A 56287-nucleotide genomic window follows, 5' to 3' on the forward strand; every position below is an offset into this window, starting at 1 on the left:
GGATGTGGAAGGGAGACTTTCGATGAAACACCATCGCCGTATCAACCCCACGGCGCGTGAGCCGACCGGGGTCTAATTCCAAACGCTATCCCCCGGTGGCCGCACAGCGGTCATCCGGGGGACCTCGTCACATCCGGTGACGGATTTGGTGAGGTCCCCCGAATAAATCGGGGGATGGCGGGCGGATGAGGGTGGAAACATAATCCTCGCAGGACATGTTTCCCCCCGCTCCGACCCGGCGCTTCGGCGCCGGGCCACCTCTCCCCAGGGAGAGGCGGGATGTGGAGGATAGCCTCGCTGGGTCCCGGAAAAGCTCCGGGATAAAAGCCTAGTGGAACCGGATCGCGGCGCGGATGAGGTCCATTGCGTCTTCGCTGTCCCAATGGGCCGGTGCGGGAAGGCGGCCGATTTCCATGCCGTTGCGGTCATACAGGACAGAGAGCGGCAGGCCGCGGGCTCCGCTCTGGGCCATGGAGGCAAAGCTGGGATCATGGATCAGGGGCAGATTGGCCAGGCCCATACGCTCATAAAACGCGGCCGCATCATCCATGCTGCGGTCAAGAGAGATGGTGACGACCTCGAAATCTTCGCCGCCAAGCTCGCCCTGAAGGCGGTCCAACGCCGGCATTTCCTCAACACAGGGCGCACACCAGGTGGCCCAGAAATTCACCAGGATGACCTTGCCGCGATAGTCCGACAGGCGCAGTTCGCCATTGTCCGGGATGGCGTAAACGACATTGGGCTGGGCCGGCGGGGCATCCATGGTGCCAAAGCCGCTCATCTCGCCGCGGGCATAGCTGCTCAGCGAGCCCGTATCCGGGGTGTCCATCGCGGAAATCACCCAGTATACGATGGTGATCGCACCGATAGCGAGCATGCCGACAATGGCATATCCAAGCGGTGATTTTTGCATTTACGACCCTCCCGCAGGCCCAAAATGACCGATAGCAGCGACAATAACACCGCCCCTTCGACCAGCCAGATGTGGGGCGGACGGTTCCAGGCCGGTCCCTCCGCCGTGATGGAAGCGATCAACGCCTCGATCGATGTCGATCAGCGCATGGCCGAAGAAGACATCGCAGGATCGCTCGCTCACGCGGCAATGTTGGGCGCGACCGGCATTATTTCAAGCGAGGATGCTGCGGCAATCCGCAACGGGCTGGAACAAGTGCGCGAGGAAGCGCGCGCCGGCAAGATCGCCTGGTCCGCCGCGCTGGAAGACGTGCATATGAATGTCGAGGCCCGGCTGAAGGAAATTATCGGCGAACCGGCCGGCCGGCTGCACACGGCGCGCTCGCGCAATGACCAGGTCGCCACCGATTTCCGGCTTTGGCTGCGTGCCGCCTGCGACCGCATCGACGCGGCGCTGGCCGCCTACCAGTCGGCCCTGGTCGAACAGGCCGAACGCCATGCCGATCAGGTCATGCCGGGCTTCACCCATTTGCAGACTGCGCAACCGGTCTCGCTGGGCCATCACCTCTTGTCCTATGTCGAGGTCGCCGCGCGCGATCGCGGCCGTTTCGCCGATGCCCGCAAACGCCTCAATGAAAGCCCGCTGGGCTGCGCTGCTCTGGCCGGTACGGCCTTTCCCATCGACCGGGAGATGACGGCCGAGACACTGGGCTTTGACCGGCCGATGCAGAACTCGCTCGATGGTGTCGCGGCGCGTGACTTTGCTTTGGAGGTGCTTTCGGCAGCAGCGATTTGCGCGGTCAACCTGTCGCGCTTTGCCGAGGAGATCGTGCTCTGGTGCACGCGCCGTTTCGGCTTTGCGCAATTGTCCGATGCCTGGTCGACCGGCTCCTCCATCATGCCGCAAAAGCGCAATCCGGATGCCGCCGAACTGGTCCGCGCCAAGCCGGGCCGGATTATCGGATCTCTGGTCGGATTGCTCACCGTGGTGAAAGGCCTGCCGCTGGCCTATTCCAAGGATCTGCAGGAGGACAAGGCGCCGGTGTTCCAGGCGATTGATGATCTGGAACTGGCCATTGCCGCCATGACCGGCATGGCCTCGGATATGAGCTTCAACCCGCGAGCGCTGGAAGCCGCAGCCGGAGAGGCCTATTCCGACGCCACCGACCTGGCCGACTGGGTCGTGCGCGAACTGGGCAAGCCCTTCCGCGATGCGCACCATATAGCCGGTTCGATCGTCAAGGCGGCCGAGACGGCCGGTGTGCCGCTGGCTCAACTGCCCCTGGCGGATATGCAAAACATTGATCCGGCTATCGACGAACGCGTGTTTTCAGTGTTGAGTGCGCGCGCATCGATGAACAGCCGGACCAGCCTGGGTGGCACTTCACCCGTGCGGGTCCGCGAACAGGTCGCCGCATGGAAACGCCGCCTTGCGGCGGCTCAGGTATCGGGAGTTTAAGTGATGAAACGTGTCAGCCAGATCCTGCTTCTCGGACTGAGTGTCCTGGCCCTGACAGCCTGCGGCGTGCGCGGCGATCTGGATCGCCCGGAACCGCTCTGGGGCAATCCGACCGATCACTCCCAATCCGATGAGGCTGACGGCGAGGACAGCTAGGCCATCGCCAGCTGACCTAACCATCACCAAACCGTAATGCGACCCGCGCTAGAGACCTGGCGCAGGCGTGCTAGTTTGGACCTTATGCGCCGCCGTGCCCTGATAACCGCCTTCATCGCCCTCCTGTGGGAGCGCGCCGTCCCGATCGTCTGGCCGGCGCTGGCCGCTGTGGCTGTGTTCAGCCTCGCCGCCCTGCTGGGCCTGTGGGAGAATCTCGGGGATCCCTGGCGCGCCCTGGCCGCTTTCGCGCTGTTAGCTGCGGCCATCTGGCAGACCCGCCGCGCCCTGCCCGGCTTTGTCTGGCCCGATCATGAGGCCATCGCCCGGCGCATCGAGGAAGACAGCGGCATCAGCGCTCGTCCGCACGAGGCGCTGGAAGACCAGCCCGCCGATGATGACGCTCTGGCCCTGCAGGTCTGGAGAGAACACCAGGCCCGTATGAAGGCGCGGCTCAATTCCGCCTTTGCCCGTCGGCCCAAATCGGCCTGGGCCGATGCCGACCGCTTCGCCCTGCGCGGCGCGCTGGCGGTTTTGCTGGTCACGGGCTGGTGGCTGGCCGGCCCGTCTGCCCGCGACCGCCTGGACGAGGCGTTCGCCCTGCGCCCAATGTCGGTGGATCGTGGCGATCTCAGCCTGGATGCCTGGATCGACCCGCCCGCCTATACCGGCCGCGCCCCGGTTTTCCTGCGCCAGGAGGACACCGAGGCCGCGATTCCCCAGGGCTCGAGCTTTATTGCCCGTATCGCTGGTGCCCGCCGCCCGCCACGGCTGGAATTGCGCGATGGCGAGGGCCGCCAGAGTGCCGATGTGACCGAGATCGGGGCCGGTGTTTACGAAGCCCGTATCTCCGTCGCCAACAATGCCAATATCCGCCTCATTGCCGGTGGCCTGCGCTGCAATTGGGAGCTCTCGGTGACCCCGGACAATGCTCCAGATGTGCGCCTGCTCGATATCCCCGAAGGCACCGCCAATGGTGAGCTGGACCTGGAATTTGCCGTCACCGACGATTACGGCGCCACCGCTTATGCGCTGGAATTCCAGCCGGAAGACAATGGCGAAGCGCCCTGGGAGCGTCTCGAGCTGTCACCGTCCGGACTGCCAGAAAGTGATGCAGACGGGGCGCTACGCGCCCTGCCGGAAACCGCGCGTCATCCGCTGGCCGGTCAGCGCGTGACCATTCGCATCGCTGCAGAAGACGCTGGCGGCAATACCGGCCGCTCGGCGACCATGGCGGTGACGCTGCCGGAGCGTGTTTTCCTCGATGCCCTGGCCCGCGCCGTGACCGAACAGCGCCGCTCCGTGCTCGCCAGCGACGCGGACTACGCACCGTTGACGGAGCGCACGGTGATGTATGCCGAGGATATTCCGCCCGGCCCGGCCTATCTCGCCGAAGAACCGGAGCGCCGGATCGAACGCGCGCCCGAGGGCCTGCAGGGCGTGGCGACGGCGCTGGATGCGATCACCGACGCCCCGCGGTATTTCTTCGAGGATCCGATCGTCTATCTCGGCCTGCGCGAAGCCCTGCATCGCCTGCGCCGCTCGCGCGACCTTGAAGACCTCGACGGGCTCGAATCAGATCTCTGGGAGATCGCCCTGCGCGCCGAGCTGGGTTCACTGGCCGATGCCGAACGCGCCTTGCGCGCAGCCGAGCGGGCCCTCGCCGAGGCCCTGGCCCGCGGTGCCGATGAGACCGAGCTGGCCGCATTGTTCGATGCCTATGAACAGGCGATGGAAAACTACATGGCCGCCCTGGCCCGCGAAGCGGCCGAGGAAGGCCGTTTTGCCGAGGGCGGCGGTGAAGGCGGCATGTCGACCGAGGGGCTGCAGCAATTGCTTGAAGCCTTGCGCGAGGCCGCCGAGCTGGGCGATACCGCCGATGCGCGCCAGGCCCTGGCCGCACTGAGCGAGCTGTTGCGCAATATGCAGATGCAGCTGACCCGCGGTGGCGGTGAAGGCGAACAGGACGACCCGGTCGCTGAAGCCATTCAGCGCGCGCTGGAAGAGCTTGGCGATGTGATAGGCGAGCAACGCGATCTGCAGGACCAGACCTTTAATCTCGATGAAGACCAGGCTGCCGGCCAGCCCGGACAGCCGCAACAGGGCGGACAGCCGGGTAATCAAAGCGGCGACATGCCGCAAAGCCTGGCGGAAAACCAGAATGGCGGCACCAGCCGCTCGCAACAGCTGGCGGAGATGCAGGCCGAACTCGCTGACGCTCTGCGACGCTCGCTCGGCGAAGTCCCCGATGGCAGCGATCCGGGTCTGGGCGATGCCGCCGGCGCCATGGAACAGGCTGAGCAGGCTCTGCGCGAAGGCGATACCGGCGCCGCTCTGGATGCCCAGGACCAGGCCCTGGCCGAACTGCGCGAAGGGGCTGAAGAGCTGGCCCGCACCCTGCTTGAGCGTATGCAGGCACAGCAGGGCGAAAACGGCCAGGGCGAAGAGCCCGGTGAACGCGACCCGCTCGGACGGCCGACCGATGGCTCCTTTGCCGATGGCAGCGGTGTGGAAGTACCGGACGAATTATCCCGTGCCCGGGCCCGCGAAATCCTCCAGGAGCTGCGTCGCCGCGCCGCCGAGGCCGGACGACCGCAGGAAGAACTGGACTATATCGAGCGCCTGCTCGACCGGTTCTAGCCCGTTCCCAGCGTTGATGGAGTCATGACTGGGGGTGTTAGTCGTGTGCGTCCGGCTCAGCCGATGCTCCGGCTTCGCCATAGCCCGCATCTTCAAGATGCTGGGTGATCGGGTCAGCGAGGATGACCTCGACCTCGACCGTTCCCGGCGGCGGATCGGAGACGATTGTGCGGAAGGACCGGCGTTCACCGGCATCAACCGCACCGCCATCCATCGTGACCGACCATTCCAGCAGCGACTGCGCCTGGGCATCGCGCAGAATAGCGCGCAGGGCCGGCAGGTCGCGGGAGCGGCGATCGAAATTATGGATCTCGCCTTCGACCACGAGCAGCGGCACGCCGTGATCAAGCTCGTGGGAGACGCTGAGTTCGCCGACAGTAATGCCGTACGGGTTCACATCCGAACCAATTGCCGCATAGGCCGAGGAGGCCCGCGGCCAGGCCGAGACGATATCGACCCGGAAAACCCAGGAGCCCAGCAAAATAAGGGCGCAGGCCGCGACCAGACCGCCCCAGGCACCGCTGGCTGCAGCGACGGAAAGCTTGTGCCGTTTTTTCGCCTCGCGCTGGCGATATGCCTCGACCGGCTTCTTAGGCTCTTCGACGACAGGTTCGGGCGTGTCCTCGCTCGCGGCAGGCTGCAGATCCGGCAAATCGGCCGGATCATCCACCTCGGCGGTCCAGACATAGCTGCAGGAGGCACAACGCACGCGGCGGCCATTCGCGCCAATCGCCTGCGGATTGGCGCGATAGCGCGTGGAACAAGATGGGCAGCTGAGTACTATGCTCATCTGAGTCGCTACTTTACCCGGTCAGCCGGGACCATGGAGGACATCCATAGACCCGAGTATTACGCCATCGCCCGACAGCGCCGCAGATCCGGTCGTCCGCTTCGACAATGTCGGCATGCGGTACGGACGCGGACCCGAAGTTCTGCGCGATCTATCATTTGATTTACCACGTGGTTCTTTCCAATTCCTCACCGGCCCGTCCGGTGCAGGCAAAACCTCGCTGCTCAAACTGATCTATCTGGCGATGAAGCCATCCAGCGGGTCGATTTCCTTCTTTGGACAGGATACCGCCACCCTGCCGCGCGAAGACTTGCCATTATTGCGGCGGCGGGTCGGCGTTGTGTTCCAGGAGTTCAAGCTTCTCAATCACTTGAGCGTATTCGACAATGCCGCGCTACCGCTCCGCGTGACCGGCCGGAAGCGCTCGGAATATGCTGAAGATGTCGCCGAATTGCTGGCCTGGGTCGGTCTGGGCGACCGCATGGACGCCAATCCGGCAACCCTGTCGGGCGGTGAACAACAGCGCGTCGCCATCGCCCGCGCCGTGGTCGCCCAGCCGGAAATCCTGATTGCCGACGAGCCGACAGGCAATGTCGACAGCGACATGGCGATGCGGCTTCTGCGCCTGTTCGTCGAGCTCAACAAGCTCGGCACCACCATCGTCTTTGCCACCCATGACCTGCAATTGGTGCGCCTGCTCGATGCCCCGGTGATGACGCTGTCGAACGGGCATTTGCATATCCGCCCGCCACGCAGTCAGCGCCTGCGACCCGAGCCGTTGGAAAGCGAGGTTTATGTCGAGGACGGGCCGGCGGAGGATGAGCATGAGTGATCGCCAGATACCACCGCCGCCGAAAGGCGGTGCCGGCGCCCTGCTACCGCCTGATGCCGGTCGCGACCGGCCGCTATTCCTGGTCGCGGCCATCCTGGTTTTCCTGGCCTGTATCGCCGCACTCGGCGCGCGCGGTGCAATCGTCCAGGCCCAGGCCTGGACCTCGGACCTGGAAACCAGCCTGACCATTCAGATCCGCCCCGTAGAGGGCCGCGATACCGAGGCGGATGCACGCCAGGCCGCCGAAATCGCGACGGAAATCGAGGGCATTGCCGCGGCGACCGCGCATGGTCGTGATCATGCCGAAGCGTTGATCGCGCCCTGGCTCGGCCAGGATAATCTGCCCGATGACCTGCCCTTGCCCTTGCTCGTGGATGTTGAACTGAACCCGGGCAGCGCCCCGCCGGTCGAAGCCCTGCAGTCCGCCCTGGATGAGGCCGGCCTGGCTGCCAGCGTTGATGACCACGCCCGTTGGGCCGGCGCCGTCAAGCGCGCGGCCGGGCTGGCCCGGACGCTGGGCATTTCCCTGCTGGCCCTGTTGATGGGAGCGGCCGCCGCCGTCATCGCCTTTGCCGCCCGCGCCAGCCTGGCCGCACGCATTGACGTAATCGATGCGCTGCACCTGTCGGGGGCAGAGGACGGTTTCATCGCCCAACTCTTCCAGCGCCGTTTCTTCATGCTGGGGCTGAAGTCGGGCACCGCCGGCGCGCTGATCGCCGTGATCGTCTCTTTGCTGGTCAGCTGGGGAGACACCCCGGCCGATATGCTGTTCTTCCTGCCGCGCTGGTCGATGAACCCGTTTGAGCTGCTGATGCTGGGCCTGGCCCCGTTGCTGTCCGGAGCCACGGCGGCACTCTCCGCCCGGCTGGCGGTCGCGACAGATTTGCGGCAGCGCTGGTAGGGCAGTCAAATTGGCCGCAAGCTTCCCAGAATGGTTGAGAGAATCCCGAAGACAGGCCAGTCTGCTATCAGGAGAGTTCGGGGAGCCGTCTTGAAATCGCGTTTCAGGTTTTTTCAGGCGATAGCCTTTCTGCTTGTAGCCGGAGCGCTGATTGGGTTCGGCAGCTTCAGCGGCCGGGTTTCTGCGTATGATGTGCCGGACAGTCCCCGGGCTGATGCGATTATTGTTCTGACCGGTGGCGTCGGCCGCCTGGCGACAGGCGGCGAGCTGCTGCGCCGGGGCCGGGCACCGGTTTTGATGATTTCCGGTGTCCACCCGTCCGTAACCGACCGCGATATTGAAGATCAGACCGGTCTCGACAGCGCCGACTTTGCCTGCTGCGTGGTGCTCGACCGGATCGCCAGCGACACGGTGGGCAATGCGACCGAAACGGCACGCTGGGTGGCGGCCAACAGCTATCAGCGCTTGATCATTGTCACCTCAGACTATCATCTGCCCCGCAGCTTGCTGGAAATGGAACGCGCTATGCCGGGCGTTGAGCTCATCCCCTACCCCGTGGTCACCACGCCGCCCTGGATCAATCCGGGCAATGCGCGGCTCTGGCTGCAGGAATATGCCAAATACGTCACCGTCTGGCTGGGACGGTCGTTCAACGCTGCCGTGGGGCGCAGAGCATGACCGCGCTGCGCAGCACGCTGTTCTACATCTACATGTACGGGCTGATGGTGGTGTTCGGCATTATCGGCACACCCGCCCTGCTTGGTCCGCGGAGCTGGGCCCGGGGCCTGCTGAAGATCTATCTCAAGGTGATCTGGGCCGGCCTGGCGGTCATTTGCGGCGTGCGTTTCGAGGTGCGCGGCACCGAACACCTGCCCGAGGGCGGCGCCCTGATCGCGTCCAAACATCAGAGCATGTGGGAGACGCTGGCCTTCTGGGGCATTTTGCGGGATCCGGCGATCATCCTGAAAAAGTCGCTGATCTATATGCCCTTCTTCGGCTGGTTCGCGGTCAAGCTCGGCAATATCTCGATTGACCGCAAAGGCGGTTCGAAAGCCCTTCGGCAAATGCTCAAGGACGCCAAGAAGCGCGGCGAGGAAGGCCGTCAGGTGCTGATTTTCCCGGAGGGCACGCGGGTGTCGCCTGGAGAGAACCCCGACTACAAGCCAGGCATTGTCGGCCTGTATAATGCCATGGGCGTGCCCTGCGTTCCGGTGGCGTTGAACTCGGGTGTTCACCTGAAGAATTATTGCGGCCTGAAAAAACCGGGCCTGATCGTGGTCGAGTTCCTGGAACCGATTGAAACCGGCCTCGACAAGTCCCAGTTCATGGAAACTTTGCACCAGCGTATTAGTACCGCATCCGACCGCCTGCTGGAGCCGGCGGACCGGACGTAACCAGCGAGGGCCCATCGTGCGCGCGCAGTTGAAATTCATTCTTCCAATCGCCGCCATTGTGCTGCTGCTTGCCGGCTATTCAGGCTACTGGTTCTACGCCGCCGGCCGGGTCGGCGAAGAGATGCGCGCCTGGATCCTGGACAAGGAAGAGGCCGGTTACGAGATCGAGTACACCGATCTGCGCGTCAGCGGCTTCCCCTATCGTTTCCAGATCCAGCTGACCGAACCGCATTTTCGCGCTCCCGCCAGCGATGGCGGCTGGGACGCGCGCCTCGCCGGCGTGCAGGCCAATGCCCTGCCCTATGATTTCTCGCACTGGATTGTCAGCTTTGACGGACCGCTGGTGCTGGACTCTGGCGATGTGATGGAAATCAACGCCAGCAGCGCGCGCATGAGCCGCAAGAGCGGGCGCGATGGACGCACACAGCGTATCGGGGCGGAAATCCGCGACCTGACCCTGCGCGCCGTCTCCGGCGAGCCGCCAGCGGTGGAAGCGATCGATGCGCTGGTCCTGTCCGGCCTGGTTGGCGATGATGACAGCCTGCGCCTGCGCGTGGAGGCCAATGGCCTGAAGGCGCGCGATGGCGATCCGGGAGAACCCGGCCTGACCCGGGCGTTTGGCGAAACCGCTCAACTGGCCCGGACCGATCTGATCGTCACCGAATGGGCCGCGCTGGCCCGTGATGGCAATGCTGCAGCCTGGAGCCAGGCCGGCGGCCGCATGCAGATCGTGCAGGCCCAGCTGGAATGGGGTCCGGCGCAAGTCAGTGGTGAAGGCGATCTGACGCTTGACCGTCAGGCCCGTCCCGATGGCCGAATCTCGCTGCGCATTGCCGATCCCGATGCGCTCACCGATGCCCTGGTTGAGGGCGAAGTGATCGCAGCGGCCAATGGCGAAGCCCTGCGGCTTGCGACCATGCTGGCACCGCGCAGTTCGGAAGGCGTATCGCTGCCCTTCACCCTGCGGGACGGCGCCGTCTATCTCGGCCCCGTCCGCTTGGGATCACTCGACTGATCAGCTGGCCATGAATTCGCGCAGGGCTTCGACCACGGCGCGGTTCTCGGCTTCCTTGCCCACGGTGATACGCAGGGAGTGGGGCAGGCCGTAGGGCTGCACCGCCCGCACGATCAGGCCCTTGGAAATCAGATAGGCATCGGCCGCTGCGGCCGTCTTTTCGCCTTCGGCCGGGAAGTGAACCAGGACGAAATTGCAGACACTCGGCGTCACTTCGAGGCCGAGCCCGCCGATCTGCTGACGCAGCCAGGCGACCCATTCCTCATTGTGATCGATCGAGCGCTGCATGAAGGCCCGGTCCGCGATCGCCGCGGTTCCCGCCTCGATCGCCGGCAGGTTGACGTTGAACGGGCCGCGTACGCGATGCAGGACATCAATGATATTGGCGTGGCCATAGGCCCAGCCCAGACGCACAGCCGCCAGGCCATGGATCTTGGAGAAGGTCCGCGTCACGACGACATCATCACGTTCCCGGGCCAGCTCGATACCGGCCGAGTAATTGGCATCGCGGACAAACTCCGCATAGGCGCTGTCCAGCACCAGCAGCGTGCTCGGCGGCAGGGCATCGCGCAAACGACGGATTTCCGCGTCGGAAATGAAGGTCCCGGTCGGATTGTTCGGATTGGCGAGGAAGACGATTTTGGCATCATCGCCCGCGGTCTCGATCAGCGCATCGACATCGGTGGTGTAATTCGTCTCCGGTGCAGATACGAGCTCAGCGCCGCTCTGCATCGCCACCAGACGGTAGACCAGGAAGCCGTACTGGGACTGAACGACCTTGTCGCCGGGGTTGAGATAGGCCTTGCCCAGAAGCTGCAGCAGCTCGTCGGAGCCGCAACCGCAAACGATATTCTCGGCTTCCAGGCCTTCCTCGCGGGCAATGGCTTCGCGCAGCTTGGTCGCACCGCCATCGGGATAGATGTGGAGCTGATCGGAGCTGGCGCGGAAGGCGTCGGCGGCCTTGGCGGAACAGCCCAGCGCGTTCTCGTTGGAGGACAGCTTGACCGGCTCTGCAATACCCGGCGCCTCAGCGGCTCCCGGCTTGTAGGGACGGATATCGAGAATGCCGGCGCGCGGTTGAATGGTCATGAAGAGCCTCAGCGGTCAGATGGGTCCGATTGCACTGCGGGGGGAGATAGCGCGGGGCGGGCCTGTCCTTCAAGTACAGACACGCGGGCAGGCGCAGTCTTGGCGCGCGGACGCAAGGCCGCGGTGCGTTTGACGGCTTCCACCAGGATCAGACCACCCAGGCCGGACCAGAGATGTTCGCCGGTCCGCTCCCAGGCGCCGGCCAGTTTCGGATGCGAGGCCCAGCGCCAAGGCGGGGCGTAGAGCGCGCGTGACCAGGCGGTCGGCTCGAACATCGAGTCGGCGAGCAATTTGTCCAGCTGGCTGCGGGAAAACGGACGGCCATGCCCGAACGGGGTGGAATCCATCCAGGCCCACACACCCGAGCGGGCTGCGGTGACCAGGACAACACGCCCTTCCGGCGCCAGGACGCGCCAGGTTTCGCGCAGGATAGCCGGCAGGCTGTCGGCCTCTTCCAGCATGTGGATGATCAGGACTCGGTCAAACAGGGCGTCCGGAAACGGCAAATGGGTTTCATCGCCCATCGCCACATTGGACGCCCCGGTGGTCGCGATCGCCCCTTGGGCCGACGGCATGAAGGCAATGGCCCGGCGGCCCGCCTCGCGCATGCGACCGAGATAGGGCGTGGCAAAGCCCAGGCCGAGCACGTCGAGGCCGCGCAGCTCCGGCCAGATCGCCTTGAGACGGCGTTCGACCATGCGCCGGGTCAGCCGGCCCTGCGGTGTCTTGTAGAAACGGTCCAGTTCAAGCGCGTCGCGCCTCACCCTTCATCCTCCCGGCGAATTGAACTACATCAAGATAAGGACCCAATCTCAGGCACACCACCCCGTATCAGGCGAAGACAGTCACAATGAGTGAACTAGAAATCCGGCAGTTCGAATGCCTCGGCGATAATTACGGCTTCCTCATTCATGACCCGCAAAGCGGTGAGACCGCATCGATCGACACACCGGACGCGGACAAGATCCAGGCCGAGGCCAAGGCGGCAGGCTGGACCATCACCCAGATCTGGAACACCCATCACCACTGGGATCATGCCGGCGGCAATGAGGCCCTGAAGGCGGCAACCGGCGCCCGCATTGTTGGGCCCAGCTATGATGTCGATCGCATTCCGGGCATCGATTTCGAGGTCGCCGACGGCGATATCGTTGAACTCGGACAACACGCCGCCAAGGTCATTTTCACCCCGGGCCATACGCGCGGGCATATCTGCTACTTCTTGCCGGAAGCGAAGATCGCCTTTGTCGGCGACACCTTGTTTGCGCTGGGCTGCGGGCGGCTGTTCGAGGGCACGCCGGCGGAGATGTGGACCTCGCTCTCGCGCCTGGCCGAACTGCCCGACGAGACCCGGGTCTATTGCGCCCATGAATACACCCAGTCCAACGCGGCCTTCGCGCTCACCGTCGACCCCGACAATCTGGACCTGCAGGCCTATGCCGAGATGGTTGGCGCAGAACGGGCCCGCGGCGAAGCGACCGTACCGACCACGATCGGAGCGGAGAAAGCCACCAATCCCTTCCTGCGTCCCTTCGATGCCGGTATTCGCAAACAGCTCGACATGGCCGGGGCTGACGATGAAGACGTGTTCGCGGAAATCCGGCGGCGCAAGGATAATTTCTGATGGCCGGACAGAGCGCGCGCGAGATCATCGAAACCCTGGGCATGCAGCCTCACCCGGAGGGGGGATGGTATGTCGAGACCTTCCGCGACACGGCGGAGCATGACGGTCGCGCGTGCTCCACGGCGATCTATTACCTGCTTGAAGCCGGCCAGCGCTCCCACTGGCACCGGGTGGATGCCATCGAGGTCTGGCACTGGCACGCCGGAGCGCCCCTGGAACTGGGCATAAGCACGGACGGTATCAGCGAAACCCGTTTGCAGCTTGGCCCCGACATCCTGGCCGGACAGCGGCCGCAAGGCATTGTGCCGCATTCCGCCTGGCAGGCTGCCCGCAGCCTCGGCGAATGGACGCTGGTCGGCTGCACCGTGGCCCCGGGCTTCCGGTTTGAAGGGTTCGAGATGGCACCGCCGGGCTGGTCACCGGGCCATCCGCTGGCTTAGGCGTTATCGTCGTCCAGCATGGCGCGGGCGATACGGGCCGATGACGGGCGACCGGCATAGCCATACTCCGGCGCGATCGTTACCCGCAGCATCTCACCTTCGCGCACCGCACCGGGCTCGGCGCCCAGCTCGATATTGATGTTTTCAAGCCGGCGCAGACGCCGCCGTTCCGAGCGCGCTTCGCGCAGAGCGATCTCGATCAAGATCAAGGTGTCGTATTGCACGCCCAGCCCGGAGCGCGGCGCCGGGGCGTATTCAACGGCGATATTGCGGTTCAGCGCATCGGCGAAACTGGCCGCAACCTCCTGGGCCATGTCGCGCACCTCGGCCGGCGAACGCGGCGTCGGAGCCAGACCACCGGCCGGGCTGGCATAATCAGCGATCACACCGCCGGGCGCATCGGCGGGGAAATAGGTTGCCCCGCCGAGGGGATTGAGGCGGACCACCTCGCGGCCGGTATCGGTGACAAAGCTGGTGCCCCCGCCCGGAGCGCGGTTGGCGAAAAGCACCAGGACTTCAGCGTCCGGATCATCGCGCTCCCTGAGCAGGGCGACGGACTGAGACCGGTCGAACAGGAAGAAGTCACCGCTGTCTGCGCGTTGATACCAGCCGGACGATTCCTGCTGGCGCTCATTGCGCAGAAGACGGTCACGCAGTGGATTGGACTGCAAAGCAGCAGCCGCATCCGCGAGGAGAGCGGCTGCGAGTATGGCAAATATGAATCGCGTCATCCCGGCGGTCACTCTAACCGGCAAGAGGGCAATTTTGGGGCAAGCCTGCTCATATGGCATTACGCCATGTATTGGCCGCCATTAATCGTCATCACGGACCCGGTCATGAAGCCGGCATCATCGCTGGCCAGATAGGCGACAGCCTTGCCGATTTCATCAGCCTCACCGAGGCGATTGACCGGAATGCCACCGATAATGGACTGCAGCACATTCTCCGGAACCGCGGCGACCATGTCGGTATTGATATAGCCCGGCGCGATGCAGTTGACGGTAATGCCCTTGCGCGCGGTTTCCTGGGCCAGAGCCTTGGTGAAGCCGATCACACCGGCCTTGGCCGCGGAATAGTTCACCTGGCCCATCTGACCCTTCTGGCCATTGATCGACGAGATGTTGATGACGCGGCCGAAACCGCGCTCGCGCATGCCTTCGATCAGCGGGCGGGTCATGTTGAACAGCGAGGTCAGATCGACACGGATGACATCATCCCACTGCTCCGGCGTCATTTTGTGGAACATGCCGTCGCGGGTAATGCCGGCATTATTGACCAGGATATCGATCGGCGCTCCTGCAGCCTCCTCGGCCGCCTTGATACCAGCCACACAGGCCTCGTAGTCGCCGACATCGAATTTCACCGTGGGAATACCGGTCTCCTCGGTAAAGGCCCTGGCCTTTTCCTCATTACCGGCAAAGTTGGCGACCACGGTGTGGCCTGCCTCTTTGAGCTGAAGAGAAATTGCGGCGCCGATGCCGCGCGAACCACCCGTAACCAATGCAGTGCGTGCCATTTTGACCCCCGTCGTGCTGTTGTAATGCTGCTGCCGCGAACAAACTCAACTTTTCGCGCTTGCAGCACACCGCCTCAAGCGCGTAAACCCCTTAATAATAAGATCAGCGCCCTAGTCGAGCGAATAACGACAGGCTAGGTCGCTTTTTGGGGGAAGTGAGGATTTCGCAGTGGCACAAAGCAAGGGCTCGAATTCGGTGATCGTGATCAAGAAATATGCGAACCGCCGTCTCTACGACACGTCGACCAGCCAGTATGTAACGCTCGATCACCTGCGCGACCTGGTCAAGAACGGCACCGACTTCCAGGTCGTTGATGCCAAGTCCGGCGAGGATCTCACCCGTGGCGTCCTGGCCCAGATCATTTTCGAGGAAGAGGCCCGCGGCGCCAATCTCCTGCCGGTCGACTTCCTGCGCCAGTTGATCAGCTTCTACGGCGACAGCCTGCAGAGCGTTGTCCCCGGCTATCTGCAGATGTCGATGAATAATTTCGCCCAGCAGCAGGAAGAATTCCGCTCCCGCATGACTGAGGCGATGACCAATCCGCCGGCCTCCATGGCGATGCTGGAAGAGCAAACGCGCCGCAATATGGAAATGTTCGGCCAGGCCATGCGCATGTTCACCCCCTTCAGTGCACCGGGCACCCCCGGAGCACCGGGCGCCGCGGGCGAAGCCCCGAGCGAGGCTCCGGCCAAGGCCGAGGCGGCTGAGGGCGACGATATGGCCAAGATGCGCGAAGAGCTCGATGCCATGCGCGCCAAGCTGGACAAGCTCGCCAGCAAGGACTGAGACCGTCCGGCCGCGTTAATATTTCCGTATCCATCTGGGACAGACGGGCCGCCGGGCGCGCCAATTTCGCGCGCCTTTCGGCCGCAGGGTTGCCTTGCACCACCAGAATCATGGTTAATGAGGGCTTAACACTTGGCACACGCCTTGCGACACCCTTGGTATGACTACGATCCGCAGCCTCGTCACCGTCCCGACCCCGACCGCCCGGCGCATTCCGCCGGCCGGTAAGGCACGCGGATCCAACGACCGTCCGCCGCGGCGCGAAAACGCCCTGGTGCCTGTTGTCACGGCCCCGGCCCAAAAGCCGCGTGCCAAGACCGTTCACCGGGCCCGCAATGCCGCGGCGGAGGTCGTCGTCCAGGTCATCGCCGGTCAGCCGCGCCGCGGTATTCGTGCCGAGGCCAGCGAGCAGGACCGCTATCGCCGCGCCTATGCCCAGGCGGCCAGCCAGCCGGCACCGAAGCCGCGCTGGGAGAAGTGCGCATGATCGCGTCGCGGGCCGGATACAAGCTCGGCTATTGGTGCGATGTCGTCTTTGCTGCCGTCATGGTGGCGCTGTTTTTCTGACCGCTTCGTGTTGTCTTCCGGCATGAAAAACGCCGCCCCGGGGTCCCGGAGCGGCGCTCTCTTTGTGCGATTTTTGCGTGATCTACGCTTCGCCACCGACCGCAAGGTCGCGGCGGGCGGAGACGATGGTCACGACGAAACCGGCCACGGTGTCCATCAGCGCCATCAGCGTGATCAGGAAGAACGGCGCGGTACCGAAATTCCCGACCAGCAGGAACAGCACCATACAGATCACGAACACGCCCATGGACAGGCCGTGATTGAGGATCGTCGCCGTGCCGGAACCGGCCGATTTGATCAGCTCGATGAACAGCATGACCATGCCGAGAATGATCAGGACATCACCCTTGGACAGATCGAGTTCGCCATTGACCATCGGCAGGCTGAAAATGACCGACGTCATATCGGCACCGGTCAGATATGCGACCAGCGCATAACCGACGACCGGAATGAGCATCAGCGGAAAAACATTAAACATGGAGCCACCCCCGTTTGCGCGACCACGACCGCCACGGGCCTGGTTCGCTGCCATCATACCCAACAATACGCCGTTGTCCCCGCCGGCCATATCGTACCCTTTCATTTGCACGCGAAAATGCGTGACTGACTAGACCTCATCCGCCCCGCGCGGATTCCGTGCGCGCGAATTTAACCACATCATCCCCATCATGTCTGTCAAAGAGGCGAAAAGACGGCCAAAATTCGTATATTTTGATGACCCGATCGTGCGGTGGCGGTGCGTCACCGGGCGAAATTCGCAGAGATATCCCTCGCGATTCATCAGCGCAGGCAGGAAACGGTGCTGGTGATCAAAAAAGGGCAGTTCGAGATAGGCATCGCGCTTGAATGCCTTGAGACCACAGCCGGTATCATTGCAATTATCGTTCAGCATGCGCTTGCGAATGCCGTTGCCGAAGCGCGAGGCGAACTTTTTCCAGCCCGAGTCCTGACGATTGGCGCTGCGGTCTCCGCCGACAAGAGCGAGACCTTCCGGAGCGTCGTCGCGCATCAGTGCGTCAATGACCACGGGCAGGTTTTCCGGCGGGTTCTGGCCGTCGCCGTCCAGCGTCGCGACGACAGACCCGCGGGCATGCATGACGCCGGTCCTTACCGAGCGCGACTGGCCGGCATTATGGCGATGGGCGACCACGCGCAGGGCCGGCAGTTCGGCCTTGGCGTCGATCAGCTCCTGGCGGCTGCTATCGGTCGAGCAATCATCGACGAAAATCATCTCATAATTGCGCCCATCAAGAGCGGCCGCGATCTCGCGGGCCAGGGGAACAACGTTTCCGGCTTCATTATAGGCCGGAACAACAACGGAAATATCGGGGGTCTGGCTCATAGTCATGTTCGCTCGAGCTTGCGTCATAGTGTTTCCCCGTTACATACCGGGTTCTCGTCATGACGCGAGGGATTTTTCCTTTCGCTGCAGCTGGAGTGTTACATGGCCGAGCTTGCCCAGGGCAAACGCGCCTTTGTTATTATTGCTCTGATCGTCGCGCTGTCCGCGCTGGCAGGACTGTTTACCCTGCCGCCGCTCGACCGCGATGAGAGCCGCTTTGCCCAAGCCACGGCGCAAATGCTGGAGACCGGCAATTTCGTCGAGATCAATTTCCTCGACACCGAGCGCAACAAGAAACCGATCGGCATTCACTGGCTGCAGGTGGTCACGGTCGGCGCGCTCTCGGACGCGGAAGCACGCGAGATCTGGGCTTATCGCATACCGTCCATGCTCGGCGCCATTCTCGCCGCCCTCGCCTGTTTCTGGGGTGGCTCCCGCCTGATCGGCCGCGAGGCGGCCTTTGCCGGCTCCGCCCTGTTCGCTGCGACGGTTCTCCTGGGCATTGAAGCGGGGATCGCCAAGACCGACGCCATGCTGGCCGGAGCCACCACACTGGCGATGGCTGCCCTGGCGAATCTGAGGGCCGATGAGAAAGCGGGCTGGAAGACGGCCATGCTGTTCTGGTTCGCCATCGGGCTCGGCACCCTTATCAAGGGACCGGTCACGCCAATGGTCGCCGGGCTGGCCATCGCCGCCCTGGTCGCCTGGGAGCGCAAGCTCAACTGGCTCAAACCGCTGCTCTTCATTCCCGGACCGCTGCTCGCCATCGCCATGGTCCTGCCCTGGCTTGTCGCTATCCAGATCGCGACCGAGGGTAATTTCCTGCGCGAAGCGCTGGGCGATGATCTCGGCCCCAAACTGGTCTCTTCTCATGAGCGCCATGGTGGTCCGATCGGCTATCACCTGATGTTGATGCCGCTGATGTTCTTCCCGGCCATCCTCTTCATCCTGCCCGGCGCCGGGCGCCTGGTCAGCGCTATTCGCGGCGAGGATGAAAACCTGGCCAAGGCGGCGCGTTTCCTCATCGCCTGGGCGGTGCCGACCTGGCTGGTGTTTGAAATCCTGCCGACCAAGCTGCCCCACTATGTCCTGCCGGCCTATCCGGCACTGGCGCTGGCCGCTGGCTGGGGGCTGATGGAGATTGCCAAGGCCAGGCCCTGGCAACGCTGGACCAGCTGGGGGCTGTATGCTTTCGCAGCGCTCGTCTTTGCGATCCTGATCCCGGTCGCCTTCCTGATCTATGGCAATAATGCCAGCTGGGACGCGGTGCGCCTCTCCCTCGCCGGCTTCCAGAGCGGGTTCTCGCTGACCGCGCAGCCGGAAACCGCTGCCGTGATCGCCCTGGTCGCCGCCCTGTTTGCGGCGCTGGCCGGCGCAACCCTGGTCGCGGAACGGCTCAAGCCGGGACTTCTGGTCCTCATCCTGGCCATCGCCTCGGGGCTGGCCTGGCAGATCGCCATTCGCGGTGCCACCGTACCCAATGCCTATGCCATGCGCCTGGCCGATCAGGTCCGCGCCGCGCGGGACTATTCCGAGACTATCACCGGCATTCCGGCCAGTGAGATCATCACCGCCTCGGGCTATACCGAGCCGAGCCTGGTCTTCTCGCTCGGCAGTGACACCGTGCTGGGTGAGAGTGCGGATGTCCTGGCCTTCGCCGCCAACCGCAGCGAACCGACCATGGTCGTGCTCGACCTGTCGCGCGATGCGGAGTGGAAGCAGTTTCTCACCGATCCCTTCCCGCTGCCCTATAACCAGACCCAGCCCATGCAGGAGCAATTGGACAGGCTGGAGATCTGCCATACCAGCCTGGCCAGCGGCACCAATTATTCGCGCGGCGACGAAACCGTTCTGGCCATCTTCTTCACCCGGTGCCAGGCCGATGCGGGCCTCACGGCAGCCCCGGTTGAGGAAACAGATGCAGGAACGGACACCGCAGCGCCGCAGCAATCCCGGGCCGTCCAGCAGCGCGTGCAGGCCACCATGCTGGCCTTGATGATGATGGGGTTCGGTCCGGTTGAAACCGTACTCGCCGTCAGTGATGACGCGGACTTCAACCCGGAAATCCTGGCCAATACCAATGCACAGCTGGTCAGCTGGGACGCGTTCGAGGCGGATGACGGCACGCTGCGACCGGCAAGTGCGCCCTACGCCGTGGTCTATGATCTCCAGGCTGCTCCGGCACGCATTGACGGGGATTGGAGATTTGGCGGCTGTGGCGCGGAACTGGTCGGCACGCCGGAGCAACCCGAACTCATCGTCGTCCAGTATAATTGCGCGGAGTGAGCCCGATGACCCAACGCGTTGAAATCGTCGAAGTCGGCCCGCGTGACGGGCTGCAGAATGACCCGGTCCTGCTGCCCACCGATGTGAAGATCGAATTTGTCGAACGCCTGATCGATGCCGGTGTGAAACGTATGGAAGCCGCTAGCTTCGTGCACCCCAAACTGGTTCCGGCCATGGCCGACAGCGCCGAGGTGATGAGCCGCGTGCCCCGGGTTGATGGAGTGAAATACATCGGCCTGGCGCTGAATGAAAAAGGCTTGCGCCGGGCGCTGGATGCCGGCTGTGACGAAGTCAATTACGTCATGGTGGCCTCACCCGGCTTCGGGCTGAAAAACCAGAATGCCACGCCGCAGCAAACCGCCGATGCGTTCGACCAGATTGCCGTCCTGGCTCATGATGACGGTGTGCCGGTCTCGGTGACCATCTCGGTCGCATTCGGCGATCCGTTCGACGGCGAGGTCGACCCGGCCATTCTCGGTGAACTGGCGGCCCGGGCACGCGCTGCGGGTGCTGTTGAGCTGGCATTGGGCGATACGATCGGGGTCGCCGACCCCTGGGCCGTGCGCCGGGCCATCGACATTGTGCGCGAGCAGAGCGGTGACATGCGCCTGCGGCTGCATTTCCACAACACGCGCAATACGGCCATGGCCAACATCTTTGCCGCCATCGAGGCCGGCGTGGATGTCATTGATGCGTCCTGCGGCGGGATTGGCGGCTGCCCCTTCGCCCCGGCTGCGACCGGCAATGTCGCCAGCGAAGACGTGGTCTACATGCTCGACCGGGCCGGTATCGAAACCGGCATCGATCTCGACAAGATGATCGCGACAGCGAAATGGCTCGAGGACGAGGCGCTCAAACACCCGATCGCCAGCGCCCTGGCCCGGGCAGGCGGCTTCAGGCCCGTACCGGCCTAGGCTTCGGACCGCTTCACGTCCTGCTGCGGCGGCGAGGCCGATGTGCCGCGGGTTGCCGGTAACCGCGACTTGCCCGGCTCGCGCACCTCCTCCCGTTTCAGGACGCGATTGACCCGGTTCTTGACGAGATGCCAGGCGACACGGGCCCAGATCGCCAGGAAGACCGGCACCGCCATCACCACAGTGCCGGTGCGCTCGAACACACTGGGGTAGAATTTCCAGAAATACTTCACCAGGCCGGCCGCCTTGTGCGTCTCCACAAACAGCGGGCTGGTTTCGCTGGTCCCGCCATAATGCAGGATATTGGCGCGCGGTTCGAAAAAGACCCGGCCACCGGCATTGCGCATGGTGCGGCACAGATCGATATCCTCGACATGCAGGAAATAGCGCTCGTCGAAGCCACCATGGCGCGCGAACACCTCGCGCGGGATCAGCATGGCGGCACCGGACACGGTTGGCACCTCGACCAGGGCTTCGGGCAATTGCTCGTCTTCCCAGTGGATCGAGCCGAGCCACGGCATCAGGCGCTCAAGACCGAGAAAGCTGACCGCAGCGCTGCGCAAGGTCAGCTCGCCACGCCGGGCACCGCGTTGCTCGCTGCCATCATCATTGAGGATGCGGCCACCGATGATCCACGCCTCGCCCTTCATTTGCGAAGCAGATTGCATGAGCTGATCCGCCGCTGTCGGCACCAGGACGGCGTCCGGGTTGAGGAAGAGCAGGAGTTCACCCGTCGCCACTTCGGCGCCGAGATTACAGCCCTTGCCGAAGCCCAGATTGGCGCCGGTCTCGATCAGCTTGAATTTGGGATTCTCAGCCGCGAGGTCGCGCAGTTCGACCACGGTCGCGGGCGGATTGACGTGATTGACGAAAACAAACTCGTCCACGGCCGGTGTCGCCAGCACTGACTTCACCGAATCCATAAGCCGCTCTCCTGTCATCCAGGACACGGTTACGACGCTGAGTTTGGGCTCAGACATGATCACGTTCAGTTTTTCGCACGAAGGAAAAATACCGCACTCGCCGCCAGGGCGACAGCCCCCTGATGCCATTCCTGCCAGACACCATAGGAGAAGATCAAAAGCACTGCATAGCTCACCGCGACCCATACGATTGCCGCGCACTGAATCCGGCCGATACATTTGTTCAGGCTGAGTTGCTCGCCGAGCGCCACCAGCGCCACACCGAGAAGCAAGGCACCGACCAGCCCGGTTTCCAGCCAGATCTGCAGCGCCGCATTGTGCGGATGCAGCGGCAGCCCTTCGAGCTCGCGCCCGGCCACTTCGATCGTCGCACTGAGCGGACGGGAGGCATCCAGGCCATGGCCGAACCAGGGCGCCTGGTAAATCAGCTCGCTGGCGAAAGACCAGATCTCCAACCGCCAGGCCCAGGACAGCGGAATATTGTCCACCACCGCCGGCGGCAGGGAATTCAACACACCGGGCACAATCAGCGGCATGGTGACGATAGCGCCGGCGATGCCGCCAAAGGTGACCGCCAGCATGGCGCGCGGAAAGCGCAAGGCGACCCCGGCAGCAATGGCCGCGATCAGATAGGCGGCCGCATTGACCTGGGTTTCGAAGCTAAACGCCGCCACCAGGGTCAAAAGGGCGAGGACAATGCCGATCAGCGGCCCGCCCTTATGCCAGGCCAGGAAAACCGCGGGCCCGGCCAGCAGGACCAGGGGCGCGGCGGCATGCCCGAGGGAGCGGTTGACGTCGATCATCAGATCGGAGTGGCGGGCATAATTCACACCCTCCACCGTGGTCTTGAAGCTGGCCGTTCCCGAGCCGGCCGTCAGGGCCTCGGCAAACAGGAACAGGCCAAGGGCAAAAACGGTGAAAATCAGCACCGCTTCAACCCGGCTGCGCCAGCGCCCTTCCAGCAGGCCAACGCGGACAGCAAACAGGATGTAGAGCGGGATACCGAGCACGGTCTTGGGGATTTGCTGCGGATCATCATGCGGTGACCACAGGAAACTGACCCCGACCCAGACCAGAAACAGCGCCAGCGGCACGCTGGCCCAGGGCCAGCGCACCTGGCGCCAGGAATGCGGCCAGAGCGGCAGCATGATCAGGGCGGTGAAGGCCATCAGCGGAGCGATCAGCAAAGAGCTGGCCACGGCCGACGGATAGGCGAGTGCAAATACGATGCACCCGACAATACCGACCTTGGCCTCGCTTCGCGTCATCGCGCTTCCGCCCGCTCTCAGGCCCGCTTGAGATCCGGGGCAAGCGCCTCGGCCTTGAGCTGGGCAATGGCCTGATCAAGCGGCAGGACTTCCTGGGTCCGGTTGCCATCGCCGAGGAAACGCAGCGCCACCGCGCCCTCTTCGGCTTCCTTGCGGCCGACCACGGCGATCACCGGAACCTTGCCGACCGAGTGCTCGCGGACCTTGTAGTTGATCTTCTCATTGCGCAGATCGACATCGACCCGAAGCCCGGCGGCAGCCATGGCATCGGTAACCTGCTGGGCGTATTCATCCGCATCCGAGGTAATCGTCGCGACGACGATCTGGCGCGGTGCCAGCCAGAACGGCAGCTTGCCGGCATAGTTCTCGATGAGAACACCCAGGAAGCGCTCCAGCGAGCCGAGAATGGCCCGGTGCAGCATGACCGGACGGTGCTTGTCCGCATCCTCGCCGACATAAACCGCATCGAGACGTTCCGGCAGGTTGAAGTCACACTGGATCGTACCGGTCTGCCATTCGCGACCGATCGCGTCCTTCACCACGAAGTCGAGTTTGGGACCATAAAAGGCGCCATCACCCGGATTGTGCTCATAGTCGAGGCCGGAGGCCTGGGCTGCGGCAACCAGGGCGGCCTCGGCCTTGTCCCAGACCTCGTCAGAGCCGACGCGCTGTTCGGGACGGTCGGAGAATTTGATGCGCGGCTCTTCAAAACCGAAATCCTCATAGACCGACTTCAACAATTCACAGAAAGCCGTCACTTCCGCCGTGATCTGATCGACCGTGCAGAAGATATGGGCGTCATCCTGGACAAAGCCGCGAACGCGCATCAGGCCGTGCAGCGACCCTGACGGCTCATAGCGGTGACAGGATCCGAACTCGGCCATGCGCAGCGGCAGGTCGCGATAGGATTTCTGGCCCTGGTTGAAGACCTGGACGTGGCAGGGGCAGTTCATCGGCTTTACGGCCAGGACTTTTTCTTCCTGGTCGATCGAGGAGATGAACATGTTCTCGCGATACTTGTCCCAGTGGCCCGAGGCTTCCCAGAACTTCCGGTCCATCAATTGCGGCGTCTTGATCTCGACATAGCCATTCTGTTCCAGGCGGCGGCGCATATAATTCTCGACCGAGCGATACAGCGTCCAGCCGGCCGGATGCCAGAATACCTGGCCCTGGGCTTCTTCCTGGAAGTGGAAAAGCTCCATCTGCTTACCGAGACGGCGGTGGTCGCGCTTCTCCGCTTCCTCGATGCGGTGCAGATGCGCCTTGAGTTGTTTCTCGTCGAGCCAGGCCGTGCCGTAGATACGCTGCAGCTGGGCATTGCGATGATCGCCGCGCCAATAGGCGCCGGCCACCTTCATCAGCTTGAAGGCCTTGCCGATCTTGCCCGTCGACGGCAGGTGCGGCCCACGGCACAGATCCATCCACTCACCCTGGCGGTAAATGGTGATGGTCTCGTCCTCGGGCAGGTCCTCGATCAGTTCCGCCTTGTACTGCTCGCCCATCGCCTTGAACTTGGCGATCGCTTCATTGCGGTCCCAGACCTCGCGCTGGAACGGCAGGTCGGCATCGACGATCTCGCGCATGCGCTGTTCGATGGCCTCGAAATCTTCCGTCGAGAAGGGCTCGTTGCGGGCGAAGTCGTAATAGAAACCATCCTCGATCGCCGGGCCGATGGTGACCTGGGTTCCCGGGAACAGGTCCTGGACCGCCTGGGCCAGAATGTGCGCCGTATCGTGACGGATCACCTCGAGCGCCTCGTCATCCCTGCGGGTGATGATGGCAACTTCGGCATCGCCCTCGAAGGGGCGCATCAAATCCCATTCCTCGCCGTCGACCTTGGCGATAACCGCGGCCTTGGCGAGTGATTTGGAAATCCCCGAGGCGAGGTCAAACGGCGTCGCGCCATCTGCCAGTTCGCGTTTGGATCCATCGGGAAGCGTTACGTTGATCATGTTTCTTCGTCCTTGCCGTCGACGGGTGCTGCCGCCGTTAGCGTGTCACGGTCCTGAGCCCTTTTGGCCGGTTTGAATTTCCAAACCGCCCACCAGGGCGCATGCGTTTTGTCCTGCGGTGCCGGATCGAACCCGAAAGTTCCCCCCGGCCGGCATCGTCCAAGCCGTCCCAGCGTCAGCCAGAACCCGCGCCAGGCTCCCTGGGCGCGGACGGCATCGGCCGAATACATGGAACAGGAGGGTTCGTGCCGGCACCGGATACCCAGCGCGTAAAACAGTGGCGACAGCGTATAGCGATAGACCGCCAACACTGCGACCATGAGCCATTCTACCGGCCCCAGCCCCCGACCTGTCCGTTCGGATGAACGCATGTCAATCAAGCCTTTTAACGCCGCGCTCTGTGCTGTCCACACTGAACCTGCTTTGTCTTGGCGCGGCCACCAAAAATATCTGTTTGAAAGGGTTTGGCTCGGGCGGACCGCCTGTCCCGCGTCCGGCGGGGGCGGCCAGCCCTAGGCAGTCAATGTCTGCGGCCGGGATGTCGCCTCGATGGCGTCCAGTGCCGCCTCAAAGGCCAGCAGGACCGATTGATGCCGGGCCGGATAATCGCGTGCACCTTCAAGCGCGGCCAGTTCAGCGAAGCGGCCCTGCGGCGGCGCAGCGCCGTCTTTGAGCATGGCTTTAAGGCCGTCGCGTCCGGCGCGGATCTCCGCCGCCGTCGCCCCCAGCGCATGGCGTGCGAGCACGGCTGCGGCGGCCTGGCCGAGGGCGCAAGCCTTCACACGCAAGGCCAGATCAGCAATGCGGTCGTCTTCACACCGCAGATCAAGCTCCAGCTCCGAACCGCACAAGCGTGCGACCTTGCGCACGCGAGCGTCCGGTGCGTCGAGTGCTCCCAGGCGCGGAATATCCGCCGCCAGTCTGAGCACGTCGCTGGAGTAGAGGTGATCGGTCATGCTTGGATATTTAAGCGATGGCGCCGCGCCGCGCCAGTGGGTCATTCTGCGCTTTCAAGATAATCCAGATCCGTCCGCTCACCGATACTGAGTACACGCGGCAAATCGAAAGGCGGTTGCGGCGCACGGCCAATCTGGGGTGCCACGCCGATATCCAGCACGGTGATATCATTGATCACCGCACAGGCACGGGCCAGGGCCTCGGCTTCAGTCTTGTTGGCTGCAAGGACGCGATAACTCAGGACAAAACGCCCGCTGACGTCGGCGCCCATAATCATCGCTTCAAATACCACCAGGACCATATCAAGGTCCTCCGGTTCGCTAGAGAACAAGCATAGCCGAAAAATTCCCGCATGCAAAATATGGGTTTTGACATGCGACCATACAGGTGCGAATGATCGCTTCGCTGCACCCTGGCGGTGATGCACAGCGCTGTGATTTTGAAATTCGGCTTAGACGCCCTAAATAGACCCCAAGCGCAAAGGCGCAGACTATTCGATATCAGGTCCGGGCTGCAAAAAAGCCCAGCATTCTCCCCTGATCCGGAAACCGGAACTTCGTTTTGAACGTATGAACGTCAAAACGGCCCGAAAACGAAAGGATCCATCCCGATGGACGCCATGACACCCGAAGACGCCCGCGTAGCGGCGACCGAACCTGCTCGCCCCTCCCGCGAAGAAGCCGAAGCGGCTGTTCGCACCCTGATCGCCTGGGCCGGAGATGATCCGAACCGCGAAGGCCTGATCGACACGCCCAAGCGCGTGGCGAAGGCCTATAAGGAGTGGTTCTCCGGTTACGAAGCCGATCCGGCAAAAGAGCTCGGCCGCGTCTTCGAAGACGTGCAGGGCTATGACGATATGGTCATGCTGACCAATATCGATATCGAGAGCCATTGTGAGCACCACATTGCCCCGATCATCGGTGTCGCCCACGTCGCCTATCTGCCTCGCAAGGCGGTTGTCGGCATTTCCAAGATCGCGCGTGTGGTCGAGATTTTCGCCAAGCGCCTGCAGACGCAAGAGACCATGACGGCCCAAATCGCTGATGCGCTGACCGATGCCATGGACCCGCTCGGCGTCGCGATCTATGTCGATGCCAAGCACCAGTGCATGACCACCCGCGGCGTACATCACCCGAACGTGTCGACGATCACCACGACTTTCACCGGTGATTTCAAGACGGATGCAGAACTTCGCACCCGCTTCATGACCATGATCGGTCGCGCCTAGGCGCCAGTCCCGCGATTAGAGAAAAGGCGGCTCCTCTGTTGAGGGCCGCCTTTTTTATTGCCTTGTCCTTGCGTCTTAGCCGACGCGTTCCATGACTTGCTCGCGTCCATTGCCAGCAGGCGTGACACGCCAGGCGCTCTCCACACTCGCTTCATAGTCGAGCGAGAGAATATCGGAAACGCGGACATATTCTGCATCCAGCGCCTCGGGCGTCACCGTCATGCGGATATAGCCGTGATCACGCATATTGCAGTGACGCACCGCCGGATTGGTCTCGACGAACATGTCGCCGTAATTCACCCCCGGTGCGGCAAAGCTCGAAAACGGTGACGGGCTCGATACCGAGGCCGTCACGAATTCCGAACCGAGGCGGTGCCCCTGCGCGTCGACCAGATCATTGGTCCAGTAGGAATGCACATCGCCGGTGACCGTGATGATGTCGGCATCGACCTCACGCAGGGCAGCATAAAGCCGCTCCCGCTCGGCCGGGAAACCGTCCCACATATCCAGTCCGAAGGGGATTTCAAACCGGGTCGAATTGATGAATTGGCGCGCGAAATCATTATTGCGCGTCGCAATCCAGCGCAGCCAGCCCGGCATGGTCTGGGTGAAGTCCGGGAAATCGACCTTGGCCATGATCACCTGGTTGGCGATGATGCGCCAGGGTTTGCCGGCGGCGACAGAAGCGCCAAAGGCATCGCGGATTTCTCCGATCTGCTGACTGCCCAGCAATTCACGTTGATCGTCGCCGACGACATCCCGTTTCCAGTCCGCAATGAGCGCCAGATTCTCCGGCGTCATCTCGGCATTGGGATCGATCGGCAGGCTGTCCATGGCAATTTCCGGCGAGCGCACGCTGAGACGGCTTTCCAGGAAGGCGACCGTACCCAGATCGCCGATTTCGAACACGCCGCGGCGGGTGTGCGGCTGGTCGATTTCGCGGCTCGGCGTCCATTCATACCAGGCGCGCAGGGCGGCATCGCGGCGGGCGATCCACTCCCCCTCGCCCTCATCATGGTTTTCCGCACCGGTCGCCCAGCTGTCATTGGCAGTTTCATGATCATCCCAGATCATCACCCAGGGCGCCGCCGCATGCAGCGCCTGCAGACCCGGATCGGTCTTGTACTGGGCATGCCGGGCGACATAGTCCTGATAGGACAGGATTTCATGCACCGGCTCGGAGACGCGGTTGAGCTCGACCGAGTTGGTACTGGCATACCCATCTGCGCCGTACTCATAGATATAATCGCCCAGGTGCAGGACGAGATCGAGGGCGCCATTTTCGGCCGCTTCCCGGTAAACATTGAAGTGCCCGGCCGGGAAGTTGGAGCAGGAGAAGACGCCGATCCGGTATTGCGCCACTGCGCCTTCCGGCAGGGTGCGGGTGACCCCGACCGGGGAATACTGATCATTGAGACGGAAGCGGTAGAAATAGCGCTCGCCCGGCTCAAGCCCGTCCGCCAGGATTTTCAACGTCCCCAGCGGCTGAACCGTGATGTAGGCGATCTCCTCGCCCTGTTCGAACACGATATCCTCAAAGGCTTCATCGCGCGCCAGCTCGACGCCGCGATATCCACCGCCATCATTGCTCAGCGCCGTCCACAGCATGACGCTGGTCTGATCGGGGTCACCGGAAGCCACACCATGCCGGAACGGGCCGTCGGCCGGCGGCACGAAGGCATCGATCTGCGGCTCACTGGAACAACCGCTGACGGCCAGGCCTGCGCCGGCCGCCCCCCAAAGCGCACCGCGGCGCGTAATGTCGAACTTCGTCATGTTTCACCTACCCCAAGAACTGTCGCTGAAGACCTTATAAAACGAGAACGGCCGAAACGCGCCCCCCCTAGTCGCGTTCCGGCCGCCTCAGAGTCGCCCCCCGGGGCGCCCCCTAGAAATTCACGCCGAGGCGCGCACCATACATGCGCGGCGCCCCAGCGATGAAGGTCGGGATACCGAAGCTGTCACCGGTATTACCCGCATCAATGATGTACTCCTCGTCCAACGCATTGGTGACGAAGAGTTCGCCATACAGGCCGTTCGACGCTGTGTCATAACGCAGCCGAGCGTTGACCAGGCCGAAATCACCCTGGACCTCATCCTGGATGGCGTCAGTCAGGTCGTTGTCATTGTCAAAGAAGACTTCGGACTGCCAGGAGAACGTCGGCACGAAGGACAAGGTGCCGTGAGCTCCCAGATCCTTGGTCTTGAGAAGACCGATCGAGAAGGCGTGTTCCGGAGAAAGCCGGAAGACATTCCCGGCGAATTCCTGGGCATTCCCCTGGTTGTCGGCGGTGTTGAACTCGGCGAAATTGTAGGCGTAGGTCGCGAAGACAGCGAAGGTCTCGCTTAACTCGTGGTCGAGCTGGGCTTCAAAACCAAACTGGGTCGCGCGACCCGCATTGTCGGTTACGAAGTTTGCTGAGTTCGGCTCGAAGCGACCGGTCTGGAAGTTCTCGTACTCGGAATAATAGACTGAGCCCTGAAAAGTGGTGCTTTCCCAGGTCTTGAACAGGCCGAACTCGAGGCTGTCGACCAGTTCGGCCGGCGCGACAACGAAATCTCCTCCTGAATAGGACAGGACGTCCGGGCGGCGGCCGCGAGCATAGGACGCCCAGATATTGGCCGAGTCGGAGAGCTGGTAGTTGGCGGCGAAACGCCAGGTGAAATCGTCGAAGGTCCGCTTACCGGAGCTCTCGACATCGCCGTTTTCGGTATAGGGGATGAACAGGGTCGGCCCCGGTGTCAGCGTGACAATCGGTGAGCCCTGGGTGATCGGACGTGCATAGATCTCGGTTTCTTTGTCTTCCTGGGTCCAGCGCAAGCCACCGGTCAACTCCAGGCGATCATTGACCTGGTAGGAGAGTTCGCCGAACAGGTCGATCGCTTCGGTGCTAGAGGTGTTGGCGGTTTCTTCCAGGTAGAAGTCGCCAAGCGGGACGATCTGGGCCAGCGACGGGTCAATAAAGCCCGGCAGGATGGCCAGCACGAAGATCTCGACCGGATTGTAGGGGTTGTCAAAGCCTGACGCGTTCGGGACCGAGAACAGGGCCAGGCCCGCTTCGATATCGGACACGGAGGCGCCAGCAAGCGCCGCGATGAGGGGCGCGTTGACCGCCTGGGCGACGCGCGGGTTGGTCGCCAGCGGAATGCGCTGGGTGCCATTCTCGTAGAAATAGGATCCGCCGAAGAAGGCCGTCAGGTCGCCGCCATTATCGTAGTTGAAGCGAACTTCCTGGGACCACTGACTGCCGCGCGCGTCCTCGGCGACGACCAGCAGCTCAGCTTCGAAACCGTCCGGGTCGAAGATTTCCAGCGATTCAAACTCGCGCCAACCCGTGATGGAGCTGACCGACCAGGCGTCGTTGAGCTGATAGTCAGCCAGCGCCGTGACGGAGTAGACCTCGCGCTCGAGGCCAAGATCGCGGCCGCCTTCAAAGCCGCCAAACGTGTTCAGCGCTGCCGGCTCCCACGGTTCGATCTCGCCGCCGAGCGGAGCGAAAGTACCGGATTTAAACGAGGTCCCAGCCGGTGTGTCTTCCTGATAATTGGCAATCAGGTCGAAACGGAAGTCTGCGGTCGGCTCCCACGACACAACGCCGCGGATGGCGTTCAGGTCAACGGAGTTGAAGGCCTCGCCGCCGAGCGCATTGTCAACATATCCGTCGCGTTCCTTGTGCACGCCGGAGAAGCGGAAACCGAGCCTGTCGCTGACCGGCATGTTGATCATGCCGCGCAATTCGGCGCGGTTGAAATCGCCGAATGCAATCTCGGCATTGCCGTAGTTGTCGGAGAAGTCTGCCTTGTTCTGGATCAGGTTGATGCCGCCGATCAGAGCACCGCGGCCAAACAGGGTCGGCTGCGGGCCGCGCGCGATCTCGACACGCTCCATGTCAAACAACTCGACATAGGAACCGCGCGAGCGCGAAATCGAGACGCCATCCTGGAATACGGCAACGCGTGCTTCGTCAGTCGCCGCACCGCTGTCGGACGTGATACCACGGATCACGAAGCCCGGATTGTTGGGAGACTGTTCCTGGATTTCCAGACCCGGCACGAAATCTGACAACTCATCGAACTGCTGGATACCAAGCAGGTCGAGGCGTTCGGAATTGTAAGCTGTCAGATTGATCGGCACCTCGCTCAGCGACTGCTCCCGCTTCTGCGTCGTGACGGTGATGATGTCGGCGGTCTCCACGGCCTGGCCATAGGCCGGAGCGGCAGTGATGGCTGCCACACCTGCGGCTGCCAGTAGGCGAGCTTTGTTACGCATATTACCTTATCCCCAAAATTCCAGACGGCGACATCGCGCGTCCGCTGGGGCGGGCTGTTAGCGGCGCTCCGTGACAGCTCCGCGACGTCTTGGTAACGGATCATTAACGCACCGCAGCATCCATCGCTGCGTTGCAAAAAGACAACGCATTTGCCTACGGCATAAGGGTTTTTCATGGATGACGCTTCTCAAATTCGCGAAATAGAAGCCCCTGAAGACGCCCATGGTGCGCGCCTGGATAAATGGCTCGCCGACAGCTGGGAGGAATTCTCCCGCTCGCGGCTGAAAGCCCTCATTGAGGACGGCCAGCTGACCGCCAATGGAGCGGCGCTGACCGACCCGTCCGCCAAGGTGCAAACCGGCACGGTTTACGCCCTCAATGTCCCGGCCCCGCGCCCGGCGGAACCCAAGCCGGAGAAGATGGACCTCAACATCCTGTTCGAGGATGACGCGCTGATCGTGTTGATGAAACCGGCCGGCCTCACCGTGCACCCGGCGGCCGGACACTGGACCGGCACGCTGGTGCACGGGCTCCTGCATCACTGCGCCGGTTCGCTGTCCGGCATTGGCGGGGTTGAGCGGCCGGGGATTGTACACCGGCTGGATATGGATACGTCCGGCGTCATGGTCGTGGCCAAATCCGACGCTGCACACAAGGGGCTGACGGCCCAGTTCGCCGAGCACTCCGTGGAGCGCGCCTATATCGCCTTCACCAAGAACGCCCCCTCGCCCAAGGCCGGGCGGATCGAGACCCAGCTGGTGCGCTCCTCCAAGGATCGCAAGAAGTTTGAAGTCCCGCATGATCCCCATAGCGAGGCCGGCAAGCATGCGATCACCAACTACCAGACCCTGGCACGCTTCGGGCAGGCGCCCGGAGCGGCTATCGGCACCGGTCTGGCGGCCAAGGTGGAATGCCGGCTCGAGACCGGGCGCACGCACCAGATCCGCGTGCACATGGCCCATATCGGCTGCCCGCTTTTAGGCGATCCGCTCTATGGCTCGCGCCGGGGCGGGATTATCGGATCCTCCGATAATGGCCGCGAACTCAAGGAATTCCGCCGCCAGGCCCTGCACGCAGCCATCCTCGGCTTCACCCACCCGGTCACCGGCGAGCAATTGCGCTTTGAGAGCGAATTGCCCAAGGATATGCAGCGGCTAGAGAAATTCCTGGAGCGGTTATGACCATCACCATGACACGCGGTGTCGGCGGTTCCGATGCGGCAAGCGAACTGGCCAGACTTGGCGATATGCTGGGCCATTGCCGGCCCATCCCGGTGACCGAACACGAGGCCCGCATCGCTGCCCTGCAAGCCCGGCTGCGCGCGCTCGGGTTCGACGCGGCCTATATCGATGCCGGCGCCAATCTGACCTATTACACCGGCACCAACTGGCACCCGTCCGAGCGCCTCGTCGGGGCGGTGATCCCGGCGGAAGGCGCGATCACCTATATCGGACCGGCCTTTGAAGAAGGCACGATACTGGGCTTTATGGGCGTTCAAGGCGCCCTCGCCGTCTGGGATGAGCATGAGGACAGCTATGCCCTGACGGCCCGCGTGCTGGGCGCGGTCAAGCGTGTTGCGCTTGATCCGGCCCTGCCGCTGTTTCGCTTTACCGGCCTGCGTCAGGCATTACGCACCGCCACGGTCGAGGACGGCAGTGCGCCGATCCTGTATGGCCGGGCCCGCAAATCCGCGGCCGAGCTTGCCCTGATGCAGGCAACCAAGGATGCCACGCTGGAAGTGCACAAGGCCGCCGCCCGCATCCTGCGCGAGGGCATCACCACCTCCGAGGTGACAGAATTCATCCATGCCGCGCACAAGAAAATTGGCGCCCCGGGCGGCTCGACATTCTGCATCGTCCTGTTCGGGCCGGACAGCGCCTTCCCGCACGGGGTGGCGCATCCCAAAGCCCTGGAACTGGGCGATATGGTGCTGATCGATACCGGCTGCGCCATGCATGGCTATCAGTCCGACATCACCCGCTCCTATGTTTTCGGCGAGCCGACCCCTAATCAGCGCCGGGTCTGGGATGCCGAGAAAGCCTGCCAGGCTGCCGCTTTCCAGGCCGCGCAGATCGGCGAACCCTGCGCCGCCGCCGATGCCGCCGCCCGGGCCGAAGCGGAACGGCTCGGTTTCGGCCCGGACTATCAATTGCCGGGCATCCCGCACCGCACCGGTCACGGCATCGGCCTGGACATCCATGAAGGCCCCTATCTCGTCGGCTCCGACCAGACGCCGCTCGATGTGGGCATGTGTTTTTCCAATGAGCCGATGATCTGTGTACCGGGCGAGTTCGGCATCCGGCTGGAAGACCATTTCTACATGACCGAAGACGGCCCGCGCTGGTTCACCGAGCCGTCAAAGTCGGTGGATGATCCGTTCGGCTAAAGCCTGGCGCTAGACAGAACCGCGCTTGATCGCGGCCTGCACTTTCAGCGCCTGGACCGTCATGCGGACATCATGCACGCGCACCATGGCGGCCCCGGCCTGGGCGGCGCGCATGGCCGCTGCGAGCGAGCCACCGAGGCGTTCCATCTCGTCTGCACCGTCGTCAATGGCGGCGATAAAGCGTTTGCGCGAGGCGCCGAAGAGCACCGGATAGCCCAGCTTGATGACCTGATCGAGGTCGCGCATGAGCGCGAGGTTATGGTCCAGCGTCTTGCCGAAGCCGATACCCGGATCGAGCCAGATGGAATTGACGTCGACCCCCGCCCCCATGGCGATATCGGCCCGGTCGGTCAGGAAATCGCAGACCTCACCCACCACGTCTTCGTAATCAGGGCTGTCCTGCATGGTCTTGGGCTTGCCGGACATGTGCATGAGGATGACCGGCACGCCCAGCTCAGCGGCGACCTCAAGCGCGCCCGGCTCCTGCAGGGCCCGCACATCATTCCAGATATCCGCGCCAGCCTCGACCGCCGCGCGGGCGACCTCGGGCTTGAACGTGTCGATTGAAATACGCGCCGCCGATTGCTCACGCAGCGCCTTGATCACCGGGATCACCCGGCGCAGCTCTTCCTCGACCGGCACCGGGTCGGCACCGGGCCGGGTGGACTCGCCGCCGACATCGATCACATCGGCGCCATTGCGCAGCATTTCCAGCCCGCGATCGACCGCCGCCGCCTGGTCTACAAAGGCGCCGCCATCGGAAAAACTGTCCGGCGTGACATTGAGCACGCCCATAACGAAGGGCAGGTCGGTTTTTCGGCGCGGGCGAAAGTGCGGCATGACGTATCCGTGAAAAGACAGGCGGGCTCTGGCTTTATAGGATTGAGTCTGCGCGAACGGAAGCGCGGAGAAAGCAGACGGACATCAAAGGTCATGGCCACCACCTGCCAGACGCAGAGCTATCTAGCCGGCCAGGCGATCCACAGCCTCGCCGCTTACCAGGCCTGGGGGGCTCCGCAGAGCCTGACCCACCTCGTTGACCGCGTCTGGGCCCAGGAAGGCTTGCCCCATCCCGGCCCGCCGCAATTCCTGCTGCCCCATGCCGAACCCAGCCTGTGCCTGCTGCAAACCGGCGCTAGCGCGCGACTGGTCTTGTGCGGTCCGGCAAGAACACCGCGCGTCTCCGCCCTGGCCCCGGATCAGCGCCTGTTCGGCATTACCCTGCGTCCGGAAATCGCGGCGGCCTTGAGCGGTATTCATCCCAATGACTGTATTGACCGGATGGAGACGCCGGACCGGCGGCTCACCCGCGGTCTGGCAGGGCTGACCGACCGCATCGCCACTTTGGAGACCCGGACCGGGCTTGAGCTTTACCTGCAGGGCTTTGCCCGCCTCGCCATTGATATCATCGAGACTGTCGACCCGGCGCCGGAGGTCGAGGCGGCGCACCGCATCCGTCAGTATCGCGGACAGGTCCGGCTTGGCCGCTTGGGTGAGGATCTCGGCCTGTCGCCACGGCAATTGCGGCGGCGCTTTATCGACCGGCTGGGCATTTCGCCCAAGCGCTATGCCCGGGAACACCGGCTGGCCGCAGCGATTGGCGAAGCCGATGCCGGGCTCAGGCCGGACTGGGCAGCCATCGCTGCCGGTGCCGGTTATTGCGACCAGGCGCATTTGATCAGCGAAACGCGCGATCTGACCGGTCTGACACCGGTCGAGCTGCATGCCCGCCGGCGCGGCATGTCCGAAATCTCCAATACGTCCGCCTGAGCGCGCGTCAGAACGGTCTCCCCAGAAAGGAGACTGATCCATGCGTACCCTGTTTCTCGCCGGCGCGATGACCCTCGCCGGCCTTTCCTCCCTCCCCGCAGCCCAGGCCCAGGACACAGAGGTGGCCGAAACGCTCGATTTCAGTGGCATGAGCTGGCGTATCGCCGCCCGCGAAGCACGTAGCGAACAGATCGACGGGCGCGATGCTGTCTACCTTGAGGCCGGGCGGATCTGGCTGGATGAGGCCGCTTTCAGTGATGGTGTGATCGAGTTCGATCTGCGCATGCCGGCACCGCAGCAAGGCTTCGCCGGCCTGTCCTTCCGTGCCCAGGACGACCGCCTGTATGAGGATTTCTATCTGCGCGCCCATCTCAGCGACAAGCCGGATGCCTCGCAGTATCAGCCGGTCATCAACGGGTTGGGCGGTTGGCAGATCTATGCCGATGAAAATGCGGCTCAGGCCGTCGGACTGCGCCATGGCGAATGGATGCGCGTCCGCGCGATTGTCCAGGGCGACAGCGCCGAATTCTATCTGGATGACGATACACCTTTCCTGCACGTCCCCGATCTGAAGGCCGATCTCGGTGCTGGCGGTCTGGGTCTGCGGGCCGGCGGTCAGATCGGCTTCCATTTCGCCAATTTCAGCTATCGTCCCCTGCGCGAGGGCGAGGTGCTGCTCGGCTCCCCCGCCGAGACTTCGGAACCGCCGGAGAGCATTATCGGCAGCTGGTCTGTCTCCGCGCCCTTTGACCAGGCCGAGGTAACCGCCCAGGTCAATCTACCCGATGACTTTATGGCCGGGCAGGACTGGTCCGAACTCGGTGTTGAGACCAATGGCATTGCCAACCTGGCCCGTCTGCATGGCCGCAGCGCCGGCGCCGACACGGTGCTGGCACGCCTGACCCTGACCGCCGATGAGGCCACGCAGCGCCTGCTCCGGCTCGGCTATAGCGATCAGGTGCGGGTCTATCTCAATGGCGAGTTGCTGTTTGCCGGCGATAGCCGCTGGCGGGCTCGTGATTATCGCTTCCTGGGAACCGTCGGCCTGTTCGACGCGGTCGGGCTGCAATTGCGCCAAGGCGAGAACACGCTGGTCCTGGCGGTTACGGAGGGCTTCGGCGGCTGGGCCGTCATGGCAGAGCTGGAGGATCGCTCCGGCCTCACCATTCGCCAGCCTCACCATTAGACCGTGATCACAGCGGGGGGCCGAACCGATTATTCGGCGGGCCGCTGAAATGAGGCCCCGGCGGGGGGCGCCGGGGCCGGACGGGGTCGAGTTCGCCGAAACTCTACTCCGCCATCTTTCGGGTGCTGCAGAGGGGCAGAGCAGCAGCCCTAAACCCACAATCGGTCAAGACGTGGTTCGTCATCTCAGGCATCCAACGCGCGCAAGCTCTCACGGCCCGGCAAAACTACTTTAGGGTGTGCAGCGCACAAATCCAAGCGCGAGCGGCGATATTCCGCCAAGAAAAAACCCCGGCTCGGACGAGCCGGGGTTTTCCTGATTTGATTCACGCCGCTTAGGCGCCTTGCGGCTCTGGCGGTGTGCCCGGGTCCTCATCCGTGGTCGGCACGGTCGAAGCCGGTGCTGTCGGCGGCGGAGTGGCATCATCTTCCGGACGCGAAGGCGGCTTGCCGTCCAGCAGGTCGGTAATCTCCGAGCCGGTCAGGGTTTCATATTCCAGCAGTCCCTGGGACAGGGCCTCCCAGTCCTTGTTCTTCTCGGTCAGGATGCGGCGCGCCTCATCCATACCGGCCTGGACCAGGCCTTTGACCTCTTCCTCGATCTTGCGGGCCGTCGTGCCCGAAACCGATTTCGACTGGACAATCTGCTGACCCAGGAAAACCTCGCCCTGATTGTCGGCATAATCGATCGGGCCGAGCTCCTTGGAGAAGCCCCACTGGGTCACCATGGCCTTGGCCAGACGGGTCGCCTGCTGGATGTCAGACGCGGCACCGGAGGTCACTTTCTCCTCGCCGAACTTCATCTCTTCGGCGACGCGGCCGCCCATCATGATGGCCAGACGCGAGGTCATTTCCTCATGCGTCATCGACAGCTTGTCGCCTTCCGGCAGCTGCATCACCATGCCGAGGGCACGGCCACGCGGGATGATGGTCGCCTTGTGCACCGGATCTGCCGCCGGCACGTTGAGTGCGACGATGGCATGGCCGCTCTCGTGATAGGCGGTGAGTTCCTTTTCCTTGTCGGACATGATCATGGAGCGCCGCTCCGGGCCCATCATCACCTTGTCCTTGGCGTCCTCGAACTCCTGCATCGACACAACGCGCTTATTGCGACGCGCCGCCAGGAGCGCGGCTTCATTGACCAGATTGGCCAGATCCGCACCGGAGAAGCCCGGCGTGCCGCGGGCGATGGTCTTGGCATCGACATTGGGGCCGAGCGGAACATCGCGCATGTGCACACGGAGAATTTTCTCGCGGCCGATAATGTCCGGATTGGGGACCACGACCTGACGATCGAAACGGCCGGGACGCAGCAGGGCCGGATCAAGCACGTCGGGACGGTTGGTCGCGGCGATGAGGATAATGCCCTCATTGGCTTCAAAACCGTCCATCTCGACCAGCAGCTGGTTCAGCGTCTGTTCGCGCTCGTCATTGCCGCCGCCCAGGCCAGCACCACGCGAGCGGCCCACGGCATCGATCTCGTCGATGAAGATGATACACGGCGCATTCTTCTTGGCCTGCTCGAACATGTCGCGGACACGCGAAGCACCGACGCCGACGAACATTTCCACGAAATCGGAACCGGAAATGGTGAAGAAGGGCACATTGGCCTCACCGGCCACGGCACGGGCGAGCAGCGTCTTACCGGTACCCGGAGGGCCGACCAGCAGCGCGCCCTTCGGGATCTTGCCGCCGAGGCGCTGGAACTTGCTCGGGTCTTTGAGGAATTCGACGACTTCCTGCAGTTCTTCCTTGGCCTCATCAACGCCGGCAACATCGTCAAACGTCTTGCGGCCATGATGCTCGGTCAACAGGCGTGCCTTGGACTTGCCAAAGCCCATGGCGCCGCCACGGCCGCCGCCCTGCATCTGGCGCATGAAGAAAATCCACACCCCGATCAGCAGCAGGAAGGGGAACCACTGGAACAGCATGGTCAGCAGGAAATTGCCTTCCGAGGCTTCCGGCTGGACATCGATATTGACGTCATTCTCGCGCAGGATCGGCACAGTCTGCGTGTCCTGCGGCGGGATGGTGACGCTCATCGTCTCGCCATTGGTGGTGCGCGCGGTGATCTCATCGCCCTGGATGGTGGCGTTGGAGACCTGGCGGCGCTCAACCATGTCGAGGAATTCCGAATAGGTCACTTCCTCCGATGGCGGGGCGACATTGGAGCCCTGGTCCATCAGCTGCATCAGGGCCAGCAGCAGGACCAGAACGACAGCCCAGATCAGGAAGTTTCGCATTTGCATTCGGATCACCCGTTCGTCGTTTACGCGTTCCAGACCGATATGGGGTCTAACCCCTTCGGTTGCGAGTCATGGTGAGAGAGTTTCCGCAGGTGCGGCTTTCACCTTCTCGCTATCAAACCATGCCGGGGGCGTGACGGCAAAAAGTCTCGTCACAAATCGCTCCGGCACCCAATCGTCAAACCCTACCCGCTCATCCCCTAACAAACCCGGTAGAGCGATGATGCGATTGCAGTGTCTGACAGCAAGGAGAGCGGGGCGCGCAATCCCGGGGATACGCTCAAGCAGGCTGCGCTCTTCCAAGCCGGCATAATCACGGCCCAAAGGGCTGATGATCGCGTCTTCTAGGCCCGATTCCAGCGTGATCTGGGCGCTGATCGGGTGCCAGGGCGGTGCGGTTGCTGTGCCATCGGGGTGCGCTTGCGGTGCCAACCGGTTGCCGGGCGTGTGCGTTCCGGGCGTGTCCTGCGTCAGATCGGCGCGTCCGAGCACACTGCCCGGATCGCGCAAGAGCCAGCTTCGCGATTTCCATCGCAAACCCATCAACCGCGCCGCGGTGACGCGTTCGCCCCCGATCAGGGCCTGGTCCAGGCGCTGCAAGTGCCGCCGGGCCGGCGCCGGTCCCGGCAGCGCCAGGGCATGAACAAGCGCGTCGAGCAAACGAAGCCGCACCGCCGGAAGCGAGCGGGCATAGCGCTCGCGCTCAATCCGGGCGGCGCCCCAGGGCTCCAGCTTGAGCGCATCGAGAGCCAGCCGGCCGGCGGCTTCGGCTTCGGCGCGGTCGATGCCAGCCAGCCCGGCAGCCCAGTGCGCCAATCGCGCCGGGTCAAACCCCTGCGCCTCCATGCTGGCAAGGTGCTCGCGGATCCGGATGCGGGTATAGCGCCGGTCAAGATTGGACGGGTCTTCGATCCAGTCGCTATCGGCGTCATCGAGATATTGCCGCAGCGCGGCCCGGCGGACCTGCAGCACGGGCCGGATCAACTCCAGGCCCCGCCCCTGCGGCCAAACTGGAGAGGCCGAGCGCTCCCGCATCCCCGCCAGGCTGCGCCATCCGCCACCGGCCACCAGGCGCATCCACACCGTCTCGGCCTGATCGTCGAGCGTATGGGCCAGCAGGAGGTGCGCGATGCCGAGCCGGCGGCAGGCGGTGGCCAGGAGCGTATGTCGCGCCGTGCGGGCCGCGGCCTGAATGCCCTGTTGCGGTTTTTCGCCCGTCCAGCTCAAGACCTCAGCCGGGATGCCGGCCGCCTCGGCGCGCTCGAGCGCCAGTGCTGCCTCATCGGCGCTTTCAGGGCGCAGCCCATGGTCGACGATGAGAGCCGTCAGATCGCGCCCACGCAACTTGGCCCAGTCGGTTGCGAGCAGCAGGAGGGCGTGCGAATCGCCGCCCCCGGAATAGCCCAAAGCAAACCGCCCGGCCGGTCCGGCCAGGCGGTCAAGCTGTGCAAAGACATGCTGTTGAAGCTCTGCCGCCACCCTAGCGGCAGTTTGCCCGCACCGATTCGCGCGCCGCGCGGTCACGGCTTTCCTGCGAAGCGTTGGGGAATTGCCGCGGGAAGCGGGCCAGCGTGTCACAGGCATCGCGATTGCGGCCAAGACCGGCCAGCGACGCCGCCAGACGGATCAGCGCATCAGGCGCCTTGGCGCCACTGGGCTGGGTCCGCATGGAGGCGATATAGGCATCCGCGGAGGCCGCGAAATCGCCGCGCACATAATGCGTCTCGCCGAGCCAGTAGAGGCTCTCACCCGCCATCGGGTGATCGGGGTTTTCGGTTGCGAACTGTTCGAAGCTGAACTGCGCCCCGTCAAAATCGCCATCGGCCAGGCGCGCCCGGCCCTGGTCGAAAATCGTGATCGGATCGACCTCTTCGGCCGCAGCAGCATTGGGATCACCAAGCGTGCCCATCACCCCGGCGCGGGCTTCGGCAAAACGCGGATTGGCAGCCGGCGCATCGTCCTCGACAGCCCCCTCAGCGGGACCGGCTTCAGCGCCCGGCTCGCCGTCGACGCCCAAGCCCTCGCTCATGAAGGCCAGCGTCGCCGGATCGGTCACCGGCTGGGCCGGAGCGCGCATGGCATCAAGCTCGGCCTGCAGGCTTTCGACCTGCTGGCGCAATTGCCGGTTCTCGAACTGCAGCCGCTCGGCATTGCCATTGAGCTCGCGGACCTGAAAATCGAGTGCGTCGAGGCGTTCCAGAAGCGTTTCCAGCACCGGGTCACCGGCGAGGAATTGTGCTTCCAATTGGCCGACACGAACCTCGGTCGCATCAATGCGCTCCGCGAGTTCGCGGCGGGATTGGGAGTGGGCCGGCGTCGCCGCGATGGCGGCAACAACGGCGGTCAAACACAGAATACGGATCATGATGCGGACCTAGATCACGAGCGCGGCCAAAATACGGCGGCCGCTCCGGCGGTAAAAATATAAAAAACGCCCGCGACATTCATGGCCGCGGGCGTCTTCAATTACGTCACAGTCGTCAACGGCTTAGTTGGTGTAGCCGCGGGAGACCGTGGTGATCGAGTTACGGTTGATCGCCCAGCAGCTCTCATTCGACTCGGTGCAGGTCGGGTTTTCCTTGCCATAGGAGCGCGTGGTGATGCGAGAGGCATCGACGCCCTGGCTGATCAGGTAGTCGCGAGCGGCATTGGCGCGGCGTGCACCCAGGGCCAGGTTGTACTCGCGGGTACCGCGCTCGTCGCAATTGCCGGAAATGGCGATGCGCGCGTCGGAATAGGTCGCCAGCCAAGCCGCCTGGTCGCGCAGGGTTGCGCGGGCTTCCGCGGACAGGTCGTGACGGTCATAGCCGAAGAAGACACGGTCGCCAGCGGTGGCAACGAAGTGTTCCGGCGAACCCGCCGTCGGGCCGGCCGGCTCAGCCGGCTGGGCAACCGGTTCCGGCGCCGGAGCCGGGATCGGCTCTTCAACTTCAACCGGAGTGGACGCGCACGCGGTGGCAAACGCGGTCATCGCGGCAATCGCAAACAGTTTAATCTTCATGATGTGTACACCCTCATCCGGCCAAGACTTCTTCGTGCTTGGCGCACTCCCAAGAACGTCTCAGCGACGCACAATTACACGTCGGCCCCCCCACCGGTGCCGCGCATTGAATTCACCCTAAGCGCAAATGGCCTAATCGATCAAGGGCGACCACGCCGGATCAGATGCCATTCCGCCGGTGGCCAGACGCCTCAGATTGAAGCCCGCCAGATCAACACTCCAGATTTCATAACGCGTCGCGTCCGCGCGCGGTTCTCCGCGTGTGAACAAAAGCACGCGGCCATTGGGCGACCAGGCCGGGGTATCGACATAATAGCCTTCAAAAAGAATACGTTCGATACCGGACCCGTCGGCACGGACAACGCCAAGCGAGAAAGTCCCGCCGCTTTGCTTGGTGAAGGCAATGAGATCGCCGCGCGGCGACCAGACCGGCGTCGTATAGCGGCCTTCACCAAAGGTGATGCGCTGGGTGTCGGTGCCGTCGGCATTCATGATGTAAAGCTGCGAACCACCGCTGCGGCCGGAGGAGAACACAATCCGTTCGCCATCCGGCGAGAAGGACGGCTCGACATCATCGGCCGGGTGACGGGTCAGACGCTCGAGCGAGCGCGTGCGCAGATCGAACAGGTGAATATCGTGACCGGTGCGCGTCTCCACCGAGACCGCCAGACGTTCACCATCGGGCGAGAAGCGCGCCGACAGGCTCTGCCCGTCCGGATCAACCTGGCTTGCGGCACCGGTGCCACCGGAGGCGAACAGCGCTTCTTGGCGGCCGGTATCGAGATCATAGATATAGGTCGTCGCCTGGCCGTCGAGGAAGGAGACATAGGTGATCTCCTGCGCGCTCGGCGAATAATTCGGCAACAGCGCCATGTAGGACCGGTCGGTCAGATAATACGGATTGGCGCCGTCCTGATCCATGATCGCCAGCTGGCGCAGGGTCTGGCCATTGGCGCTGCGGCCCTCGGCGACATAGACGATGCGGGTATCGAAATACCCGGCCTCGCCCGTCATGCGCTCATAGACCGCATCGGCAATCTTGTGACCGATACGGCGCCAGTTCTGCTCCGCCACAGTCAGCTGCCCACCGATCATCTGCTCCTGCAGGCGCGTATCCCAGAGCCGGTAGATCACCCGCAGACGGCCATCCTCGACCCGCGAAACCTCGCCGACCAGCAAGGCCGAGCTCTGAATCACGCGCCAGTCTTCGAAGCGCGGCAGCTGATTGACGCTCTCGATCACCTCGATATACGCCGCCGGATCGGTCGGCGCGAACAGGCCGGAACTGGCCAGGTCATTGGTCACCACCCGCGTGATCTCGACCGCCATCTCGTCGACATCCTCGCCCGTGCTGACGAATTCAGGCAGGGCGATCGGCAGCGGATCGAGATGGCCCTGGGTAATGTCGACGCGCAGAGGCTCCTGGGCCGTCGCCGCGAGCGGCACGATCAGGAGGCTCGCCACAGCGAGAATGAACGTTTTTAGGGTGCGGATCATCGTGATGGGCTCCGGAAGCGGATCGTTTGACGCTAGTAGGTCGGTGTGAACGTGGCAGTAATTTGACGCCAGCTGGAATACTCTTCCGGCGGCAGCGGATAAGGCTGGCAATCAATCGCCGCGGTCAGCGCGCGCTCGGCGGCGACGCGCATATAGGGATTGCGGGAATTGCGCACGCCCGGGTCGGTCAGGCGCGGCGCAGCGGCCAGCGTACCGTCGCGATTGAGGCTCAGCTCGACCTGGACCGCCAGCTCTTCCGGATTGGGAGCATCCAGCGAGATTCGCCAGCAGCGGCGAATATGCTCGGTCATGATGGCCTCAAGGGACGCCGTCATGTCCTCACCATTGCCGACACTCGAGCGTCGGGTGCCGACATCGACCGGCCCGGATTCGCTGCGGGCATCCGCCACTTCGCGCTCCAGATCACCCAACAGGTCAGCCAGGCTGGGCTCGGCCGGGGGTTCCGGCTCGGGCTCGGGTTCAGGCTCCGGCTCAGGGGCCGGCGGTTCTTCCTCGACCGGCTCGGGCTCGGGTTCAGGTTCCGGTTCTGGCTGGAAGGGTTCCGGTGCGGCTTCAGGCTCGATCTCCGGCTCCGACTCCGGTTCCGGCGCAACCGGTTCGGGATCGACAATCTCGTCCTCGAGGTCGAGTTCTTCCGGCGGCGTGTCCTCGACCGGTTCTTCCGGCTCTGGCGCGGCGGCCCGGATATTGGTCGTATCGGATACCGTCACCAGCTCGATCGGGATAAAGGGAATCTCTTCCACCTCGCTGGCTATGCGAGGCAGGTACACGAAGCCTGCGCCGATGACGGCGCCGTGAACCAGGAGAGAGACGAAGAGGCCGCGCACGGTACCGCCTTATTGATCCACCGGATTGGTCACCAGACCGAGGCGGGTGAACCCGGCATCGGAGATCCGCGCCATGACCGGCGCAATCTGGTCCCAGCTGGCACCGCCATCGGAGCGGATGAAGACGCGGCTGTCATAACCGGCCCCGGCGATCGCCTCGAGGCGCGGAATCAGCTCGTCAAAGCCGACCTCGGTTTCCTGCAGATAGATGACGCCTTCAGCCGTGATGGTAATGGTCAGCGGTTCTTCCGAGGCGGGCAGGTTGCGCGCTTCGGTTTCCGGCATGTCGACCTGGATACCGACCGTGAGGAAGGGCGCCGTCACCATGAAAACGATCAGGAGCACCAGCATGACGTCCACGAAGGGCGTCACATTGATCTCCGCCTTGGGCTTCCAGCGCGTCCGTCCGCGCCCGTTGCCGCCTCTGTCGACCGAGGCGCCCATGGTTATTTCGCCTCCCGGTCAGCGAGAGCGGAGAGCTCATCGACGAAACCGTCCAGCTTGGCGCCATACTTGCCCAGATTGGCGGACAGGGCGTTGAAGAAGATCACTGCCGGAATTGCTGCCAGAAGGCCCAGCGCGGTTGCAAAGAGCGCCTCGGCGATACCCGGGGCGACAACGGCGAGATTGGTGTTCTGTTCCGCGGCGATGGCGCGGAAGGCGTTCATGATCCCCCAGACCGTACCGAACAGGCCCACAAAAGGAGCCGCAGAGCCGATCGTGGCGAGAATGCCGAGACCGGCCTCGCTTTCCGTCATCTGGCGTCCGGCTTCGGCATTGGCGGCCTTGGCGACCCGGCCGCCGGGGTTGGCGCCTTTCCACTCGCGCAGCGCGGCAGCGAAAACGCGGGTAAACGGGTCTTTCGGGTTCTTGGCGTATTGCTCGGCCAGGGCATCGAGCGAGCGGCCGGACCAGAAATCGCGTTCAAAGGACTTGGCCTTGCCGTGCAGTCCGCGGAATTGCAGCGCCTTGTCGACGGCAATGGCCCAGGACCAGACCGACATGAAAGCGAGGATACCCATCACCGCTTTGACGACCCAGTCGGCCCGCAAGAACAGGTCGTAGAAGCTAAAGCCCTCGACCGCCTGCGCGGCGTGTACCACAGATTCTTCCATGAACTTTCCCTCGGCTACGTTCCGTCACAACGCGTCGGATAAGCGACGTAACTCTCTTCATTCAAATGCCGTGCCGCACACCAGCGTGCTTTCATCCGGGAGACCGGATAACGCCCCATGACGCAGGAATGCGGCAAATTTCGGGAGGTGATAGCACACCAAGCCCCCGCACTTGCAGGCCTCTATCGCAGACGGGGAGAAGATTTTTGCGATACGCGCTTTGCGGGTCACAGCCGGTGACCGCGTCAGGTCGCCCTAAATGGCGCGATCATTACTGGCCAGAAAGCGCTCCGCGCTGGCCTCGGCAATGTCCCAATGCTCCACAATCAGCCCGGCCTCGACCCGGAACAGATCGCACGCCTCATACAGCTTGCCGCGGTATTCGATGGTCGCGAAGGCGGCGGCGAAATTGGCACAGCCGACAATCTCGTGCACACGGCGATAACGCAGCGGTTGCTCGGCCTGTTTTTCCGCCTCGATCAGACGGCGCAGGCTGGCCGCACCACCCGCCACGCGCGGATTGTGGGTACGAAAGCGCGTCAGATCCAGCATTTCACCAAAACGCCCGGTCTCGCCGCGCACCAGGACCGTATCGACGAAATCGCGCACCACGGCCTTGCTGGTAGCGGTTTCCTCACTGCTAGTGAGCAGGCGAGGTCCGCCAATCATGGTGTGGTCCGGATTGCCGGTGACATGGACCCGGGTGGTGACCTGGTGCTGCACGCCGGAGGCACCATTACGCCCCAGCCCGATCAGGCTCATCGTCACCCAGTTTTCCTGACCATCCGGGTTCTGCGCCACATGCATGAAGAGACGGCCGTCATCCTCGAAGCTCCGGATCACCTCGAACCGGAAATTCGGCGGATAAAAGGACATCGCCGGGGCATCAGCCCGCAGGCTCAAAGCCTCTAGATTTTGATCGTCCACACCCGCCTCCCGCACAGCGAGCATTCCGGTCAAACCCAACGCTAACGCGCTAACACACCGAAAAGCGATACCTATTTGAACTAACCTTAACGATAATTCATGCCGAGTCGAGGGCAAGGACAACCGCTTGCCATTTCGCCGCGACCGCTTTCGGTGGTCGTTTGGCGCGCCCTTCCGGCGAGATACAAACCGCCTGCACATCCGCCGTAGCGATCAGCTCATCACCGCGCAGCAGGCGCTGCTCGATCATCAGCCGCGCGCCTTTGGAGGGCCGGTAAAGCGTCTCCACGACAAGGGCGTCATCGACCCGGGCGGCGAGAACAAACTCGATATTCATGCGCCGCACAGCAAAAGCGAGCGGGTCATCTGCGACGGCCAGTTCGGCATGATGGATGTCCAGGCAGCGCAGGCTGTCGCTGCGGCCGCGCTCGAAGAAATGCAGGTAGCGCGCATGATAGACAATGCCGGAAAAATCGGTGTCCTCGTAATACACCCGGACCGGCAGGCGATGAACCTTGTCCTCGCCGAAAAACCCGCTGGTGGGATGCAGCCTGCTGTCAGCACTCATATCTTAACCTTATTTCAGCACGGATTTGTTCATTTGGCGGCTTGAGACGCGCACTCAAGACTGATCGACCGACGAGAGCAAGCCGGATGAGCCTGATTGCCGAGATATTCTGGCCCAGCCGCCGTAGTGGCGATGTGCTCGCTATTGCCCGGGCGCGACTGGTCAGCTTCATCTCCGTCACCATCGCGGCTCTGGGCAGCCTGTCTGCCCTGTCCTCCTTCAGCGTTGTCTTCCCCGAATATCCAGCTCAGGCCCTGGTCGGCACGCTGGGCCCGCTCGGCTTTCTGCTGGCCCCGGTCTCGCTCTACCTGACCGGGCGCAGCCTGCCCGTCGCGGGCGGACTGCTGACCCTGCTTTATGCGCTGACCATGTTCCAGGTCGTCTCGATGGGCGGCAATGCCAATCAGACCGTGTTCTATCTCGCCGGCATCCCGGTGCTCACCGGATTGCTGATGGGATATCGTTATGCCCCCATTGCCGGCGGCATCGTGGTCGCGACCTTGGCTGGCCTGACGCTGTTCCATGACGCCATTCCGCCCTCGCCTTACGGGCTCGATGGCTATGACATCGCGGTCTGGAACGGGGTGCGCGCGACCGTCCTGACCCTCGCCATGACCATCTCGGTGACCATTTTCCAGCGCGAGATGGAACGCGCGAATGGCGAGCTGGTCGCCGCGCTCGAAGACGCCAAGGAGGCCAATCGCGCCAAGTCGGATTTCCTCGCCAATATGAGCCATGAGATCCGCACGCCGATGAACGGTATTCTCGGCATGGCCGAAGCGCTGGGCCGGGAAACCCGGGACGAGCACGTCCGCTCACGGCTGAATGTTATCTCGCAATGCGGCACGGCCCTGTTGCGGGTAATCAACGATATTCTGGACCTGTCCAAGATCGAAGCCGGCAAGCTGGAAATCGAACAGGCGCGCTTCAGCCCCAATCAGCTCGTCGATACGATCGCTGCGCTCTACAGCCATGCCGCCGACGAAAAAGGCATCGCGCTGAACACCTCCGTCGAATTCGACGATACCGTCCGCTTCATCGGCGACCCGACCCGCTTCTCCCAGATCGCCAGCAATCTGGTCTCAAATGCGGTCAAATTCACCGCCGAGGGCGCTGTGAATCTGACGGTCCGGAGCAATACGCTGGACGGCGGCGAACAGGCCGAGCTGATTATCGAGGTCAGCGATAGCGGTATCGGGATCGATCAGGACGTGCAGGACAAGCTGTTCCAGTCCTTCGAGCAGGCGGATGCCCGCATCGGCAAAATCCATGGCGGCACCGGGCTCGGTCTGGCGATCTGCCGCAAGCTCTGCCATCGCATGGGCGGCCACATCACCGTGCACAGCGAGCCGGGTCAGGGCTCGACCTTCACCGCCACTTTGCACGTTGCCACAGCGGCGCCGGGGCGGTCCCGGGCCCAGCGCGATGCGCGTATCGCCAAGGTCTATGAGGTTGCCGGCGATCAACGCAAAGCCCGCGTCCTGGCCGCCGACGACAATCTCACCAATCGCATGGTCGTTCAGGCGCTCCTCAAGGACATGCCGATCGAGCTCACCCTGGTGGAAGACGGCCAGGCCGCCGTTGACGCCTGGAAGTCGGAGAGCTTCGACGTGATCCTGATGGATGCGCGCATGCCGGTGATGGACGGGGAAAGCGCCACCCGTGAAATCCGCCGCCTCGAGGCCGAGACCGCGCGCCCGCACACCCCGATCTTCGCCCTGTCGGCCAATGTCATGACCGAACACCAGACCGCATATCTGGAAGCTGGTATGGATGGCTGGCTCGCCAAGCCGGTCTCCCGCGGCGAGCTTCTCAAAGTGATCAATGGGGCTGTCGGCGGCGCGGCCGGCCTGGCTCAAAAAACGCGTCGACCGGCTAGTCAAACAGCCCGCCCGGCGCGGTGTTCGGGCTTTGAGGCGGGGTCAGTCCGAGATGCTCGAAGGCCCGCGCCGTCGCCGCACGGCCGCGTGGGGTCCGCTGGATGAAACCCTGCTGGATCAGGAAGGGCTCGACCACGTCCTCGAGCGCGTCCCGCGCCTCGGCGAGGGCTGCGGCCAGCGTTTCCACACCAACCGGCCCACCGCCAAAGGTCTCGATCAAGGCTTTGAGATAGCGCCGGTCGAGGCTGTCCAAGCCGATCTTGTCGACCTCCAGCCGGGCGAGCGCGCGGTCGGCGACCGCCGCACTGATCTCGCTCGCCCCTTCCGCCTCGGCAAAGTCGCGCACACGACGCAAGAGCCGCCCGGCGACGCGCGGCGTCCCGCGGGCCCGGCGAGCGATTTCCTCGGCTCCGTCGGCGCTGGCATTGATGCCGAATTTTGCCGCATTGCGCCGCACGATCGAGCCAAGCTCGGCCGCGGTATAAAATTCCAGCCGCACCGGAACCCCGAATCGGTCTCGCAGCGGCGTCGCCAGCAAGCCGGCCCGCGTCGTTGCACCCACGAGGGTAAAGGGCGGCAGCTCGATACGCACTGTCCGCGCCGCCGGCCCCTCGCCGATCACAAGATCGAGGCAGAAATCCTCCATCGCCGGGTAGAGGACTTCCTCGACTGCCGGGGCGAGGCGGTGGATTTCATCGATGAAGAGAACATCCCGCGGTTCCAGATTGGTCAGGATCGCCGCCAGATCACCGGCTTTGGCGATGACCGGACCGGAGGTCGCACGAAACCCAACGCCGAGCTCCCGAGCAACGATCTGGGCCAGGGTTGTCTTGCCCAGACCCGGCGGACCGGACAGGAGAACATGATCGAGCGCTTCTTCGCGCCGGCGCGCCGCCTCGACAAAAACCTGCAGATTCGCGATTGAGGATTTCTGACCGACGAAGTCATTGAATGCGAGCGGACGCATCGCCTTGTCGCGATGGTCGCCCGGCTGGGCCTGCTGATCGACAATCCGGTCCGGCGCGTCACTCACGGTGCCAGCTCCTTGAGGGCCAGCCGGATGATATCACCCAGCGCCGCCTCTTCGCCTTCGGCGCGCAGAACCTGGGCGACCGCCTGGCGGGCAGTGTTTTCCTGATAGCCGAGATTGAGCAGGGCCGAGACCGCATCCTCGCGCTCGCTCGTCACCGCTGCACTCGCGGCTGGCGCCCCGGCGCTGCTGTCGGCGGCCGCGTGCGCGGCGAGACCGATGGATAAAGACCGGCCAGCCGGTGGCGGCTTGTCTTTCAGCTCGCTGGCAATCCGGCCCGCCAGTTTCGGACCGACCCCCTTGGCCCGGGCAAAGGTCGACTTGTCACCCAGGGCCACGGCATTGGCGATTTCGGATACCGGGACCGCGTCGAGAATGGCAAAGGCTGCCTTGGCGCCGACGCCCTGCACGCTCTGCAAGTGCACGAACCAGGCCCTGTCAGTCTCCTCGATAAAGCCGAACAGCTTGAACGCGTCTTCGCGCACATGGGTCTCGATATGTAGCTTGACCTCTGCGCCCGGCTCCAGCCGCGCCAGGGTGCGACTGCCGGCGCTGACCAGATAGCCGACACCGCTCACGTCAATGACCGCTTCTTCAGCACCAACAGCCTCGACGACGCCTTTCAGCATTCCGATCATGCCGCACTCCCGATGGCTTGCGCCTTGCGGTGATGGGCATGGCAAACGGCGACCGCCAGAGCATCGGCCGCATCGGCCTCGGCCTTGGTCCCGGGCAGCAGCACGGAGATCATCGCCGCGATCTGGTGCTTGTCAGCTGCACCGGTGCCGACCACGGTCTTTTTGACCAGCCGGGCCGCATACTCGCTGACAGCGATGCCGCGCGATGCGGGCGCGAGCATGGCCGCAGCGCGGGCATGACCGAGCTTCATCGCAGAGGACGCATTATTGGCCATAAAGGCTTCCTCGATCGCCGCTTCGTGCGGCTGGTGACGTTCGACGATGACGCCGAGCTCCTCGAAAAGATGCTGCAATCGGTCGGACAGGGCCGCCTGGGTGGGCGGTGCGACCGTACCATGCGCTACCGCCGACAGGCGATTGCCGTCGACCTCGATGATGCCCCAGCCCATGCGGCGCAATCCCGGATCGATTCCGATAACGCGAATCCTGTTGTGCATGCTGTCGCCCTCCGCTTTGGAGTAAACACTGCGCCGCATTTGAGAACAAGTCGTGAACGTCAGCTTTTTGCTGCGGTTTCGGTGAAGGACCAGACGCTACAACCCGTCCGTGCCCTGAATTGCGAAACGTTTTCAGTTTTCTTGATTATCAATTGCAATTTTGCGGCTTTCCCATTGATAATAAGTGCTTTTATTTCCAAAGCTTTGGTTTGCTCCTCTCGCGTCATGCGCATAGAGTATTCATGGACATGTTGCCGTATTCGGGAGTGGTTCCGGGTACGGCACATCGGGGAGAAACATCATGGCGAAAAAGGGCAAGCTGAGCCGCCGCTCTTTCCTGGCCCGTGTGGCCGGGGGAACCGTCGCGACCGGTGCTGTGGCTGCCGTGGCCGGCGCAGCGATCATCCAGCGCAGCTCGGATGCCGATCCCGCTGACGAGATTGGCATGGCGCGCACCGGCATCACCGACAGCGACCCGAATGATTATGCCAATCACGGCGCCAGCCCGACGGGAATGACCGACAATGATAGCGGCCGCTGCGCCGATAATCCGGGCTATGGCCGCGGCAATACCGGCTACACCGACAGCGATGAGTCAGGCTGTACCGACACAGCAGGGCGCGGACGCGGACCAAGCAATTAGGGCATGCACACGCCCACGGGCCGCACACCCGGGGCGATATCCAATTCATGCGAGGACAGTTCGAAACCGTGGGGGCGGTTTCGCGAGACAGGCACAGGAGCTTTGAATGGCCAAAAAAGGTAAACTCAGCCGGCGATCCTTTATGACCCGTGTGGCCGGCGCCGCACTGGCGACCGGCGCGACCGGCGTCGTCACGGGCGGGGCCCAGGCCCAGAACTATACCGGACGCACCGATAGCGATCCCAATGATGCCGTCGGTTATGGCCGCACCGGCCAGACCGATAGCGATAGCGGCTCCAACCGCGATCGTGCAGGTTATGGCCGCGGCAGCTCCGGCATCACCGATAGCGATCCCAGCGATGCCGTCGGCAATGGCCGGGGACGCTCCGGCATCACCGATAGCGATCCCAGCGATGCTGTGGGCAATGGGCGCGGACGTTCCGGTATCACCGACAATGACCCGAGCGACGCCGTCGGCAACGGTCGCGGGCGTTCCGGTATCACCGACAGCGATCCCAGCGACGCCGTCGGCAATGGTCGCGGACGTTCCGGCATCACCGACAGCGATCCCAGCGACGCGGTCGGCAATGGCCGCGGACGCTCCGGTATCACCGACAGCGATCCCAGCGATGCCGTCGGCAATGGACGCGGGCGCAGCGGCTATACTGACAGCGATAGCGGCACAATGGGCGATCCGGGCGGCAATGGCCGCGGACCGCGCCGCTCCTCCAGCACGGGCATCACCGATGGCGATAGCGGGAACAATGCCGACCGTGTCGGTTATGGCCGCGGCACCGATAATCGCTGACCTTCTCGGCAGCGTTGAAAAGTGAATGTGCAAGGGGCCGGGCCAGACGTAATGTCAGGCCCGCCTCGCTGCTATTGTTACCGCGAGAGCGGAAGTTGAGAGGATATCTGTCATGGCCAAAAAGGGATTGCTGAGCCGTCGCTCATTCCTGACCCGTGTCGGGGGGACATCACTGGCCCTGGGTGCGGGGGGTGCTGTCACCGGCTGCGCAACGACCGGCTATACAGATTCTGACCCCTATGACCCGGCCGGTGCTGGCCGCGGAAGCTCGGGGGTGACCGACAGCGATAGTGGCGCCTATGCGGACCCGGTTGGACGTGGTCGCGGCGGGCGCGGCGGCGTCACGGACAGCGATAGCGGTGCCTATGCGGACCCGGTTGGGCGCGGTCGCGGCGGCTCCGGCGTGACCGACAGTGACCGCGGCGCCTAGGCCGATCCCGCAGGACGCGGTCGTGGTGGCTCGGGTGTAACCGACAGCGATAGCGGCGCCTATGCCGACCCGGCAGGACGTGGTCGTGGCGGCTCGGGCATTACCGACAGCGACAGCGGCAGCTATGCCGACCCGGCCGGTCGTGGCCGCGGCGGCTCCGGCGTGACGGACAGCGATAGCGGCGCTTATGCCGATCCGGCCGGACGTGGTCGCGGTAGCTCCGGTGTCACCGACAGCGATACCGGTGCCTATGCCGACCCGGTCGGGCGCGGACGCGGCCGCTATTAAGCACTGCGGCGATTTGCCGTTTGCGCTGCCGGACGGGTCAGCTAGCGTCGACATCAAAAGACATTGAGGAGGCTTCCGATGGCTCAGAATGCCTGGATGAAGGACGTATTCGCCTACATGCTCGACCCGGTCAGCTCCGGCGACTTCTTTGACAGCCATCACGAGAAGAAGGCCCTGATCGTCAAGCGGGATGAACCGGGCCGATATCTCGACCTGTTATCCATCAAGCGGATCGACGAAATCGTCTCCAGCGGCCTCCTGGACAATGGACCGCTCGACATGACGCGCGCCGACCCGCCTGTCGGGCCCGGCGACTATACTTTCGATAATGGCAATATCGATCGCGGCGCGGTGGCCCGTCAGTATCAGCGCGGTGCCACATTGATCCTGCCGCAGCTGCATTTCTCCGACCCGGTCCTGGCCAATTTCTGCCGCGCACTGGAAGCGCAATTGTCCTGCCATGTGCAGACCAATATCTATCTCACCCCGCCCGACGCGCAGGGCTTCCGCACCCATTACGATGATCACGACGTCTTCGTCATGCAGATCGAGGGCTCCAAGGCCTGGCGGCTCTATGACACACCGGTCGAAAACCCCTATCGCGGCGAAGGCTACCAGTCCGGAGCGCATGAAATCGGTGATCCGGTTGAAGAATTTATCCTCGAACCGGGTGAAATCGCCTATGTCCCGCGCGGCCTGATGCATGATGCCCGCACGCATGGCGACGGGGCCTCGCTGCACATCACCGTCGGGCTGATCGTCAAGACCTGGGCCGATCTGATGCTGGAGGCGGTATCGGAGGTGGCCCTGTCATCACCGGAATTCCGCCGCGCCCTGCCCGCCGGCTACGCCCGGCCGGATTTCGACCGCGCTGAAGCCCGGGCCCATTTCGCCAAGCTGGTGGAGGGGTTTGTCCAGAACGCCAAGCTGGACAATGCGCTCGATGTCTTCGTCGACCAGTTCATCCGCTCGCGCGCACCGGATACGCCGGGAACCATCGTCAATTTCGACACCCCGCTCAATGCCGAGCGGCAATACCGCCTCAAACCCCTCGTCCCCTGGCGCTTTGCCGGTGATGGCAAGGAAGTGGTGATCATTACCGCAGGCGGCGAGGTCCGCTTCCCGGCCGAGGCCGAACCTGGTCTGCACGTCCTGCTCGATGGCGGCGTAGTCAGCCAGGCGACTTTCGAAGCCCTGGATGAGGATGCGCGTCGCGACACGATCCAGAAACTCTTCGCCTTCGGCCTCGTCGATCCGCTCGAAGACAAGCTGCAGCCGGCCAAGTAAGCCCGCTCGCAGGCACAAAAAAGGCGCGCCGGAGACGATCCGGCGCGCCGCTTTTGTCTGGATCGGACGGCTTAGCCCAAAAGCACCTCGACTTCACCGACGACAGCTTCAGCGGTGATGCCGAAATGCTTGTACAGCTCGCCGGCCGGGGCACTGGCACCGAAACCGGTCATGCCGACAAAGCCGCCATCGCGGCCGATAATACCGTCCCAGCCATAGCGTAGCGCCGCCTCGACGGCGACGACCGGCAATCCGGCCGGCAGAACCTCATCGCGATAGGCCTGATCCTGCTCGGCGAAGAGGTCCAGGCAGGGCGCGGAGACCACGCGGGTGGCAATGCCCTTGCCCGCCAGGGTGTCCGCCGCTTCAACGGCGAGGGAAACCTCCGACCCGGTGGCGACAATAACCGCCTTGGCGTCCGCGGCATCACGCAACACGTAGGCACCGCGGGCAGACAGGTTCTCGCTGCCGTTATCCTGGCGCAGGAAGGGCAGTTTCTGGCGCGACAGGGCCAGCACGCTCGGCCCGTCCTGCCGCTGCAGCGACAGCTCCCAGGCTTCCGCGGTTTCCAGCGCGTCAGCCGGACGGAAGACATACATGTTCGGAATGGCGCGCAGCGAGGCCAGGGTTTCCACCGGCTGGTGCGTCGGGCCATCCTCGCCCAGACCAATGGAGTCATGGGTCAGGACATAGACGACCGGCTGCTCCATCAGCGAGGACAGACGCATCGAGCCGCGGCAATAATCAGCAAACACAAGGAAGGTCGCCACGTAAGGGCGCAGACCGCCATGCAGGGCCATACCGTTGGCGCAGGCCGCCATGCCGTGCTCGCGGACGCCGAAATGGATGTAGGGTCCGGTATAATCGTCGGCAGAGACAACGCCGCCATGTGAGGTCTTGGTCAGGTTGGAACCGGTCAGGTCGGCCGAGCCACCAGCGAGACCCGGAATAGCGGGCAGGACCGCTTCCAGTGTCTTGCCCGACGCCGCCCGCGAGGCCAGGTCCGGCTTGTCAGCCGCGACCTGTTGGCGCCAGTCAGCCAGAGCCGCGAGGCCGGCCTCACCCAGCTCGCCGGTGAGACGATCGACCAGCTCATCCGCCTTGTCGGTGGACGCCAGGCGATCGCGCCAGGCTTCGTGCATTTCCGGTGAGCCCACGGCGCGCCAGTCATCATAGACCGACTGGGGCACGTCGAACGGCGCATGCGGCCAGCCGATCGCCTGGCGCGTACCGGCGATTTCCTCATCGCCGAGCGGGGCACCGTGCGAACCGGCCGTACCCGCCTTGTTCGGAGCGCCGTAGCCGATCGTCGTGCGGCAGGCGATCATCACCGGCTTGTCGCTGGACCGCGCCGCCTCGATGGCCTTGTCGATGGCGTCCATGTCATGTCCGTCGACCTTGGCCGTGGTCCAGCCGGCGGCTTCAAAGCGTTTGCACACATCGGTGGATTCCGACATCTGCGTCGGGCCGTCGATGGAAATCTCGTTATCGTCCCAGAGCACGCAGAGACGGTTGAGTTTGAGATGCCCGGCGAGCGAAATCGCCTCGTGGGAAATGCCCTCCTGCAGATCACCATCGGAGGCGATCACCCAGGTCCGGTGATCAACGAGATCGTCACCGAACTCGGCATTGAGCATGCGCTCGGCCAGAGCCATACCAACCGCCATGGAGATGCCCTGCCCCAGCGGCCCGGTGGTCGCCTCGACGCCCGGGGTATGCCCGTATTCCGGGTGACCGGCGGTATTGGAGCCCAATTGGCGGAAATTCTTGATCTGGTCGAGGGTGACATCCTCGAACCCCGTCAGGTGCAGCAGGCTGTAGATCAGCATCGAGCCGTGTCCGGCCGAAAGCACGAACCGGTCGCGGTCGGCCCAGTTCGGCGCCGCCGGGTCGAATTTCAGATGCCGCGACCACAACACGGTGGCGACGTCGGCCATGCCCATCGGCATGCCGGGGTGGCCGGAATTGGCCTTCTGGACCGCGTCC

The 56287-nt window shown here is 63.6% G+C and carries 56 protein-coding genes (1 of these 56 cut by a window edge); 25 read left to right on the forward strand and 31 right to left on the reverse strand.

Annotation, left to right across the window (positions count from 1 at the left end):
• Positions 1–328: 328 nt before the first annotated feature.
• Entirely contained in the window at positions 329–913 is a 585-nt protein-coding gene (locus Q1V57_RS01570; RefSeq protein WP_300527108.1) for a TlpA family protein disulfide reductase, read from the reverse strand.
• A gap of 24 nt (positions 914–937) precedes the next feature.
• On the opposite strand from Q1V57_RS01570, the gene argH reads away from it, so the two are divergent.
• The 3 genes from argH to Q1V57_RS01585 all read left to right on the forward strand — a co-directional run bounded on the left by argH (position 938) and on the right by Q1V57_RS01585 (position 5164).
• Positions 938–2371 (forward strand): argininosuccinate lyase, encoded by a 1434-nt coding sequence (gene argH, locus Q1V57_RS01575; RefSeq protein WP_300527109.1) that lies wholly within the window; start codon positions 938–940, stop codon positions 2369–2371.
• Between the two features lie 3 nt (positions 2372–2374).
• Positions 2375–2527 (forward strand): lipoprotein, encoded by a 153-nt coding sequence (locus tag Q1V57_RS01580; RefSeq protein ID WP_300527111.1) that lies wholly within the window; start codon positions 2375–2377, stop codon positions 2525–2527.
• Between the two features lie 84 nt (positions 2528–2611).
• Complete coding sequence (locus tag Q1V57_RS01585; RefSeq protein WP_300527203.1) at positions 2612–5164, forward strand: DUF4175 family protein; 2553 nt, start codon at positions 2612–2614, stop codon at positions 5162–5164.
• A gap of 37 nt (positions 5165–5201) precedes the next feature.
• Here the strand turns inward: Q1V57_RS01585 and Q1V57_RS01590 are convergent, their stop codons facing one another.
• Entirely contained in the window at positions 5202–5954 is a 753-nt protein-coding gene (locus Q1V57_RS01590; RefSeq protein ID WP_300527112.1) for an MJ0042-type zinc finger domain-containing protein, read from the reverse strand.
• Between the two features lie 58 nt (positions 5955–6012).
• Here Q1V57_RS01590 and ftsE point away from each other — a divergent pair, with 58 nt between their 5' ends.
• The 5 genes from ftsE to Q1V57_RS01615 all read left to right on the forward strand — a co-directional run bounded on the left by ftsE (position 6013) and on the right by Q1V57_RS01615 (position 10096).
• Positions 6013–6786, forward strand: coding sequence for a cell division ATP-binding protein FtsE (ftsE, locus tag Q1V57_RS01595; protein WP_300527204.1), 774 nt, complete (start codon positions 6013–6015; stop codon positions 6784–6786).
• Entirely contained in the window at positions 6779–7687 is a 909-nt protein-coding gene (locus Q1V57_RS01600) for a hypothetical protein (RefSeq protein WP_300527114.1), read from the forward strand. The genes ftsE and Q1V57_RS01600 overlap by 8 nt, the downstream gene beginning before the upstream one ends.
• A gap of 192 nt (positions 7688–7879) precedes the next feature.
• Positions 7880–8365, forward strand: a complete 486-nt coding sequence (locus Q1V57_RS01605; protein WP_300527115.1) for a YdcF family protein — start codon at positions 7880–7882, stop codon at positions 8363–8365.
• On the forward strand, positions 8362–9081 hold the full coding sequence (locus tag Q1V57_RS01610) for a lysophospholipid acyltransferase family protein (RefSeq protein ID WP_300527116.1): 720 nt from the start codon (positions 8362–8364) through the stop codon (positions 9079–9081). Before Q1V57_RS01605 ends, Q1V57_RS01610 begins: the two co-directional genes overlap by 4 nt.
• 16 nt (positions 9082–9097) lie before the next feature.
• Positions 9098–10096 (forward strand): DUF2125 domain-containing protein, encoded by a 999-nt coding sequence (locus tag Q1V57_RS01615; RefSeq protein WP_300527118.1) that lies wholly within the window; start codon positions 9098–9100, stop codon positions 10094–10096.
• On the opposite strand, the gene hisC is transcribed toward Q1V57_RS01615, so the two are convergent.
• Together hisC and Q1V57_RS01625 are read right to left on the reverse strand one after the other, a co-directional pair.
• Positions 10097–11185: a histidinol-phosphate transaminase gene (gene hisC, locus Q1V57_RS01620; protein WP_300527119.1), complete on the reverse strand. Its 1089-nt coding sequence runs from the start codon at positions 11183–11185 to the stop codon at positions 10097–10099.
• Between the two features lie 8 nt (positions 11186–11193).
• On the reverse strand, positions 11194–11949 hold the full coding sequence (locus Q1V57_RS01625; RefSeq protein WP_300527120.1) for a methyltransferase domain-containing protein: 756 nt from the start codon (positions 11947–11949) through the stop codon (positions 11194–11196).
• 86 nt (positions 11950–12035) lie between these two features.
• Between Q1V57_RS01625 and gloB the strand changes: the two genes are divergently transcribed.
• Positions 12036–12806 (forward strand): hydroxyacylglutathione hydrolase, encoded by a 771-nt coding sequence (gene gloB, locus Q1V57_RS01630; RefSeq protein WP_300527122.1) that lies wholly within the window; start codon positions 12036–12038, stop codon positions 12804–12806.
• A complete protein-coding gene (locus Q1V57_RS01635; protein WP_300527123.1) occupies positions 12806–13246 on the forward strand; it encodes a cupin domain-containing protein in 441 nt (146 codons plus the stop codon). The genes gloB and Q1V57_RS01635 overlap by 1 nt, the downstream gene beginning before the upstream one ends.
• Here Q1V57_RS01635 and Q1V57_RS01640 read toward each other — a convergent pair.
• Together Q1V57_RS01640 and phbB are read right to left on the reverse strand one after the other, a co-directional pair.
• Positions 13243–13977, reverse strand: coding sequence for a DUF4908 domain-containing protein (locus Q1V57_RS01640; RefSeq protein WP_300527125.1), 735 nt, complete (start codon positions 13975–13977; stop codon positions 13243–13245). The genes Q1V57_RS01635 and Q1V57_RS01640 overlap by 4 nt on opposite strands.
• 59 nt (positions 13978–14036) lie before the next feature.
• A complete protein-coding gene (gene phbB, locus Q1V57_RS01645) occupies positions 14037–14762 on the reverse strand; it encodes an acetoacetyl-CoA reductase (RefSeq protein ID WP_300527126.1) in 726 nt (241 codons plus the stop codon).
• Positions 14763–14931: 169 nt separating this feature from the next.
• On the opposite strand from phbB, the gene phaR reads away from it, so the two are divergent.
• Both phaR and Q1V57_RS01655 read left to right on the forward strand, forming a co-directional pair.
• On the forward strand, positions 14932–15549 hold the full coding sequence (gene phaR, locus Q1V57_RS01650) for a polyhydroxyalkanoate synthesis repressor PhaR (protein WP_300527127.1): 618 nt from the start codon (positions 14932–14934) through the stop codon (positions 15547–15549).
• Positions 15550–15709: 160 nt separating this feature from the next.
• Complete coding sequence (locus tag Q1V57_RS01655; RefSeq protein WP_300527128.1) at positions 15710–16036, forward strand: hypothetical protein; 327 nt, start codon at positions 15710–15712, stop codon at positions 16034–16036.
• A gap of 162 nt (positions 16037–16198) precedes the next feature.
• On the opposite strand, the gene Q1V57_RS01660 is transcribed toward Q1V57_RS01655, so the two are convergent.
• Positions 16199–16594, reverse strand: coding sequence for a hypothetical protein (locus tag Q1V57_RS01660; protein ID WP_300527129.1), 396 nt, complete (start codon positions 16592–16594; stop codon positions 16199–16201).
• A 129-nt stretch (positions 16595–16723) separates the two neighbouring features.
• On the reverse strand, positions 16724–17458 hold the full coding sequence (locus Q1V57_RS01665; protein ID WP_300527130.1) for a glycosyltransferase family 2 protein: 735 nt from the start codon (positions 17456–17458) through the stop codon (positions 16724–16726).
• 102 nt (positions 17459–17560) lie between these two features.
• Between Q1V57_RS01665 and Q1V57_RS01670 the strand changes: the two genes are divergently transcribed.
• Together Q1V57_RS01670 and Q1V57_RS01675 are read left to right on the forward strand one after the other, a co-directional pair.
• Positions 17561–19744 carry a glycosyltransferase family 39 protein gene (locus Q1V57_RS01670; protein WP_300527131.1) on the forward strand — a complete coding sequence of 728 codons (2184 nt, stop codon included), beginning with the start codon at positions 17561–17563 and terminating at the stop codon, positions 19742–19744.
• A gap of 5 nt (positions 19745–19749) precedes the next feature.
• A complete protein-coding gene (locus Q1V57_RS01675; protein ID WP_300527132.1) occupies positions 19750–20658 on the forward strand; it encodes a hydroxymethylglutaryl-CoA lyase in 909 nt (302 codons plus the stop codon).
• On the opposite strand, the gene Q1V57_RS01680 is transcribed toward Q1V57_RS01675, so the two are convergent.
• From Q1V57_RS01680 to Q1V57_RS01705, 6 genes are all read right to left on the reverse strand, one after another.
• Positions 20655–21638, reverse strand: coding sequence for a glycosyltransferase family 2 protein (locus Q1V57_RS01680; RefSeq protein ID WP_300527133.1), 984 nt, complete (start codon positions 21636–21638; stop codon positions 20655–20657). The genes Q1V57_RS01675 and Q1V57_RS01680 overlap by 4 nt on opposite strands.
• An 8-nt stretch (positions 21639–21646) precedes the next feature.
• Positions 21647–22849: an O-antigen ligase family protein gene (locus Q1V57_RS01685; protein ID WP_300527134.1), complete on the reverse strand. Its 1203-nt coding sequence runs from the start codon at positions 22847–22849 to the stop codon at positions 21647–21649.
• 17 nt (positions 22850–22866) lie between these two features.
• Positions 22867–24801, reverse strand: coding sequence for a threonine--tRNA ligase (gene thrS / locus Q1V57_RS01690; RefSeq protein WP_300527136.1), 1935 nt, complete (start codon positions 24799–24801; stop codon positions 22867–22869).
• Positions 24798–25121 (reverse strand): membrane protein insertion efficiency factor YidD, encoded by a 324-nt coding sequence (gene yidD, locus Q1V57_RS01695; protein WP_300527137.1) that lies wholly within the window; start codon positions 25119–25121, stop codon positions 24798–24800. Before yidD ends, thrS begins: the two co-directional genes overlap by 4 nt.
• 192 nt (positions 25122–25313) lie before the next feature.
• Positions 25314–25757 (reverse strand): iron-sulfur cluster assembly scaffold protein, encoded by a 444-nt coding sequence (locus Q1V57_RS01700; RefSeq protein ID WP_300527139.1) that lies wholly within the window; start codon positions 25755–25757, stop codon positions 25314–25316.
• A gap of 41 nt (positions 25758–25798) precedes the next feature.
• Complete coding sequence (locus Q1V57_RS01705) at positions 25799–26059, reverse strand: hypothetical protein (protein ID WP_300527140.1); 261 nt, start codon at positions 26057–26059, stop codon at positions 25799–25801.
• Positions 26060–26368: 309 nt separating this feature from the next.
• Here Q1V57_RS01705 and folE point away from each other — a divergent pair, with 309 nt between their 5' ends.
• Complete coding sequence (gene folE / locus Q1V57_RS01710) at positions 26369–26986, forward strand: GTP cyclohydrolase I FolE (RefSeq protein ID WP_300527141.1); 618 nt, start codon at positions 26369–26371, stop codon at positions 26984–26986.
• Positions 26987–27061: 75 nt separating this feature from the next.
• Here folE and Q1V57_RS01715 read toward each other — a convergent pair whose 3' ends face one another.
• Both Q1V57_RS01715 and Q1V57_RS01720 read right to left on the reverse strand, forming a co-directional pair.
• On the reverse strand, positions 27062–28762 hold the full coding sequence (locus Q1V57_RS01715) for an alkaline phosphatase D family protein (protein ID WP_300527142.1): 1701 nt from the start codon (positions 28760–28762) through the stop codon (positions 27062–27064).
• Positions 28763–28874: 112 nt separating this feature from the next.
• A complete protein-coding gene (locus tag Q1V57_RS01720; protein ID WP_300527143.1) occupies positions 28875–31256 on the reverse strand; it encodes a TonB-dependent receptor in 2382 nt (793 codons plus the stop codon).
• Positions 31257–31430: 174 nt separating this feature from the next.
• Here Q1V57_RS01720 and Q1V57_RS01725 point away from each other — a divergent pair, with 174 nt between their 5' ends.
• The gene (locus tag Q1V57_RS01725) at positions 31431–32438 is read left to right on the forward strand and encodes an RluA family pseudouridine synthase (protein ID WP_300527144.1); all 1008 of its coding nucleotides are present in this window, start codon (positions 31431–31433) and stop codon (positions 32436–32438) included.
• 8 nt (positions 32439–32446) lie between these two features.
• Positions 32447–33643, forward strand: a complete 1197-nt coding sequence (locus Q1V57_RS01730; protein ID WP_366145053.1) for a Xaa-Pro peptidase family protein — start codon at positions 32447–32449, stop codon at positions 33641–33643.
• A 9-nt stretch (positions 33644–33652) separates the two neighbouring features.
• Here the strand turns inward: Q1V57_RS01730 and folP are convergent, their stop codons facing one another.
• Entirely contained in the window at positions 33653–34483 is an 831-nt protein-coding gene (gene folP / locus Q1V57_RS01735) for a dihydropteroate synthase (RefSeq protein ID WP_300527147.1), read from the reverse strand.
• Positions 34484–34576: 93 nt separating this feature from the next.
• Here folP and Q1V57_RS01740 point away from each other — a divergent pair, with 93 nt between their 5' ends.
• Both Q1V57_RS01740 and Q1V57_RS01745 read left to right on the forward strand, forming a co-directional pair.
• Positions 34577–35413 (forward strand): AraC family transcriptional regulator, encoded by an 837-nt coding sequence (locus Q1V57_RS01740; protein ID WP_300527148.1) that lies wholly within the window; start codon positions 34577–34579, stop codon positions 35411–35413.
• 40 nt (positions 35414–35453) lie between these two features.
• Entirely contained in the window at positions 35454–36599 is a 1146-nt protein-coding gene (locus tag Q1V57_RS01745) for a hypothetical protein (RefSeq protein WP_300527149.1), read from the forward strand.
• A gap of 334 nt (positions 36600–36933) precedes the next feature.
• On the opposite strand, the gene ftsH is transcribed toward Q1V57_RS01745, so the two are convergent.
• The 10 genes from ftsH to ybgC all read right to left on the reverse strand — a co-directional run bounded on the left by ftsH (position 36934) and on the right by ybgC (position 46800).
• Positions 36934–38847: an ATP-dependent zinc metalloprotease FtsH gene (gene ftsH, locus Q1V57_RS01750; RefSeq protein WP_300527150.1), complete on the reverse strand. Its 1914-nt coding sequence runs from the start codon at positions 38845–38847 to the stop codon at positions 36934–36936.
• 66 nt (positions 38848–38913) lie between these two features.
• The gene (gene tilS / locus Q1V57_RS01755) at positions 38914–40323 is read right to left on the reverse strand and encodes a tRNA lysidine(34) synthetase TilS (protein ID WP_300527152.1); all 1410 of its coding nucleotides are present in this window, start codon (positions 40321–40323) and stop codon (positions 38914–38916) included.
• 1 nt (position 40324) lies between these two features.
• Entirely contained in the window at positions 40325–41209 is an 885-nt protein-coding gene (ybgF, locus tag Q1V57_RS01760; protein ID WP_300527153.1) for a tol-pal system protein YbgF, read from the reverse strand.
• 123 nt (positions 41210–41332) lie between these two features.
• Entirely contained in the window at positions 41333–41845 is a 513-nt protein-coding gene (gene pal, locus Q1V57_RS01765) for a peptidoglycan-associated lipoprotein Pal (protein WP_300527155.1), read from the reverse strand.
• A gap of 132 nt (positions 41846–41977) precedes the next feature.
• Positions 41978–43342 carry a Tol-Pal system beta propeller repeat protein TolB gene (locus Q1V57_RS01770; protein ID WP_300527157.1) on the reverse strand — a complete coding sequence of 455 codons (1365 nt, stop codon included), beginning with the start codon at positions 43340–43342 and terminating at the stop codon, positions 41978–41980.
• Positions 43343–43374: 32 nt separating this feature from the next.
• Positions 43375–44190 (reverse strand): hypothetical protein, encoded by an 816-nt coding sequence (locus Q1V57_RS01775; RefSeq protein WP_300527159.1) that lies wholly within the window; start codon positions 44188–44190, stop codon positions 43375–43377.
• A gap of 9 nt (positions 44191–44199) precedes the next feature.
• Positions 44200–44634: a biopolymer transporter ExbD gene (locus Q1V57_RS01780; RefSeq protein ID WP_300527160.1), complete on the reverse strand. Its 435-nt coding sequence runs from the start codon at positions 44632–44634 to the stop codon at positions 44200–44202.
• Positions 44635–44636: 2 nt separating this feature from the next.
• Positions 44637–45305, reverse strand: a complete 669-nt coding sequence (gene tolQ / locus Q1V57_RS01785; RefSeq protein WP_300527161.1) for a protein TolQ — start codon at positions 45303–45305, stop codon at positions 44637–44639.
• A 255-nt stretch (positions 45306–45560) separates the two neighbouring features.
• Positions 45561–46232 (reverse strand): hypothetical protein, encoded by a 672-nt coding sequence (locus tag Q1V57_RS01790; protein ID WP_300527162.1) that lies wholly within the window; start codon positions 46230–46232, stop codon positions 45561–45563.
• 97 nt (positions 46233–46329) lie between these two features.
• The gene (ybgC, locus tag Q1V57_RS01795; protein ID WP_300527164.1) at positions 46330–46800 is read right to left on the reverse strand and encodes a tol-pal system-associated acyl-CoA thioesterase; all 471 of its coding nucleotides are present in this window, start codon (positions 46798–46800) and stop codon (positions 46330–46332) included.
• An 86-nt stretch (positions 46801–46886) separates the two neighbouring features.
• Here ybgC and Q1V57_RS01800 point away from each other — a divergent pair, with 86 nt between their 5' ends.
• Entirely contained in the window at positions 46887–48785 is a 1899-nt protein-coding gene (locus Q1V57_RS01800) for an ATP-binding protein (protein WP_300527165.1), read from the forward strand.
• Here Q1V57_RS01800 and ruvB read toward each other — a convergent pair.
• The 3 genes from ruvB to ruvC are packed head-to-tail and all read right to left on the reverse strand — an operon-like array spanning position 48676 to position 50845.
• Positions 48676–49713 (reverse strand): Holliday junction branch migration DNA helicase RuvB, encoded by a 1038-nt coding sequence (ruvB, locus tag Q1V57_RS01805; protein ID WP_300527166.1) that lies wholly within the window; start codon positions 49711–49713, stop codon positions 48676–48678. The two genes, Q1V57_RS01800 and ruvB, sit on opposite strands and share 110 nt — an antisense overlap.
• A complete protein-coding gene (gene ruvA, locus Q1V57_RS01810) occupies positions 49710–50348 on the reverse strand; it encodes a Holliday junction branch migration protein RuvA (RefSeq protein ID WP_300527168.1) in 639 nt (212 codons plus the stop codon). The genes ruvB and ruvA overlap by 4 nt, the downstream gene beginning before the upstream one ends.
• Positions 50345–50845: a crossover junction endodeoxyribonuclease RuvC gene (gene ruvC, locus Q1V57_RS01815; RefSeq protein ID WP_300527170.1), complete on the reverse strand. Its 501-nt coding sequence runs from the start codon at positions 50843–50845 to the stop codon at positions 50345–50347. The genes ruvA and ruvC overlap by 4 nt, the downstream gene beginning before the upstream one ends.
• 301 nt (positions 50846–51146) lie before the next feature.
• On the opposite strand from ruvC, the gene Q1V57_RS01820 reads away from it, so the two are divergent.
• The 5 genes from Q1V57_RS01820 (at position 51147) to Q1V57_RS01840 (ending at position 54301) form a co-directional block, all read left to right on the forward strand.
• Positions 51147–51488 (forward strand): hypothetical protein, encoded by a 342-nt coding sequence (locus Q1V57_RS01820; protein ID WP_300527171.1) that lies wholly within the window; start codon positions 51147–51149, stop codon positions 51486–51488.
• 106 nt (positions 51489–51594) lie between these two features.
• Positions 51595–52296, forward strand: coding sequence for a hypothetical protein (locus Q1V57_RS01825; protein ID WP_300527172.1), 702 nt, complete (start codon positions 51595–51597; stop codon positions 52294–52296).
• Positions 52297–52408: 112 nt separating this feature from the next.
• Positions 52409–52726, forward strand: coding sequence for a hypothetical protein (locus tag Q1V57_RS01830; RefSeq protein ID WP_300527173.1), 318 nt, complete (start codon positions 52409–52411; stop codon positions 52724–52726).
• Positions 52727–52888: 162 nt separating this feature from the next.
• A complete protein-coding gene (locus Q1V57_RS01835) occupies positions 52889–53014 on the forward strand; it encodes a hypothetical protein (protein ID WP_300527175.1) in 126 nt (41 codons plus the stop codon).
• A gap of 78 nt (positions 53015–53092) precedes the next feature.
• The gene (locus Q1V57_RS01840; RefSeq protein WP_300527176.1) at positions 53093–54301 is read left to right on the forward strand and encodes a cupin domain-containing protein; all 1209 of its coding nucleotides are present in this window, start codon (positions 53093–53095) and stop codon (positions 54299–54301) included.
• A 71-nt stretch (positions 54302–54372) separates the two neighbouring features.
• Here Q1V57_RS01840 and tkt read toward each other — a convergent pair whose 3' ends face one another.
• Positions 54373–56287, reverse strand: partial view of a transketolase gene (gene tkt, locus Q1V57_RS01845; RefSeq protein WP_366145052.1) — the 3' portion only. Its footprint extends 62 nt past the window's final position; the window shows 1915 of its 1977 coding nt (coding positions 63–1977); the start codon falls outside the window, past its right edge — the gene reads right to left on this strand; its stop codon occupies positions 54373–54375.

The organism is Maricaulis sp. (assembly GCF_030149425.1).
GTDB lineage: Bacteria > Pseudomonadota > Alphaproteobacteria > Caulobacterales > Maricaulaceae > Maricaulis.

What these genes read in the sequence shown, in the direction of transcription:
- Q1V57_RS01570 (WP_300527108.1), bottom strand. Translation starts at nt 913, where the DNA reads ATGCAAAAATCACCGCTTGGATATGCCATTGTCGGCATGCTCGCTATC.
- argH (WP_300527109.1), top strand. Translation starts at nt 938, where the DNA reads ATGACCGATAGCAGCGACAATAACACCGCCCCTTCGACCAGCCAGATG.
- Q1V57_RS01580 (WP_300527111.1), top strand. Translation starts at nt 2,375, where the DNA reads ATGAAACGTGTCAGCCAGATCCTGCTTCTCGGACTGAGTGTCCTGGCC.
- Q1V57_RS01585 (WP_300527203.1), top strand. Translation starts at nt 2,612, where the DNA reads ATGCGCCGCCGTGCCCTGATAACCGCCTTCATCGCCCTCCTGTGGGAG.
- Q1V57_RS01590 (WP_300527112.1), bottom strand. Translation starts at nt 5,954, where the DNA reads ATGAGCATAGTACTCAGCTGCCCATCTTGTTCCACGCGCTATCGCGCC.
- Q1V57_RS01600 (WP_300527114.1), top strand. Translation starts at nt 6,779, where the DNA reads ATGAGTGATCGCCAGATACCACCGCCGCCGAAAGGCGGTGCCGGCGCC.
- Q1V57_RS01610 (WP_300527116.1), top strand. Translation starts at nt 8,362, where the DNA reads ATGACCGCGCTGCGCAGCACGCTGTTCTACATCTACATGTACGGGCTG.
- hisC (WP_300527119.1), bottom strand. Translation starts at nt 11,185, where the DNA reads ATGACCATTCAACCGCGCGCCGGCATTCTCGATATCCGTCCCTACAAG.
- gloB (WP_300527122.1), top strand. Translation starts at nt 12,036, where the DNA reads ATGAGTGAACTAGAAATCCGGCAGTTCGAATGCCTCGGCGATAATTAC.
- Q1V57_RS01635 (WP_300527123.1), top strand. Translation starts at nt 12,806, where the DNA reads ATGGCCGGACAGAGCGCGCGCGAGATCATCGAAACCCTGGGCATGCAG.
- Q1V57_RS01640 (WP_300527125.1), bottom strand. Translation starts at nt 13,977, where the DNA reads ATGACGCGATTCATATTTGCCATACTCGCAGCCGCTCTCCTCGCGGAT.
- phbB (WP_300527126.1), bottom strand. Translation starts at nt 14,762, where the DNA reads ATGGCACGCACTGCATTGGTTACGGGTGGTTCGCGCGGCATCGGCGCC.
- Q1V57_RS01655 (WP_300527128.1), top strand. Translation starts at nt 15,710, where the DNA reads ATGACTACGATCCGCAGCCTCGTCACCGTCCCGACCCCGACCGCCCGG.
- Q1V57_RS01660 (WP_300527129.1), bottom strand. Translation starts at nt 16,594, where the DNA reads ATGTTTAATGTTTTTCCGCTGATGCTCATTCCGGTCGTCGGTTATGCG.
- Q1V57_RS01665 (WP_300527130.1), bottom strand. Translation starts at nt 17,458, where the DNA reads ATGAGCCAGACCCCCGATATTTCCGTTGTTGTTCCGGCCTATAATGAA.
- Q1V57_RS01670 (WP_300527131.1), top strand. Translation starts at nt 17,561, where the DNA reads ATGGCCGAGCTTGCCCAGGGCAAACGCGCCTTTGTTATTATTGCTCTG.
- Q1V57_RS01675 (WP_300527132.1), top strand. Translation starts at nt 19,750, where the DNA reads ATGACCCAACGCGTTGAAATCGTCGAAGTCGGCCCGCGTGACGGGCTG.
- Q1V57_RS01680 (WP_300527133.1), bottom strand. Translation starts at nt 21,638, where the DNA reads ATGTCTGAGCCCAAACTCAGCGTCGTAACCGTGTCCTGGATGACAGGA.
- Q1V57_RS01685 (WP_300527134.1), bottom strand. Translation starts at nt 22,849, where the DNA reads ATGACGCGAAGCGAGGCCAAGGTCGGTATTGTCGGGTGCATCGTATTT.
- thrS (WP_300527136.1), bottom strand. Translation starts at nt 24,801, where the DNA reads ATGATCAACGTAACGCTTCCCGATGGATCCAAACGCGAACTGGCAGAT.
- yidD (WP_300527137.1), bottom strand. Translation starts at nt 25,121, where the DNA reads ATGGTCGCAGTGTTGGCGGTCTATCGCTATACGCTGTCGCCACTGTTT.
- Q1V57_RS01700 (WP_300527139.1), bottom strand. Translation starts at nt 25,757, where the DNA reads ATGACCGATCACCTCTACTCCAGCGACGTGCTCAGACTGGCGGCGGAT.
- Q1V57_RS01705 (WP_300527140.1), bottom strand. Translation starts at nt 26,059, where the DNA reads ATGGTCCTGGTGGTATTTGAAGCGATGATTATGGGCGCCGACGTCAGC.
- folE (WP_300527141.1), top strand. Translation starts at nt 26,369, where the DNA reads ATGGACGCCATGACACCCGAAGACGCCCGCGTAGCGGCGACCGAACCT.
- Q1V57_RS01715 (WP_300527142.1), bottom strand. Translation starts at nt 28,762, where the DNA reads ATGACGAAGTTCGACATTACGCGCCGCGGTGCGCTTTGGGGGGCGGCC.
- Q1V57_RS01720 (WP_300527143.1), bottom strand. Translation starts at nt 31,256, where the DNA reads ATGCGTAACAAAGCTCGCCTACTGGCAGCCGCAGGTGTGGCAGCCATC.
- Q1V57_RS01725 (WP_300527144.1), top strand. Translation starts at nt 31,431, where the DNA reads ATGGATGACGCTTCTCAAATTCGCGAAATAGAAGCCCCTGAAGACGCC.
- Q1V57_RS01730 (WP_366145053.1), top strand. Translation starts at nt 32,447, where the DNA reads ATGACACGCGGTGTCGGCGGTTCCGATGCGGCAAGCGAACTGGCCAGA.
- folP (WP_300527147.1), bottom strand. Translation starts at nt 34,483, where the DNA reads ATGCCGCACTTTCGCCCGCGCCGAAAAACCGACCTGCCCTTCGTTATG.
- Q1V57_RS01740 (WP_300527148.1), top strand. Translation starts at nt 34,577, where the DNA reads ATGGCCACCACCTGCCAGACGCAGAGCTATCTAGCCGGCCAGGCGATC.
- Q1V57_RS01745 (WP_300527149.1), top strand. Translation starts at nt 35,454, where the DNA reads ATGCGTACCCTGTTTCTCGCCGGCGCGATGACCCTCGCCGGCCTTTCC.
- ftsH (WP_300527150.1), bottom strand. Translation starts at nt 38,847, where the DNA reads ATGCAAATGCGAAACTTCCTGATCTGGGCTGTCGTTCTGGTCCTGCTG.
- ybgF (WP_300527153.1), bottom strand. Translation starts at nt 41,209, where the DNA reads ATGATCCGTATTCTGTGTTTGACCGCCGTTGTTGCCGCCATCGCGGCG.
- pal (WP_300527155.1), bottom strand. Translation starts at nt 41,845, where the DNA reads ATGAAGATTAAACTGTTTGCGATTGCCGCGATGACCGCGTTTGCCACC.
- Q1V57_RS01770 (WP_300527157.1), bottom strand. Translation starts at nt 43,342, where the DNA reads ATGATCCGCACCCTAAAAACGTTCATTCTCGCTGTGGCGAGCCTCCTG.
- Q1V57_RS01780 (WP_300527160.1), bottom strand. Translation starts at nt 44,634, where the DNA reads ATGGGCGCCTCGGTCGACAGAGGCGGCAACGGGCGCGGACGGACGCGC.
- tolQ (WP_300527161.1), bottom strand. Translation starts at nt 45,305, where the DNA reads ATGGAAGAATCTGTGGTACACGCCGCGCAGGCGGTCGAGGGCTTTAGC.
- ybgC (WP_300527164.1), bottom strand. Translation starts at nt 46,800, where the DNA reads ATGAGTGCTGACAGCAGGCTGCATCCCACCAGCGGGTTTTTCGGCGAG.
- Q1V57_RS01800 (WP_300527165.1), top strand. Translation starts at nt 46,887, where the DNA reads ATGAGCCTGATTGCCGAGATATTCTGGCCCAGCCGCCGTAGTGGCGAT.
- ruvA (WP_300527168.1), bottom strand. Translation starts at nt 50,348, where the DNA reads ATGATCGGAATGCTGAAAGGCGTCGTCGAGGCTGTTGGTGCTGAAGAA.
- ruvC (WP_300527170.1), bottom strand. Translation starts at nt 50,845, where the DNA reads ATGCACAACAGGATTCGCGTTATCGGAATCGATCCGGGATTGCGCCGC.
- Q1V57_RS01820 (WP_300527171.1), top strand. Translation starts at nt 51,147, where the DNA reads ATGGCGAAAAAGGGCAAGCTGAGCCGCCGCTCTTTCCTGGCCCGTGTG.
- Q1V57_RS01825 (WP_300527172.1), top strand. Translation starts at nt 51,595, where the DNA reads ATGGCCAAAAAAGGTAAACTCAGCCGGCGATCCTTTATGACCCGTGTG.
- Q1V57_RS01830 (WP_300527173.1), top strand. Translation starts at nt 52,409, where the DNA reads ATGGCCAAAAAGGGATTGCTGAGCCGTCGCTCATTCCTGACCCGTGTC.
- Q1V57_RS01840 (WP_300527176.1), top strand. Translation starts at nt 53,093, where the DNA reads ATGGCTCAGAATGCCTGGATGAAGGACGTATTCGCCTACATGCTCGAC.